This window comes from Streptosporangium sp. NPDC049376 (assembly GCF_044466505.1).
Lineage (GTDB): Bacteria > Actinomycetota > Actinomycetes > Streptosporangiales > Streptosporangiaceae > Streptosporangium.
In genome coordinates, this window is sequence record NZ_JBITMT010000012.1 from 1 (window position 1) to 54,457 (window position 54,457).

56 protein-coding genes, 2 tRNA genes, 1 other RNA gene and 1 pseudogene (1 of these 60 cut by a window edge) are annotated in these 54,457 nt (G+C 69.8%); 26 read left to right on the top strand and 34 right to left on the bottom strand.

Annotated elements, in window-relative coordinates:
* Positions 1-153, top strand: a pseudogene (locus ACIBVQ_RS26590) (ATP-binding protein); the annotation flags it as partial.
* Positions 154-214: 61 nt separating this feature from the next.
* Positions 215-601 carry an SCO5389 family protein gene (locus tag ACIBVQ_RS26595; RefSeq protein WP_352013722.1) on the top strand — a complete coding sequence of 129 codons (387 nt, stop codon included), beginning with the start codon at positions 215-217 and terminating at the stop codon, positions 599-601.
* 162 nt (positions 602-763) lie between these two features.
* Here ACIBVQ_RS26595 and ACIBVQ_RS26600 read toward each other — a convergent pair whose 3' ends face one another.
* Positions 764-1,912: an LLM class flavin-dependent oxidoreductase gene (locus tag ACIBVQ_RS26600; RefSeq protein WP_399180727.1), complete on the bottom strand. Its 1,149-nt coding sequence runs from the start codon at positions 1,910-1,912 to the stop codon at positions 764-766.
* Positions 1,913-2,416: 504 nt separating this feature from the next.
* Positions 2,417-3,484: a serine hydrolase domain-containing protein gene (locus ACIBVQ_RS26605; protein ID WP_399180989.1), complete on the bottom strand. Its 1,068-nt coding sequence runs from the start codon at positions 3,482-3,484 to the stop codon at positions 2,417-2,419.
* Positions 3,485-3,872: 388 nt separating this feature from the next.
* Here ACIBVQ_RS26605 and ACIBVQ_RS26610 point away from each other — a divergent pair, with 388 nt between their 5' ends.
* On the top strand, positions 3,873-4,532 hold the full coding sequence (locus ACIBVQ_RS26610) for a helix-turn-helix domain-containing protein (RefSeq protein WP_352013720.1): 660 nt from the start codon (positions 3,873-3,875) through the stop codon (positions 4,530-4,532).
* A gap of 80 nt (positions 4,533-4,612) precedes the next feature.
* Here the strand turns inward: ACIBVQ_RS26610 and ACIBVQ_RS26615 are convergent, their stop codons facing one another.
* Complete coding sequence (locus ACIBVQ_RS26615) at positions 4,613-5,284, bottom strand: ribonuclease HII (protein WP_399180729.1); 672 nt, start codon at positions 5,282-5,284, stop codon at positions 4,613-4,615.
* An 11-nt stretch (positions 5,285-5,295) separates the two neighbouring features.
* Complete coding sequence (locus tag ACIBVQ_RS26620; RefSeq protein ID WP_399180731.1) at positions 5,296-6,231, bottom strand: LysR family transcriptional regulator; 936 nt, start codon at positions 6,229-6,231, stop codon at positions 5,296-5,298.
* A 99-nt stretch (positions 6,232-6,330) separates the two neighbouring features.
* Here ACIBVQ_RS26620 and ACIBVQ_RS26625 point away from each other — a divergent pair, with 99 nt between their 5' ends.
* Both ACIBVQ_RS26625 and ACIBVQ_RS26630 read left to right on the top strand, forming a co-directional pair.
* Positions 6,331-7,611, top strand: a complete 1,281-nt coding sequence (locus tag ACIBVQ_RS26625) for a pyridoxal phosphate-dependent aminotransferase (RefSeq protein ID WP_399180733.1) — start codon at positions 6,331-6,333, stop codon at positions 7,609-7,611.
* A gap of 175 nt (positions 7,612-7,786) precedes the next feature.
* Complete coding sequence (locus ACIBVQ_RS26630; protein WP_362782096.1) at positions 7,787-8,431, top strand: GNAT family protein; 645 nt, start codon at positions 7,787-7,789, stop codon at positions 8,429-8,431.
* A gap of 124 nt (positions 8,432-8,555) precedes the next feature.
* Here ACIBVQ_RS26630 and ACIBVQ_RS26635 read toward each other — a convergent pair whose 3' ends face one another.
* The gene (locus tag ACIBVQ_RS26635) at positions 8,556-9,035 is read right to left on the bottom strand and encodes a hypothetical protein (protein ID WP_352013715.1); all 480 of its coding nucleotides are present in this window, start codon (positions 9,033-9,035) and stop codon (positions 8,556-8,558) included.
* A 328-nt stretch (positions 9,036-9,363) separates the two neighbouring features.
* Here ACIBVQ_RS26635 and ACIBVQ_RS26640 point away from each other — a divergent pair, with 328 nt between their 5' ends.
* The gene (locus tag ACIBVQ_RS26640; protein WP_399180736.1) at positions 9,364-12,366 is read left to right on the top strand and encodes an AfsR/SARP family transcriptional regulator; all 3,003 of its coding nucleotides are present in this window, start codon (positions 9,364-9,366) and stop codon (positions 12,364-12,366) included.
* A 332-nt stretch (positions 12,367-12,698) separates the two neighbouring features.
* On the opposite strand, the gene ACIBVQ_RS26645 is transcribed toward ACIBVQ_RS26640, so the two are convergent.
* A complete protein-coding gene (locus ACIBVQ_RS26645) occupies positions 12,699-14,141 on the bottom strand; it encodes a methyltransferase (RefSeq protein ID WP_399180737.1) in 1,443 nt (480 codons plus the stop codon).
* Between the two features lie 136 nt (positions 14,142-14,277).
* On the opposite strand from ACIBVQ_RS26645, the gene ACIBVQ_RS26650 reads away from it, so the two are divergent.
* Positions 14,278-14,598, top strand: coding sequence for a hypothetical protein (locus ACIBVQ_RS26650; RefSeq protein WP_352013712.1), 321 nt, complete (start codon positions 14,278-14,280; stop codon positions 14,596-14,598).
* 156 nt (positions 14,599-14,754) lie between these two features.
* Here the strand turns inward: ACIBVQ_RS26650 and ACIBVQ_RS26655 are convergent, their stop codons facing one another.
* Positions 14,755-15,357: a TetR/AcrR family transcriptional regulator gene (locus ACIBVQ_RS26655; protein WP_399180740.1), complete on the bottom strand. Its 603-nt coding sequence runs from the start codon at positions 15,355-15,357 to the stop codon at positions 14,755-14,757.
* Entirely contained in the window at positions 15,354-15,953 is a 600-nt protein-coding gene (locus tag ACIBVQ_RS26660) for a GNAT family N-acetyltransferase (RefSeq protein ID WP_362917265.1), read from the bottom strand. The genes ACIBVQ_RS26655 and ACIBVQ_RS26660 overlap by 4 nt, the downstream gene beginning before the upstream one ends.
* A gap of 65 nt (positions 15,954-16,018) precedes the next feature.
* On the opposite strand from ACIBVQ_RS26660, the gene ACIBVQ_RS26665 reads away from it, so the two are divergent.
* Positions 16,019-16,531 (top strand): helix-turn-helix domain-containing protein, encoded by a 513-nt coding sequence (locus ACIBVQ_RS26665; RefSeq protein WP_352013709.1) that lies wholly within the window; start codon positions 16,019-16,021, stop codon positions 16,529-16,531.
* Here ACIBVQ_RS26665 and ACIBVQ_RS26670 read toward each other — a convergent pair.
* Entirely contained in the window at positions 16,467-17,138 is a 672-nt protein-coding gene (locus ACIBVQ_RS26670; RefSeq protein WP_352013708.1) for a VC0807 family protein, read from the bottom strand. The two genes, ACIBVQ_RS26665 and ACIBVQ_RS26670, sit on opposite strands and share 65 nt — an antisense overlap.
* A gap of 152 nt (positions 17,139-17,290) precedes the next feature.
* Here ACIBVQ_RS26670 and ACIBVQ_RS26675 point away from each other — a divergent pair, with 152 nt between their 5' ends.
* Positions 17,291-18,076 (top strand): SURF1 family protein, encoded by a 786-nt coding sequence (locus tag ACIBVQ_RS26675; protein WP_352013707.1) that lies wholly within the window; start codon positions 17,291-17,293, stop codon positions 18,074-18,076.
* Positions 18,077-18,084: 8 nt separating this feature from the next.
* On the opposite strand, the gene ACIBVQ_RS26680 is transcribed toward ACIBVQ_RS26675, so the two are convergent.
* The gene (locus ACIBVQ_RS26680; protein WP_399180744.1) at positions 18,085-18,906 is read right to left on the bottom strand and encodes a hypothetical protein; all 822 of its coding nucleotides are present in this window, start codon (positions 18,904-18,906) and stop codon (positions 18,085-18,087) included.
* 14 nt (positions 18,907-18,920) lie between these two features.
* A complete protein-coding gene (locus ACIBVQ_RS26685; protein ID WP_399180746.1) occupies positions 18,921-19,622 on the bottom strand; it encodes a hypothetical protein in 702 nt (233 codons plus the stop codon).
* Between the two features lie 242 nt (positions 19,623-19,864).
* Between ACIBVQ_RS26685 and ACIBVQ_RS26690 the strand changes: the two genes are divergently transcribed.
* The gene (locus ACIBVQ_RS26690) at positions 19,865-21,061 is read left to right on the top strand and encodes an amidohydrolase family protein (protein WP_399180748.1); all 1,197 of its coding nucleotides are present in this window, start codon (positions 19,865-19,867) and stop codon (positions 21,059-21,061) included.
* Here ACIBVQ_RS26690 and ACIBVQ_RS26695 read toward each other — a convergent pair.
* A complete protein-coding gene (locus tag ACIBVQ_RS26695) occupies positions 21,058-21,414 on the bottom strand; it encodes a YkvA family protein (protein WP_352013703.1) in 357 nt (118 codons plus the stop codon). The genes ACIBVQ_RS26690 and ACIBVQ_RS26695 overlap by 4 nt on opposite strands.
* 129 nt (positions 21,415-21,543) lie before the next feature.
* On the opposite strand from ACIBVQ_RS26695, the gene ACIBVQ_RS26700 reads away from it, so the two are divergent.
* Both ACIBVQ_RS26700 and ACIBVQ_RS26705 read left to right on the top strand, forming a co-directional pair.
* Complete coding sequence (locus ACIBVQ_RS26700) at positions 21,544-21,957, top strand: VOC family protein (protein ID WP_399180750.1); 414 nt, start codon at positions 21,544-21,546, stop codon at positions 21,955-21,957.
* A gap of 23 nt (positions 21,958-21,980) precedes the next feature.
* Entirely contained in the window at positions 21,981-22,748 is a 768-nt protein-coding gene (locus ACIBVQ_RS26705) for a nucleotidyltransferase domain-containing protein (RefSeq protein WP_399180752.1), read from the top strand.
* On the opposite strand, the gene ACIBVQ_RS26710 is transcribed toward ACIBVQ_RS26705, so the two are convergent.
* Both ACIBVQ_RS26710 and ACIBVQ_RS26715 read right to left on the bottom strand, forming a co-directional pair.
* The gene (locus tag ACIBVQ_RS26710) at positions 22,726-24,156 is read right to left on the bottom strand and encodes an amidase (protein ID WP_399180754.1); all 1,431 of its coding nucleotides are present in this window, start codon (positions 24,154-24,156) and stop codon (positions 22,726-22,728) included. The genes ACIBVQ_RS26705 and ACIBVQ_RS26710 overlap by 23 nt on opposite strands.
* An 860-nt stretch (positions 24,157-25,016) precedes the next feature.
* Complete coding sequence (locus ACIBVQ_RS26715; protein WP_399180756.1) at positions 25,017-25,412, bottom strand: hypothetical protein; 396 nt, start codon at positions 25,410-25,412, stop codon at positions 25,017-25,019.
* Here ACIBVQ_RS26715 and ACIBVQ_RS26720 point away from each other — a divergent pair.
* Positions 25,396-25,533 (top strand): hypothetical protein, encoded by a 138-nt coding sequence (locus ACIBVQ_RS26720; protein WP_390045022.1) that lies wholly within the window; start codon positions 25,396-25,398, stop codon positions 25,531-25,533. The two genes, ACIBVQ_RS26715 and ACIBVQ_RS26720, sit on opposite strands and share 17 nt — an antisense overlap.
* Before the next feature lie 57 nt (positions 25,534-25,590).
* On the opposite strand, the gene ACIBVQ_RS26725 is transcribed toward ACIBVQ_RS26720, so the two are convergent.
* Complete coding sequence (locus tag ACIBVQ_RS26725) at positions 25,591-26,367, bottom strand: hypothetical protein (RefSeq protein ID WP_362782069.1); 777 nt, start codon at positions 26,365-26,367, stop codon at positions 25,591-25,593.
* A 481-nt stretch (positions 26,368-26,848) separates the two neighbouring features.
* On the opposite strand from ACIBVQ_RS26725, the gene ACIBVQ_RS26730 reads away from it, so the two are divergent.
* Positions 26,849-27,493 carry a hypothetical protein gene (locus tag ACIBVQ_RS26730; RefSeq protein ID WP_399180758.1) on the top strand — a complete coding sequence of 215 codons (645 nt, stop codon included), beginning with the start codon at positions 26,849-26,851 and terminating at the stop codon, positions 27,491-27,493.
* Between the two features lie 97 nt (positions 27,494-27,590).
* On the opposite strand, the gene ACIBVQ_RS26735 is transcribed toward ACIBVQ_RS26730, so the two are convergent.
* The 5 genes from ACIBVQ_RS26735 to ACIBVQ_RS26755 form a co-directional block, all read right to left on the bottom strand.
* Positions 27,591-28,658, bottom strand: coding sequence for an aspartate-semialdehyde dehydrogenase (locus ACIBVQ_RS26735; protein ID WP_352013696.1), 1,068 nt, complete (start codon positions 28,656-28,658; stop codon positions 27,591-27,593).
* The gene (locus ACIBVQ_RS26740; RefSeq protein ID WP_352013695.1) at positions 28,655-29,929 is read right to left on the bottom strand and encodes an aspartate kinase; all 1,275 of its coding nucleotides are present in this window, start codon (positions 29,927-29,929) and stop codon (positions 28,655-28,657) included. Before ACIBVQ_RS26740 ends, ACIBVQ_RS26735 begins: the two co-directional genes overlap by 4 nt.
* Before the next feature lie 91 nt (positions 29,930-30,020).
* Complete coding sequence (locus ACIBVQ_RS26745; RefSeq protein ID WP_352013694.1) at positions 30,021-30,551, bottom strand: DUF5063 domain-containing protein; 531 nt, start codon at positions 30,549-30,551, stop codon at positions 30,021-30,023.
* On the bottom strand, positions 30,544-31,143 hold the full coding sequence (recR, locus tag ACIBVQ_RS26750; RefSeq protein WP_352013693.1) for a recombination mediator RecR: 600 nt from the start codon (positions 31,141-31,143) through the stop codon (positions 30,544-30,546). Before recR ends, ACIBVQ_RS26745 begins: the two co-directional genes overlap by 8 nt.
* Before the next feature lie 4 nt (positions 31,144-31,147).
* A complete protein-coding gene (locus ACIBVQ_RS26755; RefSeq protein ID WP_352013692.1) occupies positions 31,148-31,501 on the bottom strand; it encodes a YbaB/EbfC family nucleoid-associated protein in 354 nt (117 codons plus the stop codon).
* A 351-nt stretch (positions 31,502-31,852) separates the two neighbouring features.
* Here ACIBVQ_RS26755 and ACIBVQ_RS26760 point away from each other — a divergent pair, with 351 nt between their 5' ends.
* A complete protein-coding gene (locus tag ACIBVQ_RS26760; RefSeq protein WP_399180762.1) occupies positions 31,853-33,325 on the top strand; it encodes a GAF domain-containing protein in 1,473 nt (490 codons plus the stop codon).
* A gap of 13 nt (positions 33,326-33,338) precedes the next feature.
* On the opposite strand, the gene ACIBVQ_RS26765 is transcribed toward ACIBVQ_RS26760, so the two are convergent.
* Positions 33,339-35,534, bottom strand: a complete 2,196-nt coding sequence (locus ACIBVQ_RS26765) for a DNA polymerase III subunit gamma and tau (protein WP_399180764.1) — start codon at positions 35,532-35,534, stop codon at positions 33,339-33,341.
* 31 nt (positions 35,535-35,565) lie between these two features.
* An RNA gene (gene ffs / locus ACIBVQ_RS26770) (signal recognition particle sRNA small type) lies at positions 35,566-35,661 on the bottom strand.
* Positions 35,662-35,769: 108 nt separating this feature from the next.
* Here ffs and ACIBVQ_RS26775 point away from each other — a divergent pair.
* Positions 35,770-35,855 (top strand) — tRNA-Ser (locus ACIBVQ_RS26775).
* 235 nt (positions 35,856-36,090) lie between these two features.
* Positions 36,091-36,513, top strand: a complete 423-nt coding sequence (locus tag ACIBVQ_RS26780) for a PIN domain nuclease (protein ID WP_399180766.1) — start codon at positions 36,091-36,093, stop codon at positions 36,511-36,513.
* Between the two features lie 431 nt (positions 36,514-36,944).
* Here the strand turns inward: ACIBVQ_RS26780 and ACIBVQ_RS26785 are convergent, their stop codons facing one another.
* Positions 36,945-37,982, bottom strand: coding sequence for a S1C family serine protease (locus tag ACIBVQ_RS26785; protein WP_399180768.1), 1,038 nt, complete (start codon positions 37,980-37,982; stop codon positions 36,945-36,947).
* 204 nt (positions 37,983-38,186) lie between these two features.
* Here ACIBVQ_RS26785 and ACIBVQ_RS26790 point away from each other — a divergent pair, with 204 nt between their 5' ends.
* Together ACIBVQ_RS26790 and ACIBVQ_RS26795 are read left to right on the top strand one after the other, a co-directional pair.
* Positions 38,187-39,044: a neutral zinc metallopeptidase gene (locus ACIBVQ_RS26790; RefSeq protein ID WP_352013687.1), complete on the top strand. Its 858-nt coding sequence runs from the start codon at positions 38,187-38,189 to the stop codon at positions 39,042-39,044.
* 59 nt (positions 39,045-39,103) lie between these two features.
* Positions 39,104-39,403 (top strand): type II toxin-antitoxin system VapB family antitoxin, encoded by a 300-nt coding sequence (locus ACIBVQ_RS26795; RefSeq protein ID WP_352013686.1) that lies wholly within the window; start codon positions 39,104-39,106, stop codon positions 39,401-39,403.
* A 55-nt stretch (positions 39,404-39,458) separates the two neighbouring features.
* Here ACIBVQ_RS26795 and ACIBVQ_RS26800 read toward each other — a convergent pair.
* The 4 genes from ACIBVQ_RS26800 to ACIBVQ_RS26815 form a co-directional block, all read right to left on the bottom strand.
* Positions 39,459-39,548 (bottom strand) — tRNA-Ser (locus ACIBVQ_RS26800).
* Positions 39,549-39,572: 24 nt separating this feature from the next.
* A complete protein-coding gene (gene tadA, locus ACIBVQ_RS26805) occupies positions 39,573-40,016 on the bottom strand; it encodes a tRNA adenosine(34) deaminase TadA (RefSeq protein WP_352013728.1) in 444 nt (147 codons plus the stop codon).
* 23 nt (positions 40,017-40,039) lie between these two features.
* On the bottom strand, positions 40,040-40,531 hold the full coding sequence (locus ACIBVQ_RS26810; protein ID WP_352013685.1) for a tRNA adenosine deaminase-associated protein: 492 nt from the start codon (positions 40,529-40,531) through the stop codon (positions 40,040-40,042).
* A 16-nt stretch (positions 40,532-40,547) separates the two neighbouring features.
* Entirely contained in the window at positions 40,548-41,057 is a 510-nt protein-coding gene (locus ACIBVQ_RS26815) for a tRNA adenosine deaminase-associated protein (protein ID WP_352013684.1), read from the bottom strand.
* Positions 41,058-41,248: 191 nt separating this feature from the next.
* Between ACIBVQ_RS26815 and upp the strand changes: the two genes are divergently transcribed.
* From upp to ACIBVQ_RS26840, 5 genes are all read left to right on the top strand, one after another.
* Positions 41,249-41,887: a uracil phosphoribosyltransferase gene (gene upp, locus ACIBVQ_RS26820; RefSeq protein WP_362917235.1), complete on the top strand. Its 639-nt coding sequence runs from the start codon at positions 41,249-41,251 to the stop codon at positions 41,885-41,887.
* A gap of 137 nt (positions 41,888-42,024) precedes the next feature.
* Complete coding sequence (locus ACIBVQ_RS26825; RefSeq protein WP_399180771.1) at positions 42,025-42,255, top strand: hypothetical protein; 231 nt, start codon at positions 42,025-42,027, stop codon at positions 42,253-42,255.
* A gap of 287 nt (positions 42,256-42,542) precedes the next feature.
* The gene (locus ACIBVQ_RS26830) at positions 42,543-43,076 is read left to right on the top strand and encodes a PH domain-containing protein (RefSeq protein WP_352013681.1); all 534 of its coding nucleotides are present in this window, start codon (positions 42,543-42,545) and stop codon (positions 43,074-43,076) included.
* Between the two features lie 132 nt (positions 43,077-43,208).
* Entirely contained in the window at positions 43,209-44,567 is a 1,359-nt protein-coding gene (locus ACIBVQ_RS26835) for a helix-turn-helix domain-containing protein (RefSeq protein ID WP_399180773.1), read from the top strand.
* Between the two features lie 110 nt (positions 44,568-44,677).
* A complete protein-coding gene (locus ACIBVQ_RS26840) occupies positions 44,678-45,367 on the top strand; it encodes a FadR/GntR family transcriptional regulator (RefSeq protein WP_352013679.1) in 690 nt (229 codons plus the stop codon).
* A 58-nt stretch (positions 45,368-45,425) separates the two neighbouring features.
* On the opposite strand, the gene dnaN is transcribed toward ACIBVQ_RS26840, so the two are convergent.
* From dnaN to ACIBVQ_RS26865, 5 genes are all read right to left on the bottom strand, one after another.
* Positions 45,426-46,529, bottom strand: a complete 1,104-nt coding sequence (dnaN, locus tag ACIBVQ_RS26845) for a DNA polymerase III subunit beta (RefSeq protein ID WP_362917230.1) — start codon at positions 46,527-46,529, stop codon at positions 45,426-45,428.
* A gap of 161 nt (positions 46,530-46,690) precedes the next feature.
* Positions 46,691-47,290, bottom strand: a complete 600-nt coding sequence (locus tag ACIBVQ_RS26850; RefSeq protein WP_352013677.1) for a TIGR03086 family metal-binding protein — start codon at positions 47,288-47,290, stop codon at positions 46,691-46,693.
* A gap of 112 nt (positions 47,291-47,402) precedes the next feature.
* Positions 47,403-47,984, bottom strand: coding sequence for a hypothetical protein (locus tag ACIBVQ_RS26855; protein ID WP_386190807.1), 582 nt, complete (start codon positions 47,982-47,984; stop codon positions 47,403-47,405).
* A 377-nt stretch (positions 47,985-48,361) separates the two neighbouring features.
* Entirely contained in the window at positions 48,362-49,117 is a 756-nt protein-coding gene (locus tag ACIBVQ_RS26860; protein ID WP_386190810.1) for a ZIP family metal transporter, read from the bottom strand.
* 86 nt (positions 49,118-49,203) lie between these two features.
* Positions 49,204-50,214, bottom strand: a complete 1,011-nt coding sequence (locus ACIBVQ_RS26865; protein WP_399180777.1) for an SMP-30/gluconolactonase/LRE family protein — start codon at positions 50,212-50,214, stop codon at positions 49,204-49,206.
* A gap of 120 nt (positions 50,215-50,334) precedes the next feature.
* Here ACIBVQ_RS26865 and ACIBVQ_RS26870 point away from each other — a divergent pair, with 120 nt between their 5' ends.
* Together ACIBVQ_RS26870 and ACIBVQ_RS26875 are read left to right on the top strand one after the other, a co-directional pair.
* Positions 50,335-50,793, top strand: a complete 459-nt coding sequence (locus ACIBVQ_RS26870) for a MarR family transcriptional regulator (protein ID WP_362782026.1) — start codon at positions 50,335-50,337, stop codon at positions 50,791-50,793.
* Positions 50,794-51,235: 442 nt separating this feature from the next.
* Entirely contained in the window at positions 51,236-52,471 is a 1,236-nt protein-coding gene (locus ACIBVQ_RS26875) for a cytochrome P450 (protein ID WP_399180779.1), read from the top strand.
* A gap of 198 nt (positions 52,472-52,669) precedes the next feature.
* Here the strand turns inward: ACIBVQ_RS26875 and ACIBVQ_RS26880 are convergent, their stop codons facing one another.
* Positions 52,670-53,326, bottom strand: a complete 657-nt coding sequence (locus ACIBVQ_RS26880) for a response regulator (RefSeq protein ID WP_399180781.1) — start codon at positions 53,324-53,326, stop codon at positions 52,670-52,672.
* A 10-nt stretch (positions 53,327-53,336) separates the two neighbouring features.
* On the bottom strand, positions 53,337-54,457 hold the 3' portion of the coding sequence (locus ACIBVQ_RS26885; RefSeq protein WP_386190821.1) for a histidine kinase. It continues 382 nt past the right edge of the window; only the last 1,121 of its 1,503 coding nucleotides appear in the window; its start codon lies beyond the right edge, outside the window; its stop codon occupies positions 53,337-53,339.

Sequence of the window (54,457 nt, forward strand, 5' to 3'; positions counted from 1 at the left end):
GAGAAGGACTGGGGGCTGTTCGGTCGTCAGGCGGTGGAGTTCCATCTGCGCAACGCGCGGGCCTGGGCGAACCGGGCCACGGGGGAGGATCTCGCGGCGCAGATCGACCCCGAATTCGTCTTCGGGCCCACACGAGTGTCCCTCCAGCGCTAGCTGGAGGTCGATCGGGCCCGGCCTAGTGTCTGTAAGTTCCCTTCTGAGAGGAGAAGGCAGCATGTCGCTGACCGTTCCGAACGAGCTTCTCGACCAGGCGAAGGCAGGAGAGGTGGACGACGCGACGTTCGTCGCCTGTGTCCGTGACTCCCTGCCATATGCATGGACGCTCATCAGTGACCTGGTGGGGGAGCGTGAGCGCACCGGTGCCGAGTTCACCGACAACACCGTCCCGCCGCCGGACGAGGCCGCCCGCGGCCAGCTCCTGCGCTGCCTCGCCAGCGACTCCATGCGCGGCGCGCTTGAGCGCCACTTCGGGGTGAAACTGGCCTTCCAGAACTGCCACCGGGTCGCGGTCTTCGACCCGGCGGCCGTCAAGGCCCACGCCGAGTTCATCACCGCCAGGTCCCAGATCCTCAACCAGAGCCCCGAACTCGTCGACTGCTGACCCCTCCCGCCCTCGTCAAGCCGCACCCCGGCCTGACGAGGGCGCTTTCCTTTTCCTGCCCGGGGCACCCCCACCCTCGCCAGGCCATACCACCCAGCGAGGGCACCGTCCCGTTCCGACCGGGTTCCTGGCCCAGGACAGCACTCCAGTCCCTCTCCCTCGTCAGGCCGTACCCCGGCCCAGCGAGGGCGCTTTCCCATTCCTGACGCGGGGCAGCACCTCAGCCCCCAGCCGTCTGATCGTTTCGAGGGTTCGCTCCCGTGTGCCCGCCCCCTCGACCATGAGGATCAGGTGGCCGAGCCCCGTCTTGTTGACGGTCCGTTCGATCCGCTCGACGCAGAGGTCGGCCGAGCCGACCGGGTGCGTCCGGCAGAGAAAGTCCACGTAGTCCGCGATGTCACGGCGCGGCGTGGGGCGCCCGTCAACGGGCACGTACCCCGCGAGCCCCGGTCCGAGCCAGCCCGGCATCGCCGCCCTCAACTCCGCGACGGCCTCCCGCGTCGAGTCCGCCACATGCCCGACCACCGCCGCCACATGCCCCGGATCCCCACCGTCCCAGGCACCACCACGCCCTTGATCCCCATCGCCATGGGCCTCACCACACCCCAGGTCCCCGCCTCCACGGACACCACGATGCCCTGGATTCCCGTCGTCACAGCCACCACCCCGGGCACCGCCCCCAGCGCCGTAGGCCTCGCCGTACTCCCGCAGCAGCCCGGCCTTCCCCTCGTCGTCGAGGTGCATCCCCAACAGCATCGGCAGCCCCCGCCCGGCGGCCAGTGCGACCGTCCCCGGCGAGGTGCACGCCACGACCGGCCTGAGTCTGACGGCCGGGACCATCGGTACCTCCCGGAACCGGAAGAACTCCCCGTCCGCACGGACCGTGTCCTGCCCGAGGGCCGCGCACAGCAGGTCGAGCGACTCGGGAAACCCCCGCTCGAACCTGGGCAGCCCCGTCCCGAACACCTCAAGCTCCATCCAGGGACCGCCCCGCCCGACCCCGAGCGTGAACCGCCCGCCGGAGACCTGGTCCAGGATCGCCGCCTGTTCGGCCAGCTCAACGGGGTGCCTCGCCGACAGTACGCTCACCGCCGTCCCCACCCCGATCCGGTCCGTACGGCCGAGCGCGACCCCCGCCAAGGTCACCGCCGAGGGGCACACGCCGTACGACATGAAGTGGTGCTCGGCGATCCACGCGTCGTCGAAGCCCGCCTCCTCGGCGACGACCACCGCCTCGACCGTGTCCCGCAACACCTGTCCCGGCTCCCTGCCGGGGAATCCGGCCGCGATGAGGAAGATCCCAACCCGCATGCTGCCCACCATGCGCCACCGTCCCCCGACAGAAAAGGGCATATCCCCCTTCCCTCCGAGTACCCGGCCCGACAAGGTCTGGGGCGACAAGGCTTACGGTTTCCGCGCGAACCGCGCCTACCTGCGCAGACGCCGGATCACCTGAGCTACTCCGGAGAGGACGGCAACCGCAAGGACCTCGGCCCCCGTGAAGGCAGGCCGCCGAAGTTCGACATCATCCCCGCGCGGTGCCGGCGTTTTCCCGGCAGGCCCTGGCGCGCGACCTCCACGAAACCAGCGAGTGCCACAATGCCGCGCGACCGGTGGGAACAATGCCATTGACGGCCACTTCGCCCCCTTCATGTTGATATGAGCGAGTCGAAGGATTACGAAGTGGCCCTCTTCTGTCACATGGATCTCACCCGCCCTGGACGTGGACCGGACGACCCGCCTCAGCCGAGCAGGGCCCGATGGCGCGCCCCCGCGGAAACATCGGCGGTTCGACCCCACCAGCCGGGCGGCCCGTCAGCGTGCGGTCTTCCCGCCGCAGAACACCTCCTTGAGGAGCCTTTCCACCACCCTCGGGTACAGCGCCGCCGGATCGACCGCGGCGTCCCCGGTGGTGAGTGAGGCGGTCAGGGTCTTCCTGCCGTCAGGTGAGCTGTACATCAGCGCGCCGTAGCCCGCCGGAGGGCTGCCGTTGTGCTGGTAGACGATGCCGCCACAGCCGGGGCCCAGGTCCTGTACCCACAGTCCGAGGCCGTAGCCGAGATCGCCGTACGGCTTGCGCATCTCGGCCAGCAGCGGGGCCGGCAGGAGCTTGCCGCCCATCAGCGCGGAGATGAACGTCTGGAGATCTTGGGTGGTCGAGATGAGGGCTCCGGCGCCGGCCAGCAGGGAGGGGTTCTGGCGGGAGACGTCGACCACCTTCCACTGACCGCCTTCCTGGTAGCGGAAGTAGCCGTGGGCGTACGGTCCGGGGAGCTGTGTGCGGTCGCCCGGTATCACGGTGTTTCGCATACCGAGTGGCCTTAAGATGCGGCGCCGCATCTCCTCGGCGTAGGAGTGGCCGGTGACCTTCTCGATCAGCAGCAGGGCCAGCGTGTAGTTGGTGTTGGCATACCTTTGGTCTGTTCCCGGTTCGAATCGGGGCTTCTTGGACAGTGCCAGGCGGAGCAGTTCCTCGGGCCGGTAGCTGTGGAAGCGGTTGGCCAGCCACTCCTCGCCGTGGCCGGGGATGCCTGGCTCCCATTGCCCGTTGGCGTCGAAGTCGCCGGTGTAGTTGAACAGTCCGGTGGTGTGGCGCAGCATCATCCGTACGGTGATCCGCTGGTCGAGTCCTAGTTCGGGCAGGTGGTCGGCCACCGGATCATCGAGTTCGATCTTGCTCTCGGCCACCAGTTGCAGCACCAGGGTCGCGGTGAGGGTCTTGTTGACGCTGCCGGCCCAAAAGCGTCCGTTTGTGGGAGGTCTGGCGGTCTGGCCGAGCTTGCGTACGCCGGCGCTGCCGGCCCAATCGCCTTGTTCGTCGTGTACGCGCAGCTGTACTCCGGCCAGGCCTAGGTCGGCAAGGTCCTGGAGGGCCTTTTGCAGCCGCGGGCGGTCTTGCCCGGTGCCGGCGCCGTGTGCGGCCTGGCTGCGTGCGGCGGCTGCCGCGGGTGCGACGGTCCCGGTCAGGAGGGCGGCCGCCAGTGCCGTGGCCGTCAGTGTTGCGGCCGCCGCACGTCGGGGGATGCGCGGTGTTCGGGTCGCGTTTTCGGCCGGGCGAGGGGTTTTGTTCATGACCATTCCTCAAATTCACGATAGTACGTGTTTCGTGCGGATCAAAAGCTATGTTGCATTCGAAATTCGGTCAACCAGACGCGGCGCATAACCCCAGGTAAACGGCGATAAATTGACGCAATGACACTGCGCCCGAATGCAAGGGGGCGTTGCAATGAATGCCGCCGAAGGCAATACTGGCGCCATGCCAGGAGGACGATTGACCCAGCAGGACCGCGAGCGCATCGCGGCCGGCCTCGCCGACGGGCTCTCCTATGGTGAGATCGCCAGGAGGCTCAACCGGCCGACCTCGACGATCACCCGCGAGATCGGCCGCAACGGCGGCCCCGGCGGCTATCGGCCCCAGCAGGCCCACCAGGCGACGACCCGGCGGGCCCGGCGCGGCACACCGGCGCCCCCACGCCCGGCCGGATCACTGAGCGGCGCGATGGAGGACGAACTCGTCGAGCTGTCGGTCAAAACCGGACTGCCCAGGACGAGCGCCCGCGTACACATCGACCTTCTGCTGTCCCAGGACGGCAGACGCACCGCGGCTGAACTGGCCAACAGGCTGAAGATCAGCCCGGCCACCGTCTCCGTCGCCGTCAATTTCCTGATCCAACTGGGATTCCTCCGGCGCGAGCGCGACCCCCGGCGACGACGCGACGTCTACGTGGTCGACGCCGACGCCTGGTACAACTCGGTCGTGACCGGCAGCCGCCAGACGCTCCAGACGGTGCGGGCCGCCAAGGTGGCGGCCCAGGCCTACGAGCTCGACAGTCCCGTGCGGGAACGACTGACCAAAGCGGCGGCGTTCCTGGAACAGGTCAGCCTCGACGTGATCGAGGCCGCCGACCGCCGGCGCGACCTTCTGACGTGACCGACCCTCGCTCGGATCACCTGATGAGCGCGCGGACCAGGTCCCGGTCGTCAGGGCACGGAGACGGAAATGGGCACGGCCTACCCGAACAGCCCGAGCTGACCTTCCCCCGCCAAAGGGTTCCGGTGTCTCTTGAGGTGGCGCCAGCGAGGGAGGTCGTCCAGGTAGGACCAGGACAGGCGGTGGTGTTCGGTGGGGCCGAGGCGTTCCAGGGCCTGTTGGTGGATCGGCGAGGGGTAGCCCGCGTTGTCGGCGAAGCCGTACTCCTCGACACCGGCCAGAGAGGCCATGTAGGTGTCGCGGCGGACCTTGGCCACCACCGAGGCCGCGGCGACCGAGACGCAGGACAGGTCTCCCTTGATCTCGCACCGGACCGGCCAGGGTGCCCCGAGATAGTCGTGTTTGCCGTCGAGGATGACCACGTCGGGCCGGACGGGCAGTTCGGCCAGGGCCCGGCCCGCCGCCCTGCGCAGTGCCTCGGTCATGCCGAGTTCGTCGATCTCGGCGTGGGTGGCCTCGCCGTAACCGACGCCGACGGCCCAGGTGACGATCTCGTCGAACATGGCGGTACGGCGGACCGGGGTGAGCATCTTGGAGTCGGTCAGTCCGGCGGGCGGCTCGGACAGGTCGGTGACCACCGCGCAGACCGCGACGGGTCCGGCCCAGGCGCCCCGGCCGACCTCGTCGATCCCGGCGACGGTCTTCGACCCGTTGCCGGACAGCAGCCGTTCGAGCGCGTATGTGGGAGGCATGGCTGAAGACGTTACCGTTCGGCCAGCCGGACGGCGGCCAGGTCGTCGACCAGCATCCGGGCGGCCACGTGTACGGCCCGCAGGGTGACGGAGACGGCGGGCCGGTTGACGCTCGACGCGCGGGCGACGGCATGGACGACGCGGCTGACCGGATCGCCGGGGAACTCCCGCACGACTATCCCCCTGACCCCGGCGGCCAGGGCCAGGGCCGGGACGGCCGCGATGCCGATGCCCTTGGCGACCAGGCCGAGGATCGTCCCCAGCCCCTCGAACTCCCACGGCACCGGCTGGGCCCCGCCGAAGTCGGCCAGCATGCGGTCGACGGCCAGCCGGGAAGGTTCGCCGTCCGGGGTGGCCATCCACGGCTCGTCACGTAGTTCGCGCAGGTCGACGGGCTCGTCGAGGGAGGCGAGCCGGTGCCTGCGCGGCACCACGAGCACCAGTGGGTCGTGCAGCAGCGGGAAGACCCGCAGCGTGTCCGTCTCGCGCACCCTGCCGTACCAGTCGTCGACCAGCGCGATGTCCACCTCGCCCGACCTGACCTCGCGCATCCCCCGTCCTGAGCGTCCCTGACCCATCCGCAGGGTCAGCGCGGTGTGCCTGCGCAGCGTCCTGGCGAGGGCGGGCGCGAAGGCGACGGCGGCGGTGGGGAAGGCGGTCACGGTGACGCGCCCCGACGGGGTTCCCTGGTGGGCGGACAGGTCCGACTCCGCGTTCTCGACCATCGCCAGGATGCGCTGGGCGTGCTCGACCAGGCGGCGTCCGGCGTCGGTGAGCTCGGCGCTGCGCGCGGAACGGTCGAGCAGCGCGGCTCCGGCCTCCCGTTCGAGGGTCGCGAGCTGCTGGGAGACCGCGGACGGGCTGTAGCCGAGGGAGGCCGCCGTCGCGGCGATGCTCCCTCTCCTGGCGAACTCACAGATCACCACAAGCCGACGAAAATCAAGCATCGGACTTCCTTACGCCCACCCACACCAACCAGTGCTTGTTCCGATGCCTGCATCCCATCACGCTTGGGAACGTTCCGCATTGATCGGAAAGGGACACTGATGAACGTGACGCTTTCCGCCACGCTGGCGGCGAACGAGGACATCGAACGAAGACGGCGCGCCGGTGAGCGGGTGCTCCACCTGGCCTTCGGTGAGGCGGGTCTGCCCGTTCATCCGGCGCTACGCGAACGGCTGGCCGCCGCCTCCGAGCACAACGGGTACGGCCCGGTCGCGGGGATCACGCCGCTGCGCGAGGCTGCGGCGGGCTACTGGGACAGGCGCGGCCTGCCGACGGACCCCGACCTGGTGGTCTGCGGCCCCGGGAGCAAGCCCCTGCTGTACGGCCTGCTGCTGGCGATCGGCGGTGACGTCGTGCTGCCGATGCCGAGCTGGGTGAGCTACGCCGCCCAGGCCGACCTGGTCGGGGCCCGTCCACTGCCGGTTCCCGCCCCTCCTGGCGAGGGCGGGGTGCCCGATCCCGACCGGGTCGCCTCCGCCGTACTGCACGCGCGGGCGCGGGGGCGTGACGTCCGTTCCATCCTGCTCACGCTGCCGGACAACCCGACCGGCACGTTGGCCTCCCCGGCCACGGTCACCCGGCTGGCGAGGATCGCCCGTGACCTCGGCCTGACGGTCATCTCCGACGAGATCTACCGCGACCTCCTGCACGATCCGGCGACCGGCTTCGTCAGTCCCGCCGACGTCGCCCCCGAACGCACGGTGATCACCAGCGGGCTCAGCAAGAGCCTGGCCCTGGGCGGCTGGCGGATCGGCGTGGCCAGGCTTCCCTCCGCCGAGCTGCGTGACCGGCTGCTCGCGGTGGCCAGTGAGATCTGGTCGAGTCCGGCGGCGCCCGTCCAGCGGGCCGCGGCCTACGCCTACACCGAGCCCGCCGAGATCGTCGAGCGGATCGACCTGAGCAGGCGGCTGCACGGCGCGGTCGCGCGGGCGGTGCACGACAGGCTCGTCCGGGCGGGAGTGCGGACCGAGGCGCCGCTCGGCGGTTTCTACCTCTATCCCGACTTCACCGGACATGACTTCACGACCTCCGCCGAACTGGCCGCGGCGCTGCTCGACCGGCACGGGGTCGGGGTGCTCGCCGGACACGTCTTCGGCGACGACGTCAGGGCCCTGCGGGTGCGGGTGGCGACGAGCCTGCTGTACGGCGAGACGACCGAGCGGCGACTGGCCGCGTTGCACGCCGCCGACCCGCTGGAACTGCCCTGGATCTCGTCCGCGCTCGACCATCTGAGTGAGGCCCTGACCGGCCTGGCGGGGGGCCGGCCGGCACCCGGTGGACGCCGTGTTTCCGGCGCCGTTCCCAGCCCCGTGACGGGCTGATCTTTCAGGAGATCACTTTAAGGAAACTTTACCCCGTGAGCAGGCACATCCGGGATAGCATCCGCATGCTCTGACCTGCGATTTCACCCCTCCGAGCAGGGGGCGGCAGGGGCTTAACCAAGATGTCTTGTGTCATTTGGCACCAGGCATGCCTGTCAGCCCCCATCATGTGCTCATGCCCGCTTTTGTCACCCTGTCCGGGCGCTCCGTGCGCCTGGAACCGCTCAGCCTCGCGGTGGTCGACGACCTCGTCACCGCGGCGAGTGAGGACCGTTCTACTTACGCCTTCACTCGCGTTCCCCAAGGCCGGGAAGAGATGGTCTCCTACGTGGAGGCCGCTCTGGCTGAGCAGGCGGAGGGCCGCACGTTGCCCTTCGCCGTCCGGTGGCTACACACCGACCGCATAGTCGGTGCCACCCGCCTCATGCACCTGGAGTACTGGCAGGGCCCCATGCCCTGGCCGCCGGGTGCGCGTGGAGCGGTGGGCGAGGTCCCGTCCGTGGCGGACATCGGTTACACCTGGCTGGCCGCCTCGGCCCAGGGCACGGGTGTCAACCGGGAGAGCAAGTACCTGATGCTCTCGCTCGCCTTCGAGACCTGGCAGGTCCACCGCATCACGCTCAAAGCCGACGTACGCAACGCACGATCCCGGGCCGCCATCGAGGCCCTCGGCGCACACCTCGACGGTGTGCGGCGGGCGGAAACCCGAGGCGCCGACGACACGGTCCGAGATACCGCGTACTACTCGATCCTGAGCGGCGAGTGGCCTGCCGTACGAGAACGGCTCCACACGCGACTCGGCCTGTTCGAGGCCGCGTGACGGAGCCCCATCACTTCCGATGAACCATGGAACAAAAGGCCCGCCCGGAGTTCCGGGCGGGCCCGATGTTCGTCTTCCCGGCCTTTTCCAAGGCCGCCCCGATGACCTCATCGTCCGTCAGGCGTCACTCGTCGTCATCGGCCTCGTAGATGTAGTTCCACCGGCCGCAGGAAACGCGCTGTGCCCCGGGCCGTTCCCAGTAGCAGACCCGGACCTGGACGTTGTCGACGTCCTCCTCGGAGAAGTGGAAGGACCGGTAGCCGGACGAAACGCACTGCCTGGCCCAGTCGTAGGACTCGTCGCCGTCGGCGTTCTCGAACTTGACCTGGACGTAGCCGCACAGCCGCCACGGACTGTTCTTGTCGTAGAGGCGCCCCTGGACGTGGACCTCGGAGCCGTCGTCCCACACCTGGCCGTTGGCCTTGGCCCGGGAGCCGTTGCGGTACTTGGAGTAGTAGGAGCCCCAGAAGTCGACGTCGAGGGCACCGGCGGTCGCGGTGCCGGTCGTCGCGGCCGAGGCCGAGGAGGTCAGCGCCGGGACGCCGACCGCGAGGACGGCGGTCGCCGCGGCGACGCCGAGCAGGCTGCGGATGGTGCGGTTCATGGTTCCTCTCCCAGAGGGCCGGACTTCCCGTTCCTTGGTGGAAGTCATGACCCATTGATAGGACGAGGTCCCTGCACCGTGCTTACAGCGCCTTTATCGACGCCTGCAGACGATTGAATCAACGCCTGCAACCTGGTGAAACACCGGGCATGACCGCCCCCGTATGGGGCCATGCCCGGCATGTCACAGCATCCGGGAAGCGGTTCAACGCCCGATTGACGATGAATCAACACCAGGGTTAACGAGTGGGCGGTTTCCTGTGGTGACGGCATTGCAGGACCTATCATTTCGGTGGTAAGGCTTTTTCTTGAGGGCGGAGATCCAGGAAATGGCTGCTCACAGCAGCGAAGAGGGGTTGCGCTTCGCCTTGCTCGGCCCCGTCCAGGCCTGGCGTGACGGCGTCGAACTCGACCTCGGCACGCCGCTGCAACGCTCCATCCTGACGATGTTGCTGCTGCGCGAGGGCAGGGCGGTCACTCCCACGGAGATGATCGACGCGGTCTGGGGCGAGGACGCGCCGCCCAGGGCTCTCGGCGCGCTGCGCACCTACGTCTCGCGGCTGCGGGCCGTCCTGGAACCGGGCAGATCCCCCCGGACCCGCCCGGAGCTTCTCACCTCGGTCGGCCGTGGATACGCTCTGCGGCTGAACGACGTCACCCTCGACCTGACGCAGTTCGAGCGGGGTGTCCACGAGGCCGAGACCGCCCGCCGTACGGGAGACGGCAGGGGGGCGGCGGAGAGTCTGCGCGCCAGTCTGGAGCTGTGCACCGGGGAGCCGCTGGCCGGGGCCGTCGGCCCCTACGCCGAACACCAGCGCGGCAGGCTCGTCGAACGCAGGATGAGCGTCGTGGAGACGCTCATGGACCTGGACCTTGAGCTCGGCAGGCACGCCGACGTGGTCTCCGAGCTGGTCGCGCTGACCGCCGACCACCCGCTGCGGGAACGGCTGCGCGCCCAGCTGATGCTGGCCTACTACCGGTGCGGCAGGCAGGCCGACGCCCTGGCCGTCTTCGCCGAGACCCGGACCGCGCTGATCGACGAGCTCGGCATCGAGCCGGGGCCCGAGCTGACCACCCTGCACCGGCGCATCCTCTCCGGCGACCCGGCTCTCGTGCCCGCGCGTGCCGCCGTCTCCGTGCCCGAGGAGCGTACGGCCCCGCCCGAGCCGACCGAGGTCGAGGTCCCCGAGCTGCCCCGTCCCGCGCAGCTGCCCGCGGCCGTCAGTGACTTCACCGGCCGCCGTCACGTCGTCGCCAGGCTGCGCACCCTGCTGTCGCAGGCGGGTTCCGACGGTGTGCCGGTCGCCGCCATCTCCGGCATCGGCGGCGTCGGCAAGACGGCCCTGGCGGTGCACCTGGCGCACACCATGCAGGACCTGTTCCCCGACGGTCAGCTCTACGCCGACCTGCGCGGTTACGGCGACGAGCCGGCCGCGGCCGAGTCGGTGCTCGCGGCGTTCCTGCGCGGGCTCGGCCTGCCCCCCGACGTCATTCCCGACGGTCTGGCCGAGCGGGCGGCGCTGTACCGCTCGCTGCTGGCCGAGCGGCGGATGCTCGTGCTGCTCGACAACGCCCGTGACGCCGCCCAGGTCGGTCCCCTGTTGCCCGGCACGACGGGCTGCGCGGCGATCGTGACCAGTCGCCCCAAACTCGCCGACCTGCCCGCCGCCAGGCTGGTCGATCTGGACGTGATGGAGTCCGACGAGGCGTTGTCGCTGTTCGCCACGGTCGCGGGCGCCGACCGGGTGGCCGCGGAGCGCACGGCCGCCATGGAGGTGGTCGCCGCCTGCGGTTTCCTGCCGCTGGCCGTACGGATCGTCGCGGCGCGGCTGGCGGCCAGGCCGTCGTGGACGGTCGCCTCGCTGGTGCCCAGGCTGGCCGACGAGCGCCGCCGCCTCGACGAGTTGCGGGTGGGCAACCTCGCCGTCGAGGCGACCTTCGCCCTCGGGTACGGCCAGCTCGCCCCACCCCAGGCACGGGCCTTCCGGCTGCTGTCGTTGCCCGGCGGCCCCGACATCTCCGTCGGGGCCGCCTCCGCCGTCCTCGCGCTGAACCCGACGGAGACCGAGGACATCCTTGAGTCCCTGGTGGACGCGAGCCTGCTTGAGGCGCCCGCGCCGGGGCGTTACCGCTTCCACGACCTGCTGCGGCTCTTCGCCCGCCGTACGGCGGAGCGCGGTGCGGACGCCGAGGCGGGCGGGCCCGCGCTGCGGCGGCTGCTCGACTTCTATCTGGCGTCGGCGCAGTCGGCGCACCGGCTGGCCTACGACGGCAGCACTCTCGCCGAACAGCTCTCGGTGACCGGCCCCGGCCACACGTTCGCCTCCGCCGACGAGGCCGTGGCGTGGCTGTCGATCGAGGCGGAGTCGCTGTTCGCGGCCATCGCCCAGACGACCGCTCAGGCAACGGCCCAGACGACGGCCCAGACGACCGTCCAGGCGTTGCTGCCCGCGGCCGACCTGCTGCTGGCCATGGAGCCGTTGCTTGAGTCCGGCAGCCACGCCCGTGAGTTCGAGCGGCGGGCCAGGGAGACCCTGGCCGCCGCCCAGCGGTTCGGCGCGCCCTCCAGCGAGCTGCGCTGCCGCTACGTGCTGGGCAGGGTGCTGTTCGGCGCGAACCGGCTGGTCGAGGCCCGCAAGGAGTTCGAGGCCTCGCTCGGCCTGGCCGTCGAGGGCGACCGCATCGTCAGCGGCGAGGTGCTCAACGCGCTGGCCGTCGTCGCGGGCCGTCAGCGCCGTCACCAGGAGGCGCTCGCCCTGTTCGACGCGGCCCGCGAGGTCTTCAGGGAGATGGGCGCGCCGGGAGGTGAGGCCCTGACGCTCAGCTACTCGGCCAGGGACCACCTCTTCCTCGGTCAGGCCGAGGAGGCGATCGCCGCCGCGGAGCAGGGGCTGACCATCTTCACCGAGATCGGCTCAAGTCCGGGCACCGCGCGGGCGCGCTACCACCTGGGGATGGTGCTGTCCCGGGTGGGACGGCTCAACGAGGCGGTGCACCACCACGCCGAGTGCCTGGCCTTCTTCCGCACCAGCGGACAGCGGGTGTGGGAGCAGCGCGTCTGCTCACGGCTCGCCGAGACGTTCATCACGGCCAACCGCTTCGGGGACGCCACCCGGCACGCGGAGCAGGCACTGGCGGTCAGCGTCGAGATCGGCCATCCGTACGGCGAGGCGCTGTCGCTGTGGGTGCTAGGCAGAGCGCTCGCGGGGCAGGGTGACATCCGGCGCAGCCGTGACTGCCTTCAGCGGGCGCACGACATCTTCGACAGGCTCGGCGCCCCCGAGGCCGCGGACATCCGCGCTCTGCTCGACCGTGACCCCGTCGGTAACTGACCACGACACGTCATACAGGTCGTACAGATCGTCGTCGAGCCGTGTCATCCAAAAGTGGTTGATCACTGGAATTCCCGTCGCTCTGGAACCTGAGATCGGATGCGGGGTGCCCGGCCGGCCGTCTGGCCGTCGAAGACGCGTTAGGGGGCCCGGTCATCCGGTGCGTCTTCGACGACCGGCCGCCTCACTGTGACGACCGGCCGGACTCGGCGTGGTCCCTTACCCCCCGGGTCCACGCCGTGCCCACGTCCAGAGCATCCCTTCCGGCGGTCAACATCGGATCAACAACCGATCGGTGGGGACATCCAGGGATATGCACAGCCTGTGGATAATCAGGGGGTTGATATGTGGAAAAATCCCTCGGCGATCAACGGGCGGAGCGCTTCGGGAGCACGAACCAGCAGGTCATCGGCGTCCTGGCCGGTGAGTTCCGCGATGGCCGCCAGCAGCGGGGCCAGTGGATAATCACCGTCACAGACCCCCGCCAGGGCCGCCTCGACGGTTCCCACCTGGGTGGCACGGCGCAGCCCCCGCGTCTGCCTGAGCACGATCCGCGACGGGTCCTCGGCGCCGGGCGGCCCCGTACGCTCCTCGGCCACGCCCTCGGCCAGTGCGAGCCGGGCGCCGAGCAGTTCCTCGTCGGTGAGGCGGTGGGCCAGACCGGCCGAGGCCAGCACCTCGTCCACATAGCCGCCGACCGGCAACTCGACCCGCTGCCCCAGCTCCTCGACCCTGACCACCGGGTCGAGGCTGCCGGAGTCGTGCAGCGTGATCCAGCCGAAGCCGATCCCGGTGACCTTCATGGTCTCGAACCAGTCGAGCCAGTCGTCGTAGAGCTCCCGGTAACGGGGGGTGCCCTGCTCGGCGGCGTCCCTCAGCCACAGTTCCGCGTACTCGGCCGGGTCCTGCACGTCCCGCTGCACCACCCAGCCGTCGCAGCCGGTCCCCGCGAGCCATCCGCCGACCCGGTCACGCCAGTCCTCGCCGTCGACGTGCAGCCAGTTGGCCAGCAGCTGGCAGGTGCCGCCCGGGGAGAGGAAGCGGGGGGCGAGCCGTACGAGGTCGCGGCAGAAACCGTCGGCCTCGAAGCCCGACTCCCGGTAGGTGAACCGGCCCCGGGGGGAGATCACGAACGGCGGGTTCGAGACGACCAGGTCGAACCGCTCCCCCTCGACGGGCTCGAACAGCGACCCCTGCCTGGCCTCGACACCCTCGATCCCGGACAGCGCCCAGCTCAGCCGGGCCATCCTGAGCGCGCGGGGGTTGACGTCGGTCGCCACGACCTCCTCCGCCCGGCCGGCCAGGTGCAGCACCTGCACACCGCACCCGGTGCCGAGGTCGAGGACGCGCCCGGCCGGGCGGCGCGAGACGAGCTGGGCCAGGTTCGCCGACGCCCCTCCCGCGCCGACGACGTGGTCCTCGCGCAACGCGGGATCGCCCGGCCTGACCTTGCGGTCGGAGACGACGTAGCCACCCGTCTCCCACGGCTGCAGGTGCACCGCCGCGCTGACCAGACCGTCCTGTACGGTCACCAGCCCGCCCTCGGCGAGCGCCTCGACCGGGAGCCATTCCGGCGCCTCGACCGGCGCTCCGAGCCACCACAGCCGGATCAGCGTGCCGAGCGGGTCGCCGTCGCGGGTGACGCGCAGCGCGGGTGTCGTCTCCTCACGGGAGAGCGCGGTCGCGGCGACCGTGCCGAGGCGGTCGCGGACGCCGTCGACGGTGTAGCCGGTTTCGAGCAGCAGCTCTCTGAGACGGGCGGGAAGATCTCTCACCCGAACATCCTCCCGCAGCCCTCCCAGCCGGGGGTGACCCGATCGTTGCAGACCGCCGTAAGCGTTCTGCAAGCACGGCACAAGTGGGAGACGGTACCAATGAGGAGTCGCTCCACCCGGTCCTGAGGTTTCCGAGATGTTGATCCCCTGCTTCGCCTGTGAGTCCCGTTTCCGGCCCGACGAGTACTTCCGCGCCTGCCACGACTACAACCGTGGCCGGGACATGGTCGCGTGGACCTGCCCGAGGTGCGGCAACCGGGACGAGTTACGGGTCCTGCCGGGCGAGCTGGGCTTCGGATACTCCGCGAACGGCGGACACGGCGGGTTCGACGTCAGCGACCGGGTCCGCGTGCCCGGTCTGCGGCGACGACGCCAGGACCTGCGGCTGGACATCTCGCTGGACGAGAAGGTCTGGCGGGTGCCAACCCGGCTACGGCAGCTCGCGGGAGCACGCTGAGACCGCTCCGGCCCGGACGAACCCCCGGACTCCGGGCCGGAGCTCTCAGGCGCCCGAAAACCGGGGCTCTCACGGACGACGGCGTCGGGCGGCGCGGGGCCGTGGGCGGCGGGTGACGGGTGCGGCGACGGGGGCCAGGTGGGCGAAGCCGTACGGTCAGGCGGGGGCGGGGCGCTGGCGCAGGCTGTGCCAGGCGGCCTCGCACAGGCCCGCGATCTCCTCGGGCGTCGGCTGGTGGGCGCCCGCGAACCACAGGCGGCACATCTCGGTCGCGGGGCCGAGCCAGAGCACGTAGCACATGGTGGGGGGGACGGGCTGGAGCAGGCCGTTCTTCATGTGGGGCCGCCACCAGTCGGCGACCTTGCGGAAGAAGGCCCTGCGCAGCTCGGAGACCTCGGTGCCGCCCGGCTCGTCGCGCTTCGGCGGGCGCTCGCTGAGCAACAGGTGCGCCCGCTCCCTGTTGTCGTCGTACCACCTCATGTGCAGGGCGACGATGGCCTCGATGCCCTCCTTGGCCCCCTCGTGACGCCGCAGTTCGGTGAGGAAGACCTCCTGGTACGTCCTGAGGGTGTCGGCATAGAGCACGCCGAAGACGTGTTCCTTGCTCGCGAAGTGGTGGTAGAAACTGCCGACGCTGACGCCGCTCTCCTCGCGGAGGCTGGCGAGCGTGGTGGCCGAGACGCCGTCCTGGCTGAACCGGCGCAGTGCGCCCTCGATGATCCTGGTGCGGCCGTCGCGTCCGTTCTTGGCACTTTTCACGGTGTCAATGGTGCGCCAACAGAACCTTGTTCCGCAAATGGTGTCCGGCCACCGGACTCCCCGTCGATGATAACGCTCCGTTCGCCGCCACCACCCGGCGCGACGCCCCCTCCGAGGGCCGGTTCGACCGGCGCGTTCACCTCCACACTCCCCTGGGAGGTCCGGGTGACGGCCCCCGGCCACAGGCCCCGGATCATCGCCAGAACCCGGTGGTTGTCGCCGAGGACGTCCATGTTCACGGTCCTGGCTCCGTTGACCGAGGCGCGGCGCAGCAGCCTGCGGACCAGGCGGGAGCCGATGCCCCTTCCCTGCCAGGCGTCGGCGACGACCACCGCGATCTCCACCTCGGCGCCGGCCCTGGCTCCCACGGCATGCCCGACGACCTTCTCCCCCGCGACGGCGAGCAGCACGTCCCCCCGGCCGGTCTCCGCCAGCAGCCTGCCCGCCATGTCCTCGTCCACGGCGGTGAGGAAGCGCAGGTGCCGCGTCCTTGGCGACAGTTCCGCGAGGAAGTGGCGAATCCGCTCCCCGTCGCCCGGCCCGGCGGACCTGATCTCGACGACGGTTCCTGCGAGCACCCCCTGAGTTCGCAACATGAACCTAGACTTCCGCCCGGCAGCTGAGTATGTCAAGTAGACTTAGCCGCGTTGGAGGTGACGCCGTGACGACCTACGATGCGGTCATGAGCGACGCGCTCCCGCGCCCCGACAACTGCTCCATCGAGCGGGCGCTGACGATCGTGGGCGAGAAGTGGACGCTCCTGGTGCTCAGGGAGGCCTTTCTCGGGGTGCGCAGGTTCGCCGAGATGCAGGCCTTCACCGGGGCCCCGAAACAGATCCTCAGCGCCCGGCTGACGCGCCTGGTCGAGGAGGGGCTGCTGCGCAAGGTCCCCTACCGCGAGCCCGGTCAGCGCAGACGCGACGAATATCGACTGACCCAGATGGGCCGTGACCTCTATCCGGCTCTGGTCGCCCTGATGCAGTGGGGCGACCGCTATCTCGCCGACCCCGAGGGGCCCCCGATGCTGCTCACCCACCGTGACTGCGGTGCCGCGATCGAACAGCACTTCCGCTGCGCGGACGGGCACGAGATCTCCGGCCCGAGGGACATCACGGCGTCGCCCGGTCCTGGAGCGTGCCGTACCCGTGGTCCAGTGCCCGCAGGCAACGCCTGAGGCCGAGCACGGAGACCAGCCCCGCTCCGCCGAGCAGCACGGCCACCAGCGAGGTCCGCACCACGAGATAGGTCTCCAGCGTCTGGGTGAGCAGCAGCCACACGCTGAGTGAGGCGTTGAGGAGCTGCGCGCCGCCCCACAGCAGCGACTGCCACACGAAGAAGCGGCGCATCCGGGGATGTTCGAGCAGGTGCTCGGGCAGCGGGACCAGGTCGGTCGCCACCCGCTGGACGAGCGGCCTGCGCGTCGGGGCGGTGAGCAGGAAGCCCAGGCTCGCGCAGAGCACTCCCAGGCAGGGCTGCAGGAAGAACAGCACCGGGCTGCCGGTGGCCGCGGCCAGCACCGCCCTGACCGTGATCGTCCCCGCCGCCAGCAGCACGGTCCCCGGCACCGGCTCACGCCTGACCAGCCGCCAGACGATGCCGCCGTAGACCCACGCCACCGCGACCGCGAGCGCGCCGTACAGACCGAAGAACATCAGGCCCGCGTAGAAGACGGCGACCGGCAGGATCATGCCCTCCAGCACCCTCGGGGCGGCGTGCCGCAGCAGCGCCCCGAGGCGGGGCAGTGCGACCGGAGCCGCGGGGGGCGACAGGACCAAGGTCATCGTGCGCGGGCTCCGGAGGGGGAGATGGAACGGTCCGAGGGGGGCGGATCCATCCGACCGTACGCGATGTCCGGAGTGTCCGACAGCCTTTCCCGGACATCCGGCACCGGCCGAAGGAGAGAGCGGTGGGTACGGTGCCTACCCTTGGGAGCGTGTACCGGTTCCTTCTGACTCCCCGATGGCTGGCGCTCCACGTGGTGGTTCTGCTGGTCATCCCCGCCTTCGTGTTCCTTGGCCGATGGCAGTTCGGACGTTACGAGGAACGGTCGAGCAGCAGCCACCAGACCACCGCCAACATGTCCGCGGCCCCTGTCCCCCTCGAAGGCCTCGTGCCTCCCGGCGCCCCGATGCGGGCACACGACAGGTACCGTCCCGTGACGGTCACCGGCACGTTCGACGCGGGCGCCCAGTTGCTGGTCCGCAGACGCGTCCAGGACACCAGGGTCGGCTTCTACGTGCTCACCCCGCTGCGGACGGCCGACGGCGTCGGCGTCCTGGTCAACCGGGGCTGGGTCAAGGCGGGCGCGACGGCGGACGCGCCTCCCGAGGTCCCGCCGCCGAGCACCGGCGAGGTGACCGTCACCGGGCGGCTGCAGCCCAGCGAGACCGAGGAGACGACCGGCATCAGGAACCGGCCCGGCCTTCCTCCCGGCCAGGTCCTGCTGATCAACACCGAGTCGGTCGGGCGGGGCCTGCCGTACAAGCTGCTCGACGGGTACGTCGAGCTGACCGGCCAGCAGCCGCAGGCCCAGGCCGCGCCCGCCCCGGTGCCCGCGCCGGACGTCGGCGGAGGCGGCGGCCTCAACCTGGCGTACGGCGTGCAGTGGTGGCTGTTCATCGGCATCGCGATCGGCGGCTGGATCCTGTTGATCCGCCGGGAGGCCGCGGACCTGCGAGCCGAGGCGGCCAAGGGCGAGAAGGAGACGGTCGACGCCTAGAACGGTCGTCAGGGGAACAGCAGGTTCAGAAGGCCGCCGACGGCCGCGGCGGCGCCCACGGCGACCACGGACGTCACGATCGACAGCAGGCAGCCGGTACCGCCCCGCATCCGTCCCCGCTCGGGTGGGCGCCGTCCGTACCGGTGCCACAGCGGCCGGGGTTCGAGCAGGAGGAAGGCGAACGCGCCGATCTGGCCGACGCCGAACAGCCAGAACCACGCCCACCTGTTGCCCAGCCTGGGGGTCGAGCCGAGCATGATCACGAGGGTCGCCACCCAGGCGGCCCCGATCCACCACATCCCCAGCATCGGGGGGATCTCGAAGGGCCAGGTGGCGTACCACCAGGAGGGTTGTCGAACGCTCTCCTGGACCAGCCTGACCTCGGAGTCGCCGATGTCGGCGCCGAACCGGTCGAAGGTGTAGGCGCCCTTTCCGTCCGACACCGGTCCCTGGTCGATCCGGTGCCAGACCAGCGGCCCCTCGGCCCACCTCAGCGCGTACACCACCTCCGGCGAGTCCGGCGAGTCAGGGGCCTCCGCCTCCGGGGGTGGCTGCTCCACCGAGGGCGGCTGCACCGCTGCGGGCGGCTGGTCCGTGGATACCGTCCCCTGCCGGGACGCCCGGTAGACGACGACCGTGACCCTGTCCGCCTTCAGGGCCGCACGGAAGTCGGAAAGCGTCCTCCCCGTCGGCGCCGCGGCCGCCACCACGAGCAGGGCGCCGAACAACAGGACCAACAGCAACACGACCCTGACGACCGTCCCGGCGAGCCACCACCCCCAGCGCGCCTCACGCCATCGGGGCGATAAGTCCCCCACTTCAGAGGTCATGCTTCTTTACTACCTCATGACGTCCAGGCGCTGATCATCCCTATGCCGAAGAAGACGGCCACGGCGAGGGCGAACCCCTGCGTCCCGTTGAGCCTGACCCGCTCGGACGGCACCTCGGACGACCCACGCCACAGCGGATACGGCTCAAACAGCACGTAGAGCCACGACCCCCCGACCAGGAACATCCACGTCCACGCCCAGCGACCGGCGTAGCGGTTGTCCCGCCGGGTGAGCATCAGCAGCCAGGCGATCACCTCGGCGGCGACCGCGACCGGGGCGAACGGCTCCCACCAGCGGGCGTAGGCGGGCGAGCCCATGAACATCCCGGCCAGCCCGAACCGCTGGGGTCCCCGGGCCTGCCCGATCTCGACCGACGGGCCCGCCGCCTCCCCGACCCGGGCCAGGAAGACCGTCTGGACCCGCCGGAGCTCGCTCGGCACCAGCCTCGTGGTCACCGGGTCCCACACGTCGTCCGGCGGGTCGAAGTAGGCCTCGTTCCACGAAAGAGGACCGTTCGACCAGGTCAGCGTGCCGTACGCGGGCCAGTCCCGGTCGTAGACGACCTTGGTCACCGTACCGGCCCGCAGGTCGGAGATGAGCTCCTCGGCCTCGCGCAACCGAGGGTCCTGGTTCAGGTGGACCACGATCGTGGACAGCGCCAGGACGAACAACAGGGCGATCCGCGCGCCGTACGGGATGCCCTTCGGGATCTGCATGTCCGCCCCCATCGCGAGATGTCCGCCGCCGGATAGATTAGGGGCTCCCTACAAGGGCACACGACCGCATTCCCATCGCGACACACACGAACGCGAGAAACCAGGACGCACCCCTCCGGACACCCTCCTGTGGGCCTTCCGCCGGTTACCGGACACACAGGGGTAGATGGGATGAGACACAGATACCAAGCGGATATCTCGCAGGTTGTTCAGTGTGACGTCAGCGACGTACGGTTTACCGCGTGACTACGCCGCTGCTGCCCGACCCCGAGCCACGGCGGCGGGATTATGTGATCATTTCCGCTGACGACCACCTCATCGAGCCACCCGACATGTTCCTCGACCGGCTCCCCGAGAAATACGCCGATCTCGCCCCCAAGGTGGTCGAGACCGACTCCGGGCACCAGGTCTGGCGGTACGGCGGCGCGACCTACCCGTGTGCGGGTCTCGACGTGGGCGCGGGGCTGCCCCGTGAGCAGTGGACGCTCGACCCGGTGCGTTTCGAGCACATGCGGCCCGGCTGCCACGACATCCACGCGCGGGTCGAGGACATGGACCGCGCGGGCGTCTGGGCGGCGCTGTGCTTTCCCGGCATGCTCGCCGGGCAGTCGGGGATGGTCTTCGCCAAGACCCGCGACCAGGAGCTCGGCCTCGCGGTCACGCGGGCGTGGAACGACTGGCACGTGGACGTCTGGGCCGGCACCTACCCCGAGCGGATCATCGCCCTGCAACTGCCCTGGCTGACCGACCCCGAGGTCGCGGCCAAGGAGATCAGGGACAACGCGGCCAGGGGGTTCAAGGCCGTGCTCTTCCCCGAGTTCCCCACCCGGCTGCGGCTGCCGTCCATCCACACCGACCACTGGGACCCGTTCTTCCAGGCCTGCGAGGAGACCGGCACCGTCGTGTGCCTGCACACCGGCTCCGCCTCCTGGACCCCCGTCCCCTCGACCGACACACCGATCGAGGCGATCACCACCCTGATGCCCGCGAGCGCCATGTTCGCCTGCGCCGACTGGCTCTGGTCGGGCATCCCGCTGCGCTTCCCGGCGCTGCGGATCCTCATCGTGGAGGGCGGGGTCGGCTGGCTGCCGATGCTCGCCGAACGTGCCGACTACGCGCTCGACCACCCGGTCGCCGGGGAGGCCGCCTGGGAGGGTGGGCTCAAGCCCAGCGAGGTCCTGCGGCGCAACTTCTTCTTCGGCACGCTCAACGACCACGCCTTGTCCGGGGTGCGCTTCGCGGTCGGCCTCGAACACGTGCTGCTGGAGAGCGGCTACCCGCACTCCGACTCCACCTGGCCCGACACCCAGCAGACCGTGGCGACGAACCTTGGCAACCTGCCCCCGGCCGACATCGCCAGGGTCGCCTACGGCAACGCCGCCCGCCTGTTCGGCCACCCGCTGCCGTCACGGGCCTGGCTCAGGATGGAACAGCTCTAACGCCCGTGCTCGGGAGGGAAGACGCTCGCCTGGATGTTCCTGCGCTCCCAGTCGAGATAGCGTCCGCTCTCGCCGAGCAGCGAGGCCGTGAGCCACAGCAGGACACCGAAGTCGTCGGCCACCCCGACGAGCGCCAGGAAGTCGGGGATGACGTCGATCGGCGAGAGGATGTAGACCACGCCCAGGCCGAGCATGGCCAGCCTGCTCTTGCTCATGCCGGGGTACCGGCCCCGCGTCACCGCGCCGACCATCCTCGGAACGGTGCGCAGTCTGGTGATGAGTCCCGGTGAACCCGGCTGGGACACCTGCTTGTAGACCCGCCATGCCTGTGCCGCACGCGCTGCCTTCGCCATGGGAACCCTCCTCGGGGGGCACGCTCTTCGACGGCCTTCTACCCCGTCGCCTCAAGATATAACGCGTACTCCTCGTGGACGGTTCCCGAGGAATCTAGGGTTATGTCCATCACGTGAAAGGTGAGACAGATGACGACTTTCTCCGGGGTTCACCACATCGCGCTGAACGTGCGCGACCTCGACGCCTCCGTGCGGTGGTACGGCGACGTCCTGGACTTCGCACCCCTGTTCCCCTGGAACAACGCGGGCTTCGAACGGCAGCTCATGCGGCACCCCAGCGGGGTCGTCATCGGGCTGACCAGGCACAAGCACGAGGACGGCGACGCGAAGTTCAACGAGCGCAGGACCGGCCTCGACCACCTGGCGTTCACCGTGGACACCCGGCAGGAGCTCGACGCCTGGGCCACCCGCCTCACCGAGGCCGGGGTCACCCACTCCGGCGTCCAGGACATCCCCGAGGCGGGCTTCGCCCTGCTCGCCTTCCGGGACCCCGACGGCATCCAGCTCGAAGTCTTCCTCAGCCAGAACCGAAGCCAGGGCTGACGCACGGGCGGCCGGGGAAAGGGATGACCGTGACCGAACACGCCCCCACCGCCGCCCTCGTCGACCGCTTCGTCACCGGCCTCGTCCCCATGGTCCCGCTGCTCGCGGTCTGGGCGCACGGCTCCCTGGCCACGGGCGACTACCAGCCGGGCCGCAGCGACCTCGATCTCGTGGCGGTCCTCAGCCGCCCCTGCTCCCCCGAGGAGGAGTCCGGCCTCACCCTGATGCACGAACGCCTCGGCGCCGCCGTACCGCTCGCGGCGAAGCTGCACTGCGGCTACGTCGTCACGACCGAACTGGACGACCCCGCACGGCCCCACCTCGCCTGGGCGCACGAGGAGGTCACCCACCGGCCGATCACCCCGGTGACCAGGCGCGAGCTCCACGAGTTCGGCCTGGTCCTGTACGGCCCGCCCCCCGCGACCCTCCTGCCGCCGGTGACCGACGAGGAGCTCGCCGGGTTCGTGGCCTGGGACCTGCGGGAGTTCTGGCGCCCGCTGCTCGACCGCCCCGACCTGTGGCTCCGTGACATCTGGGTGGACGCGGCCATGCTCACCCTGGCCCGGGCCACGGTGACCCTCAGGGAGGGGAGGCTCGTCACCAAACACCGGGCGCTGGCCGTACTGAGGGAGATGGGCGCCCCCACACGGGTCGTCGACGACATCGAACGGCGGCGCTACGCCCGGCCCGGCCCGGCCCAGGACGACGGATGGCCCACACTCAGGGCGGAGCTGACCGTCGCCTTCCTCGCCTCGGAGATCGACGCGGTCAGCGGGAGGTCGCGTGCCTGATCGCGGTGTGCTCGAAGGGGGCCGCGGCCTCGATCTGGGAGGCGACCCGGATCAGCAGGTCCTCCCGGCCCGCCGCCGCGACCAGCTGGACGCCGACCGGCATCCCCCCCGAGGTCCGGTGAAGCGGCAGGGAGATCGCGGGCTGGCCGGTCGCGTTGACCGGCGAGCTGAACGCCACGGCCTGGTTCATCCGGCCCCGCGCCATACTGACGTCGTCGGAGGCGAGCCAGCCGATGGGGAACGGCGCCGCCCCCAGGGACGGGGTGAGCAGCAGGTCGAAGGACTCCCACCAGGTGGCCATCCTGCGGCGGAACCCGTCGATCCAGTCGCGTGAGGCCACGTAGTCGACCGCGCTGAGCCCTCGCCCGGTCGCCCCGAGGATGCGGTTGCGCTCCTCAAGCTCGTCGAGATCGACGGGCCTACCGCGCCAGCGCCCGAAGTCCTCAAGGTCGGCGGCCAGGTGGGCCGCGACGACCGTGCCGAAGTGCAGCGCGAAGTCCTTCTCCGTGAGCGCCTCGGGGCCGCCGGACTCGACGCCGTGACCGAGCGACTCAAGGAGCCGGGCCGCGCCGAACACGGCGGCCGTCAGGTCGGGGTCGGTCTCACCGGGGCGCCCCGGGTGCTCGGTGAGGAAGCCGATCCGCAGCCGTCCGGGGTCGGCCCCGACCTCCTGAGCCAGGCTCCGGGGCCAGACGGGCGCGCCGTACGGGTCGCCCGGCATCGCCCCGGCGATCACGTCGAGGGTCGCCGCGCTGTCCCTGACCGTACGGCAGAGCATGCCCGGCGTGGAGAAGCCCGCCCAGGCCTCGCCGACGGCCGGCCCGTAGCTCACCCGCCCCCGGCTCGGCTTGAGGCCGACCAGCCCGCACAGGCTCGCCGGGATGCGGATCGACCCGCCGCCGTCGCTGCCCGCGGCCACCGGGACCATGCCCGAGGCGACCGCCGCGGCCGACCCGCCGCTCGACCCGCCGGGGCTGTAGCGGACGTCATGGGGGTTACGCGTCGGCCCGAAGGCCCTGGGCTCCGTGGTGATCGCGGTGCCGAACTCGGGGGTGTTCGTCCGGCCGAGGACCACGAACCCCGCCGCGCGCAGCTTGGCCGGCGCGTAGCCGTCCCGTGCCACCTCGACGCCGTCGAGCACCCGGGAGCCCGCCCGGTACGGCTCACCCGCCATGCTCCAGCCCAGGTCCTTCAGCAGGGTCGGCACCCCCAGGAAGGGGGCGTCCCCGGTGAGCCTGTCGGCCTCCGCGAGCGCCCGCTCGAACCTGCGGTGGACGACCGCGTTGATCTCCCCGTCATGCGCCTCGATCCTCGCGATCGCCGCCTCGGCGAGCTCTCTCGGCGAGACGTCACCGGCGCGCACCGCCTCCGCCTGGCCGACCGCGTCGAGGTCGAACAGCTCGTCCAACGCCTCACTCCTTGCCGAACGCACCCCTTCGAAAGGCTCTCGGGGCCTTTCGAGGCCGTGGCCACATCCTTCCCGATCCAGGTGGGAAACGTGGTTCCGTGGGTGGATCTTCGCAAGGGTTTCATTACCCTACCGTGACACTCTGTTAAATGTTAGAACGTTTATGTGACGAAAAACCGGCGCGGAAAACGACGACACGCACTTCTGGGTACGGCGGTGCTGGCGACCTGTGTGGCCGCCCCGGTGACGGGGGGAGCCGTCGCGGCGTTCGCCGGTGTCCAGGACTCTCCCGGCCAATGTCTGACGGCCACCCGGAACGGGACGCCCGAGTGCGCCCCGCCGTACGACGCGGGCCAGGACACCACCCCCGAGGCCTCCCCGCCTCAAACCGAGGGGACGCCCCAGACTCATCAGGCGCCCCGGACCGGGCCCCCGGCCACGTCGGTCACGGCGCAGGCCCGGGTGAAGCCCGAAGCCGACCTTCCCGACAGGCCCGGCCCCGCGGGCGGAAGTGACGCCTCTGCCGACACTCCGGCCGAGGCTCCGCCCAAGACCTCCCCGGAGGCCCCGGCCAAAACCCAAGAGGCCCCGGCCAAAACCCAAGGTGGAGCCGGCGAAACCCAGGACGGGACCCAAAGCGGAGCCCAGGACGGGGCTCAGGATGGAACCCAAGGCGCGGGCCAGGGCGAGGCCGCCGACGAGGAGGCCGGGTCCGGGGTCAGGGTCGGGCCGCCGTCCTGCGGGCACGGCCTGCTGGGGTCGCTACTCGGCCTGGTCCCGCACTGCGAGCCGCTCGCCAAGGCCGTGAGACCCGTCATCTGCCTGCCCATCGTCTCGCTGCTGCTCGGTGGGGAGTCCTGTCACGCTCCCCACCCCACCCCGACGGTCGAGCCCCCGGCCCCCACGCCGACTCCGCCGCCCGCACCGACCCCCACCCCGACGTCCCCGCCCCCGGCTCCTCCGCCCACACCCACACCGACACCCCCGCCCACGCAGACCCCGGCTCCGACGCCTCCCCAGACGCCTGAGCCGCCTGCCCCCACCCCGACACCGCCCACGACCCCGGAGCCACCCGCTCCGACGCCGCCCACCACTCCGGAGCCACCCGCGCCACCGCCACCGCCGAGACCCGTCCAGGTCTCGCCCGTCGCCGTCGTCCCGGCACCGCCGACACCCACCCCGACTCCGCCGACGCCGCCTCCCACGGTGTCGCCGAGCCCGGAGAGTTCGGTCCTCGGGATGCGACGGCAGCGCATCCAGGACCGCTTCGCCGAACGGCGCCAGGGAACCGACCGCAGGCTGGTCATCCTGGTGCTCTTCACCGGCGTCATCTCGGTCACCGCGGTCGCCCTGCTCAAGCGCAGGCCGCGCAGATAAACGCGTGAGGCCCGGTTGGCGATCGGTCGCCAACCGGGCCTCCTACGTGTGCCCCGTTCAGCCCTCGGGCAGCTTCGCGGGGAACTGGGCGTCGATCTGGTCGTACTGCTGCTGCACGGCAACGAAGTCGTCGGGCCCGACCGAGCCCAGGCCGTTGAACGGGCGACCGGTCAGCATGATGAAGCCGACCCCGACGACGACCACGGTCACCCTGACCAGGTCGCCGACCACCGAGGCGCCCGTCGGCCGGTTCCCGACCGTCCAGGGAAGCACGACGACCAGCAGCCCGGAGATGAGCATGGAGATCACGAAGATGCTCTCAAGACCGGTGTTGGCGTCGTCGGCCCGTACGGCGCGGGAGTGGAAGACGTCGGAGATGTGGCTGAGGGCGTCCTGCTGGAGGGTCTTGCCCGCGTCGTCGGCCGGCTTGAGTCTGAGCACCTCGGCACGCATGTTCTCAAGCAGCTTCGTGGGGACCGGGGACATCTCACCGTGGGCCATGAGCGGCCAGTCGAGGGAGACGCTCTTGGCGGAGTAGTCCCTGATCTGGGCCCGGATGGGCCCTGCCTCGGGGATGGGCGCGACCGACCAGTACAGCTCGCTGAGGGCCTCCGTCTCCGCCTGGACGTCGGTCTGCGAGGTGGAGATGGCGTCCCGGCACAGCACGACGGCGTAGGCCAGGACCAGCAGGTAGATGGCGAGGGCGAGGTTGGCCGCGAAGTCGATCGACGCCGAACCGTTGTCCTCCCCCTCGTGCCCCCTCCTCCTGAGGACGAGAAGCGCGATCAGCGTGATCGCGACGGCGACTACCACCAGCACGCTTATCCAGCCCATGGGACTCCCTCGGATCAACCATGAATGTAACTACTTAGGGTAATCTTTTCATTACACAGATGCCTACGGTTCCGCCACAGTTCACTCACGAAATCGGCGATCCCGGATGACCCGGTACGGCGGGCACACTTTCCCCGTCCGTTTCGGCGATCTTCTCTCCCCGAGGCCGTACGGCACACTCTGCGGAAACCGACTACTTTGTCGCGTTTGTTGGCGTAAGGCCTGTTCAGCGGGGAGCACGGTGATCGCCAGCACGGGGCAAATTTCGCGATGTTCGGGGGTCACCACCGGTTCGGCGTGGGATTGATCCTTCTTGTGGAAGGGCTTCCGCGACAAGGGATAGAAAATGGGGAAACGTCCCTGTAGACGGAGAGCGGCCCGGCTTACGGCGGGAGCACTTCTGGCTCTGCAGATATCGTTCATCGCCCTGGCCTCGGACGGAAACGCCGAGACCGGGGCCGCCAGTTCGCCGGTCGCCGTCATGATCGCGGACTCGTCCGACGCGTCCGCACGGGTGCCGAGCACCGGCCGCTACGACATCAACGCCCTGGAGGCCGCCAGGCGCTACACCCGTGACCTGTACCTGAAGGCCGTAGCCCTGCACGAGCCCGCCGACCTCGGTACGGGACTGTGGGAACGGGAAGGGCTGAGTGAGGCCCGGCAGCCCGAGGCCAAAGCCCCGGTCAGAAAGAGCCAGGCGCGGACCAGTGCCCAGACGGCCCACCGCCTGCCCTCGGTACGGCTCGCCCACACACAGGCCGCCCAGTTGCTGAAGCGGGCCGGTCTCGGCCGGAAGTCCTCAGGCCGGTGCGCCAGCCGAGACAACGGGCGGTGCACCTCACTTGAGGCCGTCAGGACGGACACGGTGAACAGGGTGATCGGCCTGAAGCGCGAGAGCGGGTGCCCCATCGTGATCACCGGAGGCACCGAGGTCGGCCACGCCCCCGGCCTGTACAGCCACTACGAGGGCTACAAGCTGGACATCAAGCCCAACCGGTGCGTCAGCCGCTACATCAAGAGCAAGTATCCCTACCAGCGGGTCAGGGGTGACGGCGCCCCGCTCTACGGGGACTCACAGACCGTCTACGCCAGGGAGTCCGACCACTGGGACATCCTCTTCCGCTGACGCCCGGGAACGCCGCTGTCACCCGGGAAACCGGATGCCCGGGAAACCGCACCGGGCGGGCCGTCCATGAGACGACCCGCCCGGCGACGACGACGTGCTAGAAGAGCTCGGCCACGACCAGCTCGGCGATCTCCGCCGCGTTCAGGGCGGCGCCCTTACGGAGGTTGTCGCCACAGACGAACAGGTCGAGGGTGTTGGGGAAGTCAAGCGCCTGGCGAACCCGGCCCACGTAGGTGGGGTCGGTGCCGACGACGTCGGCCGGGGTCGGGAAGACTCCGTTGGCCGGGTCGTCCATGACGACCACCGTCGGCGCCGCCTCCAGGATGCGGTGCGCGTCGGCGACGGTGATCTCCCGCTCGAAGGTCGCGTGCACGGCCAGCGAGTGGGTCGTGATCACCGGGACACGGACGCAGGTCGCGGAGACCTTCAGGTCGTCGATGCCGAGGATCTTCCTGGACTCGTTGCGGAGCTTGATCTCCTCCGAGGCCCAGCCGCCGTCCTTGAGCGAACCCGCCCACGGCACGACGTTGAACGCGATCGGCGCGGGGAAGGGAGACTCGCCGTCACCGAGCTTGTTCTGCAGGGCCTTGCGCACGTCACCGGCGCTCTGGCCGACCGTCCGGTCGCCGGCGAGCGCCTCGACCTCGTCGTAGAGACGTCCCGAACCGGCGACACCCGCGCCGGAGACCGCCTGGTAGGAGGAGACGACCAGCTCGCGCAGGCCGTACTCGGTGTGCAGGGCGCCCATCGCGGCCATCATCGACAGCGTGGTGCAGTTGGGGGTCGAGATGATGCCCAGCGGGCGGTTACGCGCCGCCTGCGGGTTGACCTCGGGCACCACCAGCGGCACCTCGGGGTTCATCCGGAAGGTGCCGGACTTGTCGATGGCGACCGCGCCGCGCTCGGCGGCGATCGGCACCCACACGGCGGAGACCTCGTCGGGCACGTCGAAGATCGCGATGTCGACGCCGTCGAAGACCTCGGCGGTCAGCTCCTGGACGACCAGGTCCTCACCGCGGACCCGCAGGACCTTGCCCGCGGACCGGGCGGACGCGACGAGCTTGATCTCGCCGTAGATGTCCTCCCGGTTGGAGATGATGTCGCGCATGACGGTGCCGACGGCACCGGTCGCGCCGATCAGAGCGAGGGTGGGCTTGCGGCTCATCGGCCGGTACCTCCGTAGATCACAGCTTCAACCTGGTCGGCGTCGAGATTGAACGCGCGGTGGGCGGCGCTGACCGCCGAGTCCACCTCGTCCTGCCCGACGATCACCGAGATGCGGATCTCCGAGGTGGAGATCATCTCGATGTTCACCCCCGCGTCGGCGAGGGCGGCGAAGAACGTCGCGGTGACGCCGGGGTGCGAGCGCATGCCCGCGCCGATCAGCGACACCTTGCCGATCTGGTCGTCGAACAGCAGCGACTCGAAGCCGATGTTCTGCTGGATCTTCTTCAGTGCGGTCAGCGCCGTCGAGCCGTCGCTCGCGGGCAGCGTGAAGGAGATGTCCGTCCGACCGGTCGCCGCCGCCGACACGTTCTGCACGATCATGTCGATGTTGACTTCGGCGTCGGCCAGCGTTTTGAAGATCGTGGCAGCCTCGCCGACCTTGTCGGGCACCCCGACAACGGTGATCTTGGCCTCGCTCCGGTCGTGCGCGACGCCGGAGATGATCGGCTGCTCCATCTGTGTTCCTTCACTGTCGGGGTCGGAGATGACCCACGTGCCTTCCTTGGTGCTGAACGAGCTTCTTACGTGAATCGGCAGGTTGAAGCGGCGGGCGTACTCGACGCAGCGCAGGTGCAGAATCTTCGCGCCGCAGGCCGCCATCTCCATCATCTCCTCGTAGGAGACCTTGGGGATCTTGCGGGCGACCGGGACGATGCGCGGGTCCGCGGTGAAGACCCCGTCCACGTCGGTGTAGATCTCGCACACGTCGGCTTCGAGAGCGGCGGCGAGCGCCACGGCCGTCGTGTCGGAACCGCCCCTGCCGAGGGTGGTGATGTCCTTGGTGTCCTGGGAGACCCCCTGGAACCCGGCCACGATCGCCACCTGACCGGCGCCGATAGCCTCGCTGATGCGGCCCGGCGTCACGTCGATGATGCGGGCGCGGCCGTGCGAGGAGTCGGTGATCACCCCGGCCTGGGAGCCGGTGAACGAGCGGGCCTCCTGGCCCAGGTTCGCGATCGCCATGGCCAGCAGCGCCATCGAGATGCGCTCACCCGAGGTGAGGAGCATGTCGAGTTCGCGCACCGGCGGCAGCGGCGAGACCTGCTGGGCGAGGTCGAGCAGCTCGTCGGTGGTGTCGCCCATCGCCGAGACGATCACCACGACGTCGTTGCCGGCTTTTTTCGTCGCGACGATCCGCTGGGCGACCCGCTTGATGCAGGACGCGTCGGCGACGGAAGAACCACCGTACTTCTGAACAACGAGCGCCACGAGATGTCTCCGAAGCAATCTAGGGCTGTGGAGCTCTCAGTCTACTGTCGCCCGGGTAGCGCACTTCTGGTTTGGCCCACTATGTGGACAATCACACGGTTGTGCGCTCTTCGGCCACGTCCAGCCGAGTATGGGCGACGAGTGCCTGCAGGGCGCGCAGCGCGGCCCCGGCGTGGTTGCCCCAGGTGTTGAAGTAGGAGTACTGCCACCACCACAGCGCCTCAAGGGGACGCCCCGCCTGGTAGTGCCTGAGCCCGTGAAGAAGGTCGGCGGCCACCGCCGTCAGGTCGTCCGACAGCCGGTACGGCGTGACCGCGGTGTCCTTGTACGGGTCGAAGACCTCGGCGTAGTCGTCGACCGGGCCGAGCCGCTCGGCCAGGGCCGTACGGACCGCGTCGACGTCCGGGTCCTCGCTCAGGTGCGGCTCCCAGTTGCCGGACAGGATCACGTCCTGGCTGGCGCCGAGCTGCGCGCCCGCCGAGCTGACCTGCGCGACCTCGACCAGCAGCAACGACAGGATGGCGTCGCCGCCCTCACCGTTCGCCAGCCTGGTCAGACCGTCGATGTAGTTCTCCGCGTGCCCGGCGACCCGTTCCGCCAGAGCACCCCATGCGTCAGACATCCAGCAGCCTCCTTCCCTCGAACGCGCGGCCCAGGGTGACCTCGTCGGCGTATTCGAGGTCACCGCCCACGGGCAGCCCGCTGGCCAGTCGTGTGACTCTCAGCCCCATCGGCTTCACCAGACGGGCGAGATAGGTCGCCGTCGCCTCCCCCTCAAGGTTGGGGTCGGTGGCGAGGATCAGCTCGGTGACCTGGCCGTCGGCCAGTCTCGTCATCAGCTCGCGGATGCGCAGGTCGTCGGGGCCGACCCCGTCGATCGGGCTGATCGCGCCGCCGAGCACGTGGTAACGCCCGCGGAACTCACGGGTCTTCTCGATCGCCACGACGTCCTTGGACTCCTCGACCACGCAGATCACGTGGGGATCGCGCCGGGCGTCGCGGCAGATCCGGCACTCCTCGTCGGCGGCGACGTTCCCGCAGGTCCGGCAGAAACGGACCTTGTCCTTGACCTCAAGCAGGGCGTGGGCGAGCCGCTTCACGTCGGCGGGCTCGGCGGACAGCAGATGGAAGGCGATCCGCTGGGCGCTCTTCGGGCCGACTCCGGGCAGCATGCCCAGCTCGTCGATCAGGTTCTGGACGACCCCCTCGTACATGGCTTCAGAACCCGGGCAGCTGACCGAGGCCGCTGCCGCCCCCAAGTCCCTGTGCGAGCGGGCCGAGTTTCTCCTGCTGGAGGTCGGCCGCGGCGCGGACCGCGTCCCTGATCGCCGCGATGACCAGGTCGGCGATGGTGTCGGCCGTGTCCTGGGGGTCGCCGGGGTCGACGGCCTCGGCGCTGATCCTCAGTTCGAGCAGCTCGCCGCCGCCGTTGACCGTGGCGACGACCAGCCCGCCGCCCGCCGAGCCCTCGACCTGGGCGTCGTTCAGCTCCTGTTGAGCGCTCACAAGCTGCTGCTGCATGAGCTGTGCCTGCTCCAGCAGCTGCTGCAGGTTGACATCCCCTGGGTTCACCGTCGTTGTGCTCCTCGTCCGTGACGTCAGTCGTCACGAGCCTACGGGGTCAGAGGCGGGTGTTGTACTGGCCCATGCCCGTGTTCCCCCCATGTGGTGACTAAACCCGGTCCGCCGGTTCACGACGATCCTGTCGGGTCCCGGCCCCCCTCCACGACGTCCGGGACCCGACGGCGCACGCGCCGGAGCGGCCGCACACGACGGCGTGCGCTGCGAAGGTAACCGATTCCAGGTTGCACACACGTTGCGATCGTTCAATCACCCTTCGCACTCCCTTTTCGCCGAACCGGTTGCGTGCACCCGTCCCGACAACCGATGCTTCGGCAATCGGTCTGATTCCTGGGGAGCCATATGTCCGGCAGCCGCCGGGAAGCCGTCCCGGATTTGAACGTCCACTCGTTACGACTGCGCCGTCTGCACGAGTCCGTGCTGAACGGTGCCCAACCTCCTGACGGGGCGTTACGCGGCCTGATCTCCGCCTCGTGGCGCAGATCCATGGACGCGGGCGTCGATCCCGAGGCGAGCGCGGCCCCGCCCGCCTTCGAACGGGAGGACGTCGAGGACGTCCGTTCCCACCATCCCGTCGGCGCCCTGCTGCCGCTCGTCGCCGGAACCCTCCTGGAGGCCGCCTCGGCGAGCGCGCACATCCTGATGGTCACCGACGAGAAGGGCCGGGTGCTCTGGCGCGACGGAGACCACCGGGTGATGGGCATGGCCGACGAAGTCGGGCTCGCCGACGGCTTCCACTGGGGCGAGGAGGTGATCGGGACGAACGGCATGGGCACCGCGCTCGCCACCCGGGGCCCCGTCCACGTCTTCTCCGCCGAGCACCTGGTCAGGGCACTGCACCCCTGGTCGTGCTCGGCGGCGCCGATCAACGACCCGGACAGCGGCGAGGTGATCGGCTGCGTCGACATCAGCGGCACCATGGACGCCCTGCATCCGGCGACCGTCGCCCTCGTCGAGACCACGGCCAGACTGGCGGAGAGCCACCTGGCGCTGCGCATGCGCGAGCGCGACGACCTGTTCCGCGCCCGCAACGACGAGCACCTGCTGGCGCTGCGCGGCGAACCCGGCGCCCTGGTCACCGCCACGGGCCGTGTCGTCGCCTCCGACCGCTCCCTGCGATGGGGTGACCGCGTACGGCTGCCCGCCTCCGGCGACCGGGTCGTGCTGCCCGACGGCGAGACCGCGCTGCTGACCCCCGTCCGCGACGGCTTCCTGCTGCGTGTCCTCGGCACGGCGGACACGCCCGTGCTGACCCTGTCCTTCCTCGGGACGCGGCATCCCGCGGCCGATCTCGACGGCGCCCACGTGCCGCTGTCCCCCCGTCACGCCGAAATCCTCACGGTGCTGGCCCTCAACCCCAAGGGCGTCACGGCCGAACAGCTCTCCCTCCACCTGTACGGCGACGCGGGGAACCCGGTGACCGCCCGCGCCGAGATCCACCGCCTGCGCCTGCAGCTCGGCCCCGTGGTCGCGGCGCGGCCGTACCGGCTGACCTGTGTGGTGCGGGCCGACTTCCTCACCCTGCGACGCCTGCTCGCCGGTGAGGACACCACCGCGATCGCCGGCGCGTACGGCGGGCCGCTGCTACCCCGCTCCGACGCCCCCGCGGTGCGCGACGAACGCGAGGAGCTCGAAGGCCGGGTCCGCGCCCGCCTCCTGACCCGGGGGTCCCCCGACGACCTGTGGGCCTACGCGGAGACCGAGGGAGCCAAGGGCGACGCCCACGTCCTGGAACGGCTCGTCGCCGTGCTTCCCCGGAGCGACCACCGCGCCGTGACCGCCGCGATCCGCCTGTCGGCCCTGGACTCGCCCTGATCCCGCAGGACCGTCAGGCGTGGCCGATCTCCTCGATGATCTGGCCGCCCAGCTCACGCTGGAGGAGGGCCATGCCGGTCAGCGCGTCGTCGGACGAACCGGCGTCGTCGGAGCCGGACGACCTGCCGGGCACGGCCTCCGGCCACGCCGACTTGGTCCCCGTCCCCCTCGGCCCCGTCTGGGCGGCCGTATGGGCGGCCGTCCTGGCGGCGGAACGCGCGGCGGCCAGGCCGGGACTCGGCGGCGGAGGCGAACCCGGGTCCTCGGGGAGCGGTGCGTCGGGCCAGGACTCGTCGGTGGCCTGCGGGCTCTGGCGAGGCTGCGTCTGCGGGGCTCGCTGGGCCTCACGGGGAGGCGAAACCGCCTGGGGCGGCGCCTCCCCCTGGGGCTCCGCGGTCGGCCTCGTGACGGGCCCCTGCGAGGGACTCTGCGCGGGGCTCTGGACGGGGCTCTGGACGGGCTCGGCGCGTGGCGGAGGAGGAGGCGGCGTCTGCTGCCGGGCGCCGGACGGCATGGGCGAACCGCCGACGACGGCCTCCACCTTCCAGGTGCCGCCGAGCACGTCCTGCAGCGCCCCCGCGACCACCACGTCCTTGCCGCCGCCGGTGAAGTTGCGCATCGCGCCCACCTGGGCGAAGCCCAGCGTGACGACCTTGCCCTCGACCCCGACGACCTGGGCGTTGGTGTTGACGTTCGCCCAGACGACGATGCTGCGCCGTTTGAGGGCCGCGAGCACCTGCGGCCATGCCTGCTGTACCGCTCCCGCGTCGCCTCCCGACACTCCCGGGACAGCAGGAGCCTGGGGCTGGTCCGCGGCGGGGGCGGGCGCCTGCCCTCCCGGCCGCGTGGGAGCCGGCCAGTCGTCGTCCTTGGCCCGAACCGGTACGGCGGCCGCGGCGGGCTGCGCGGGGGTCTGCGTGGGGGCCGGAGCCTGGGCGGCCATGGGAGCCTGAGCGGGAGGCGCCTGGGCCACCGCCGGGACCACCACTGCCGGGGCCACCGTTGGAGCCGCTGCAGGGGCCACTGCAGGAGCCGCCGCCTGGACCACCGTGACCCCGCCCCGCTCCAGCCGCTCAAGCCGGGTCAGCAGTGCCGCCTCATCCCTGGCCACCCCGGGCAGCAGGGTCCTGGCGCACATCAGCTCAAGCAGCAGCCGGGGCGAGGCCGCGCCGCGCATCTCGGTCAGGCCCTCGTTGAAGATCTCCGCCGCGCGGGTCAGCTCGGCCGGGCCCATCGAGGCCGCCTGCTGCTGGAGCCGCTCCAGCTCGTCACCGGGACGGTCGAGCAGCCCGCTGGTCGCGGCCTCGGGCACGTTCGCCAGGATCACCAGGTCGCGGAAGCGCTCAAGCAGGTCCATCGCGAACCTGCGGGGGTCGTGACCGCCCTCGACCACCCGGTTCACGGCCTGGAAGACCTTCGCCCCGTCGCGGGTGGCGAAAGCGGAGACCATGTCGTCGAGCAGGTCGCCGTCGGTGTAACCGAGCAGGGAGACCGCGCGGGCGTAGGTGATGCCGGCCTCGTCCGACCCGGCGAAGAGCTGGTCCAGGATCGACAGCGAGTCACGGGCCGACCCGGCGCCCGCCCTGACCACCAGCGGCAGCGCGGCGGGTTCGAACGGCACGTTCTCCGAGGTGAGGATCTCCTCCATGAGCGTGCGCAGCGCGGCGGGCGGAATCAGCCGGAAGGGATAGTGGTGGGTGCGGGACTTGATCGTCCCGATGACCTTCTCCGGCTCGGTGGTCGCGAAGACGAACTTCAGGTGCGGCGGGGGCTCCTCGACGAGCTTGAGCAGCGCGTTGAACCCCTCGCGGGTCACCATGTGCGCTTCGTCGATGATGTAGATCTTGAAGCGCGCCGAGACGGGGGCGAAGAAGGCCCGTTCCCGCAGGTCGCGGGCGTCGTCGACACCACCGTGCGAGGCGGCGTCGATCTCGATGACGTCCAGGTGGCCGGGCCCGGTCGGCGCCAGGGCCACACACGACTCGCACTCGCCGCAGGGGTCGGGGGTCGGCCCCTTCTCGCAGTTCAGCGAACGGGCCAGGATGCGGGCGCTTGACGTCTTGCCGCATCCCCTGGGCCCGCTGAACAGATAGGCGTGGTTGATCCGGCCGCTCCGCAGCGCCTGCCGCAACGGCTCGGTGACGTGCTCCTGCCCTTTGACCTCGGCGAAGGTCCCGGGCCGGTACTTGCGGTACAGCGCAAGACTCATGCGACGATCCCACCTGCGAGGGAGTCTGAAACGAAGAGACCCCTCGCACACCCGCCAGAGCCTGCTTATCCTTGCTGCCTTCCGGCCCTGGGGAGGTTCACAGGATGACGCCGCGCGAGGGGTCCTGGCACAGTCTAGCCTCTGTCGCGAGTGCTCGGAGTAGTGAACGGCCGCCAACGAAGATGCCTCGAATATGTGGTCAACGCAGTCCTGAAAGTTCGGTAAGCTACTCCACGGAGGATTCGCCTAGTTGGCCTAGGGCGCACGCTTGGAAAGCGTGTTGGGGGCAACCCCTCAGGAGTTCGAATCTCCTATCCTCCGCGCTTGGTTGAGCAGCAAGACACGAAGGGCCCGGACTATCCACCCGGGCCCTTCGTGTTGTCCGGCCTCGGTCGACACGCCCACTTCGAAGCATGCGCGCTTGCCGGCGACGGCGCGGGGCCACCCGTGAGGTGCTGGAGCACCGGCGCCGAGCGCTCGCGCTCGCTCGGCTCCGTTCCGACGCCTCAGGAGGCTTCGACCTGGAACTCTTCGAAGAGAAGAGCAATTACCGTCAATGAATGCGGCTCAGTTTCTGATCGCCACCAGTGCCCTTGCCCGTTTCCTGCGCCCCGACGCGGACCGGTACGGCTGGGATCAAGCTGCCGTCGCAGGACTCATCGCAGTCTGCCCCATCACCGAATTTGAGTTCCTCTACAGTGCCCGATCCATTACGGATCGCGAGCAAGGCGTCGAAGATCTACGGCTTCTGCTCGGCTGGACCCCCATCGACGACCGCGCCTACGACCGCGCCTGGAAAGTTCAGGAAGCCCTCACCCGGCGAGAGCGACATCGCAGCGCAGGCCCTGTCGACCTCGTCATCGCCGCCACAGCGGAACTTCAAGGGCTTACGCTCCTCCACCGAGACCGAGACTTCGAGTGCATCGCCCGGGTCACCGGTCAAGCACTCCAGTGGTACGGCCCCGAGCCGGGCAAGTAAACCTCACAGGCATGCAGGCTGAGTCTCCCGTCACCCAACCCCCACAGGGCAGGGATCAAAGCATCGCCCCGAATCGACGTCACGCCTACCGACCTCTGGCCGGAGGAAGCGAGACCGTCTTGCGGATGCCGTAGTGGTGATCGGCGGAGGTGGTTCGGAACGCCTCCGCCCGAACGCGGCGTACGCGGTGACCGGGATCACGCGTCAGCCGGAGAGCTGTCTCACGGTGGCGCAGAGGGGCACGCGCGGAGGGGGCGGCCCCTACCCGGCGGACGCCACCGTGCTTGTGCGGGCCGGTGACACGGCGTCCACCAGGGCGGTGACGCACGTGAGCACCTGTGCCGCTGTTTGGAGATCCGCCTGTTCGCTCCTGCCGGGCATCGCGATCGCCTGGTCTCGCCCCCAAGCCTCGGCTTCATCGAAAGGACCGGTCAGTCGCCTCCGGTGGTGCCGAGCCGTACGGTCGTGGTGGTGGTCGAGCCGTCGGGGTGGAGGAGTTCCACCTTGGCCGAGTCGCCTGGCTTGTGGGCGGCGAGGGCTCTGGCGAGGTCCTGCGCGGTCAGGACCGGGGTGTCGTCGAGTGCGACGATCACGTTGCCCGGCCTGAGCGCCGTCCGCGTCCCCTGGGCCGTCCGCACGACGCCGACACCGCTCGGTCTGCCGTGTCTGTCGACCACGGTCTGCGCCGCGACTCCCAGGTCCGCCCGGCCGGTTTCGGTCACCTCGCCCTTCTCGACGAGCCGGCGGACGACGCGGGTGACCGTGTTGGCCGGGATGGCGAAGCCGATACCGGGGAGCACACTGCCCGTGTCCGCGTTCACCAGGTCGGCTACCAGCACGCCGACGACCTGTCCGGCGAGGTCGACCAGGGCGCCTCCGCTGTTGCCCGGGTTGATCGCGGCGGAGGTCTGGATGAGGCCGCCGGCCGTCGGAGCGACGGTCTCGTGCCCCTCGGCCGCGAACTGGACGGTCCGGTTCAGCCCGGAGACGATGCCGTCGGTCACGCTGCCCGACAGGCCGAACGGGTTGCCCATGGCCAGCACGATCTGGCCGATGGCGAGCCGGTCTGAGTCGCCGAAATCGGTGGGGACGAGGCCCGACGGGTCGTCCACCCTGATGACGGCCAGGTCCCCGGCCTTGTAGACCCCGACGAGCCGGGCCGTACGGGGGGCGCCACCGGTGGCGAGCATGACCTCGAAGCGTTCGGCGTCACCGACCACGTGGGCGTTGGTCACGATGTGCCCGAGGTCGTCGTAGACGATGCCCGAGCCCTCGCTGATCTCCTCTCCCGACCGCGAGGTGATCTGCACGACGGACGGCAGCACCCTGGCGATGCCCCTTCGGTAGTCGGCCTCAAGTGTCAGCGGACTTCTCGCCACGGGGACGGCCACGGAGGACCCGGTTTCGAGGTCCGCCTTGTCCGGTGTCTCCGGGTCGGCGCCCAGATCGTTGCCGAGGAGTACGACCATCACAAAGAGCGCATTGATGACTACCATCCGCATCTGCCGCATGTGACGATATTTCCCTTGTTGGCGGTGAAAAGCTGCAGGTGGGGGATATATTTCGTGCAAGTCGACGCCGATGAGGCGCTGCGCCGTACCCGGCGAACCGGTGGGCATGGTCGGCCCCGGGGAGGGCAGTGGGGGTCCAAGCGGATCGAAGGGACGTCTGCGATGGATTTCAGAGACGACGCCCGGCTGGACAGCTCACAGGTGGAAAGCGGTGGCCGCAGGAGGATTCCCGGAGGAGGACTCGCGGTCGGCGGGGGCGCCGCCGGAATCCTCGCGCTCATCGTGGCCCTGCTGTTCGGGCTCAACCCCGGGGACATCGTCGGCGGGAACGAACCCGCCCCCGTGGGGCCGGGAACCGACCTGGCGGCCAAGTGCAGGACAGGGCAGGACGCCGACCAGAACGAGGAGTGCCGGGTGGTCGGCGTGGTCAACAGCATCCAGGACTACTGGCCGACCGTCGTGCAGGGTTACCGGCCCGCCAAGACCGTGATGTTCTCCGGCCAGGTGAACACCGCCTGCGGCGCGGCCGACGCCTCGGTCGGCCCGTTCTACTGCCCTGCCGACCAGAAGGTCTATCTCGACCTGAGCTTCTTCGACGAACTCCGCACCCGTTTCGGCGCGGAGGGCGGTCCGTTCGCCCAGGCGTATGTGATCGGGCACGAGTACGGTCACCACGTGCAGAACCTCCTGGGCACCAGCTCCATGGCCCAGGGAGACCGGCAGGGACCGCGGAGCGGCTCGGTCAGGCTTGAGCTGCAGGCCGACTGCTACTCGGGCGTGTGGGCGAAGAACGCCTACGAGACCGGCCTGTTCGACAAGCCCTTCACCCAGCAGGACATCCAGCAGGCGCTGAGCGCCGCCTCGGCCGTGGGGGACGACAGCATCCAGGAGCGCACCCAGGGCCGGGTGAATCCGGACGCCTTCACCCATGGCACGTCGGCGCAGCGTGTCAGGTGGTTCACCACCGGTTACGAGAGCGGGGATCCCAACCGGTGCGACACGTTCTCAGGGAGCCTCTGAGGCCGTCGCCGACCTGGGCAAGCAGGCAAAGAATCCGAATCTCTCATAAACTACGTACTGTGATCTTCAAGCTGGTCGGTGATGGACGGCCCTACCCCGAGCACGGTCTCTCGCATCGCGAGTGGGCGCAGATACCGCCGCGGCAGGTCCGCCTCGACACGTTGATCACCACGAAGACGGTGCTCGACCTGCACTCGCTGCTCGCCAAGGACTCCACCTTCTACGGCGACCTGTTCCCGCACGTGGTCCAGTGGCGTGGCGACCTCTATCTGGAGGACGGCCTGCACCGTGCCCTGCGCTCGGCGCTGCACCAGCGCTCGATTCTGCACGCCCGCGTCCTCGAACTTCCCGAGGACTGAGGAACCTCTGGCACGACGAAGGGCCCCCGGCGAACCGGGGGCCCTTTCGTTGCTGTGGCGGTGGAGGTGGGATTTGAACCCACGGATAGGTTGCCCCATCACACGCTTTCGAGGCGTGCGCCCTCGGCCACTAGGCGACTCCACCGCCGAGCAGCTTACCGGATATCCGCTATTGCTCGCGCATCCGGCGAGAGGTGAAGAAGTCGGTGAGGACCGTGGCGCACTCGTCGGCCAGCACCCCCATGACGACCTCGGGCCTGTGGTTGAGGCGGCGGTCCCTCAGCACGTCCCACAGCGAGCCCGCGGCACCCCCCTTGGGATCGACGGCGCCGTAGACGACCCGGTCGACCCGGGCCAGCACGGCGGCTCCGGCGCACATCGTGCACGGTTCAAGGGTCACGACCAGCGTGCAGCCGGTCAGCCGCCACTCACCACGCGAGAGGGCGGCCCGCCGCAGGGCCAGGACCTCGGCGTGCGCGGTCGGGTCCGCCAGCGACTCACGGTCGTTGCCCGCCCCGGCCAGCACGGCCCCCTCGGGGTCGAGGACGACCGCTCCGATCGGCACCTCCCCCCTGGCGCCCGCCTCGGCGGCCTGCTCAAGGGCCAGCCGCATCCCGGCGGCGTACGCCTCGGGGTTCACCGGAGCCGGTCGAGCTCGTCCGCGAAGGCCAGCCGCTCGGCGATCACCGAGAGCGTGTCCGCGGGGAGCGCGCCCTCCTCCATGCTCAGCTCGACGAGCTCCTCCGGGCTCATGCCCAGGTCGCTCAGCAGCTCGAAGTCGCCCGCGGGCCGTACGCCGAGGTCGGGGGTCTCCTTGTCCGGGGCGACGCCGGCCAGCTCGGTGAAGAGCTCGCCGAGCCCGTCGGTCAGCCCCGCCTGGGCGTCGGACAGGAAGGTGCGCGGTTCCCGGTCTCCCTCGTAGCGGACGATGGCGAACCACTCGTCCTCGACCTCGACGCACAGCAGGGCCAGCTCGTCACCGTTGAGCCCCAGATGCTCCTGTACGGCGTCGCCCAGGTCGTCGGCTATCTCCGCGGCGCCGAGGTCGATCTCGGCGCCGTTCCATCCGTCCTCGGTGCGGACGAACGCCGCGGAGAACACACTGCCAGTGGATTGCCTGGAGGACATGGCCGGTCTCCCGGGGTCAGCCGAACACAGAGTCGATCGCGCGTTCGAAGGGCTCGGAGAATCCCAGACGGGCGGCGATGCTGGACAGCACGTCCTCGGGAAGGAGGTCGATGTCCCCGGAGAGGATGCCGAGCTCCATCTCGTCGAGCCCCAGGTCGGCGAAGATCGACAGATCTCCGGCGGGCAGGGCCGTCTCCTCGTCCTGAAGGATCGCGTCCAGTTCGTCCTCGTCGGGCACCGGCACGTCGAGGTATTCCAGCGCCTGCCGCGCCAGGGGGAAGTCCCAGGACGCGGCGATGTCGGAGAGGAAGACCTCCACATGCTCACCGAACACTCGTAACGCCACGAAGAACTCATCCCCAACGGCGACCAGGCCAATCGTCCCGTTGATGCTCGGCTGCTGGCGTAGGGCGTGGACGAGACCCTGGAGGTCGGAGGTGAGCGCCACGGGAAGCAGCTCCGCCTCCCAGCCGTCGTCCTCGCGATAGACGACGATGGCAAAGTCCAGAGGGTCTTCGTCTGACATGCTCATCCCCACCGGTGCACTCGCTACGGACGTCAATGCTTTCAGAAGCACCGCGTCGCCGTACGCCTCCGGGGCCAAATTGTGATCCAAATCCGGGTGAGCGGGCGATGTCGTCCAGGCGAGCGCCCGTCGTCCGGGACGTGGGTCCCGCCGCTGTCCCCCGCACGGCCGTCCGGATAGCGTTGACGTCCATGGAGACCCTCGTCGTCGAGCACCCGCTGGTCGCGCACAAGCTGACCGCTCTCAGGGACGCGCGTACGGACTCGCCCACCTTCCGGCGCCTGGCCGACGAGCTGGTGACGCTGCTGGCCTACGAGGCGACCCGGCACGTCCGCGTCACCGGTGTCACCGTCGAGACCCCGGTCGCCAAGGCCAAGGGCGTACGGCTGGCGCAGCCGTACCCGCTGGTGGTGCCGATCCTGCGTGCGGGCCTGGGCATGCTGGACGGTATGACCCGGCTGCTGCCGACGGCCGAGGTCGGCTTCCTGGGGATGATCCGCAACGAGGAGACGCTCAAGGCCGAGACCTACGCGACGCGGCTGCCCGACGACCTGTCCGGGCGTCAGGTGTACGTGGTCGACCCGATGCTGGCCACGGGTGGCACCCTGGCCGCGGCGATCCGGTTCCTGTTCGACCGCGGCGCCGACGACGTGACCGCGCTGTGCCTGCTGGCCGCCCCCGAGGGCATCGCCTACATGGACGAGGCGTTCGCCGGCAGCGACAGGCCGATCCGCCTGGTGACCGCCGCGCTCGACGAACGGCTGAACGAGCACGGCTACATCGTCCCCGGCCTCGGGGACGCGGGGGACCGCCTCTACGGCGTGGTCTGAGGATCTCCCCGGTGTGGGGGGAGGCGTTAACCCTCCCCTTCGTTACCCAACGTGCTTGAATGGGTACGAGCAGTAGCGAGGATGCCTCTTCCGTGTCCCCGGCCAGGGGAGGCCGCGGGCACACATCAGGGAGAAACATGAGCGAGCGGACCGTCCAGGATCAGGAGCCGGACCCTTACGAGCACGTCAGTGCCGCGTTGCGGAGCGAGTTCTCCGAGGTCCATCCGGCGGCCACGGTGACCCGCTGCATCCAGGCCGCGCACTACGGCGCGCTGGAGGTGACCGGCCAGGCCCACCCGGTGCTGGTCGAGCGGATCGCCCGCAAGCACCTGGAGGTCCTCGCACTGGCCGCGAGTGAGGGTGGGTGACGAATGTCACACCGCCCTGGTCGGGTCCCGTCGCTGAGATCGTGACCCTGTCAGGGAAGACGCTTTACCTCGCGAATGGCATGGGTAATGTATACGGCGGGTGCAGTGGGTGAGTGGTCGTAGGAGGCCGCAGTGCAGGTCAAGAAGGTTCTGACATACAGCGCCATTGCTTTTGTGGCGTTCTACCTCTTCACAAGACCGGGTGACGCAGCGAACACAGTTAGGGGCGCCATGGACACCATGTTCAACGCGGCCAATTCTCTGGCCCAATTCGTATCCCATCTGTCATGAGGCTGGTGACCCACGGGGACTCGGCTCCCGCGTCGGTCAACCGCTACCTACTCCCCCACGAGCAACAAGTAATCATGGTGCGGCTTCACCCGGCCGTACTGCTGCGCCCCATCGCCGAGGTCTTCGGTGGCCTGATCCTGGCCGGCCTGCTCAGCAGGTGGTTCGGGGGACAGAGCTCCGGAGGCACCGCCCTGGTGATCGTCTGGTGGGCTTGGCTCCTCCTTTTGATCCGTTTTGTGTGGAAAGTGGCGGAATGGTCGGTTGAGCATTTCATCGTCACCTCCAAGCGTGTGCTGCTCACCACGGGCCTGATCACACGCAAGGTCGACATGATGCCCCTCGGCAAGGTGACCGACATGAGTTTCCAGCGCTCACTGCTCGGTCGCATGCTGGGATACGGCGAGTTCGTCCTGGAGTCGGCGGGTCAGGACCAGGCCCTCTCAAGGATCAACTTCATCCCCTATCCGGAGACCATCTACCTAGAGGTGTGTCAGATGCTCTTCCCCGGCGGCAACGATTCGGATGATTAGTGCCCCTATGTCCCGTATGACATAGGGGCCCGAAGAGTCCGCAGGTGGATTCTCTTCACGTGGGGTTACCGATTCGACTGCTTCGTGCAATCATGGCGGGAACATTGACCATCCCCCGCCCTGAGAGATCAGATGCCGAGTCAGGGAACCATCGGTGACCGCGTCCGCGGACTGCGGCTGAGTAGGCGCATGTCTCAGGCCCAGCTGGCAGGGCCTGACCTCTCCGACAGTTATGTCTCCCTCATCGAGTCCGGCAAGCGCACGCCGACCCCCGTGGTCGCGCGGCTTCTCGCCGAACGGCTGGGGTGCACTACCGAGTTCTTGCTGCACGGGATCGAGCCGCGCCAACGGATCGACACCGAGCTTGGCCTGCGTCACGCGGAGCTTGAGCTGCAGCACGGCGACCCCGGGGTCGCCGCGGAACGGTTCGGCGAGATCGTCAAGGTCGCCGGCGAGGAGAACGCCATGCTGGCCGCGCACGCGCGGCTGGGGCGGGCTCGCTCGCTGGAGGCCCAGGACCGAGTCGGACCAGCGGTAGAGGCGTTCGAGCGGCTCCGCCGCGAGGCCGCCGCGCACCCCGAACGGCTGGCAGACCTTCCTCTGACGGTCGCGCTGAGCCGCTGCTACCAGCGCGCGGGCGACACGCTTCGCGCGCATGATCTGGCCATCTACGCCCTCAGCCAGGTCAACTACCTGGCGTTGACGCAGGGCGAGATCGCGATCGAACTGGCCGCCGCGCTGGTGGAGACCGAGGCTGCCAGGCCCCAGTCTCCCGGCCTGTCGTATGTCAGGCACATCCTGGCGGTCAACGGCGTTCCCTCGGTGGTCAACCGCACCGCTGAGATCCACTCCCTCTGGCAGGCGAGCGTCGCCGCGGCGGAGGGTGAGGACTCGGCACTGGCGGTACGCCTGGCCGACGACGCCATCGCGACCGGCCGACCCGCCCGGATGGCCTTCAGGCTGGCCGGGATCGCACTGGAATGGGCGAGACTCACGGTCTCTCTCGGAAGCGCCTCCCTCTCCGAGGAGGTCTACGAGTTGGCCACCGCTGCCAGCGGGGTCTTCGCCACGTTCGACGAGAAGGTCAACGAGTACGCGGGAAGCCTCGTGGTCCTGGCCCGCCTCCAGCTCGGGAGCGGTAACCCGGACGGCGCGGTCAACCTGGCCTCGTCCGCCCTCGACACGCTGTCCGGCCAGGCCAGCCCCACCGCCGCCGCCGCGCACCTGGTCCTTGCCCAGGCCGCGCTCTCGCGGGGGGAGGGTGAGGTTCTGTCACGGCTGAACACCGCGGGGGAGCTTCTTCACGCCCTGCGTTCGGAGCGGTCCAATCCCGACCGTGAGGTCGCGCGTGCCTGGCGTGAGCTGGGTGACCTCTACGGCAGGGTCGGCGCGGGAGAAGAGCAGACCAGCGCGTATCGTAAGGCTCTTGAGGCAGCGGGAGTCCGCGACGCGATGGTGGGAATGACGGTCGATTCGACACTGGTTCGATAAAGCAATCCGCCTCCTCCGGCGTTCCGGATTTGTTTTTCTGCCTCCGGAATAACTAGGGTCTACCAGTCATTGAATCATAGGATGATTGGCTTCTCCGGAGGAGGCGGACTGTGAGTCTGCGTACGGCGCAGCGGGCGTCTCTCGTTGACCAGGTGATCGACCAGCTCAAAGAGCAGATCACGTCGAACTCCTGGAAGATGCACACGAAGATTCCCACCGAGACCGTGCTCGCGGAGCAGCTCGGGGTCGGACGCAACACCGTGCGTGAGGCGGTAAGGGCACTCACCCACGCAGGCCTGCTCGAATGCCGCCAGGGCGACGGAACCTACGTCCGCGCCACGAGCGAACTCTCCGGCGCCATGCTGCGACGGCTACGCGCCGCCGAGCAGCTGGAGATCCTGGAGGTACGGCGCGCACTTGAGGTCGAGGCCGCCAAGCTGGCCGCGACGCGGCGGACCGAGGCCGACATCGCCCACATCGAGGCCGCCCTCGCCGAGCGGGAGCAGGCTTGGGAGTCGGGCGAGCCGACCGCCTTCGTCGAGGCCGACCTCGCCTTCCACGTCGCCGTCGTCCAGGCGACCCACAACCGGGTCATGATCGACCTCTACCAGGACTTCTCCGCCGCGCTGCGGGCCAGCATCACCGCCGCGGGCACCTCGCTCAACAGCACCTACATCCCGCACGACGCCATCGCCCGCGCCATCATGGCGGGCGACGCCGCCGCCGCCGAGCGCGCCGGTCACGCGTGCATGGAACACATCCTGATCGCTCTGACCGAGGCCCAGGAACTCACCAGCTGACCTTCACCCGGCGCGGCGGACGCCGCCGCGCCGGGTGCTTCCTGTCCGGGTCGGGGCCTCAGGCGGCCAGGCGCAGGGACATCACGAGATAGCGGAAGGCCGGCTCGGCGTCTCCGGGCACCTCGGTGATGAGGGCGGGCCGGCTGGGCGTCTGCATGTTGAGCCGTACGAACTCGGTCTCGACGCCGCTCAGGCCGTCCAGCAGGAAGTGCGACTGGAAGGCGATCTGGATCTCCTCGCCGAACAGCTCGGCCTCCAGCACCTCGGTGCCCCGGCCGATGTCGCCGCCGCCCGCCTGGATGAGCACCTGTCCCTGGCCGAAGGTGAGCCTGATCGCGGTGTTGCGCTCGGCGACCAGCGCGACCCGCTTGATCGCCTCGACGAACGGGGCGGCCCGCACGTCCGCCCTGATCGGCCACTCGTCGGTCAGCCGTGCCCGGTAGTCGATGAACTGCTCGTCGAGCAGGCGGACCGTGGTGCTCCTGCCGACGCTCTCGAACCCGGCGACTCCCTCGCCCAGGCCGATCGAGACCTCTCCGCCGCGCAACGACCTGGCCACCTCGACGAGCACCCGGGCCGGGACCATGGCCGCGGCCGTGGCGCCCGGCTGCTCGGGGCGCCAGTCGAACTCCCTGGCGGCGATGCGGTAGCGGTCGGTGGCGGCCATGGTCACGCGTTCGCCCGCGATGTCGAAGCGGACGCCGGTCAGCATGGGGAGGGTCTCGTCACGGCTGGCGGCGGGCGCCACCTGGCCGACCGCGCTCGCGAAGACCCCGCCGCCGACCGCCCCGATCTTCGGCGGGGCCTTGGGCAGCGACGGGAAGTCCTCAACGGGCATGGTGAGCAGGCCGAACTCGGCGCTTCCGCAGGTCAGCACCGCTTCGGACCCGTCGGTGACGATCTCGACCGGCTGGGCGGGCAGGCTCCGGGTGATCTCGGCGAGGATGCGGCCCGGGATGAGCACCCTGCCGGGCTCGGCGACCTCGGCCTCGATCGTGGCGCGGGCGGAGACGTCGTAGTCGAAGGCCGACAACACCAGGTCCTCGGCGTCGGCCTCAAGCAGCAGACCGGAGAGCACGGGAACGGCCGGGCGGGTCGGCAGGGCACGAGCGGCCCAGACCACGGCGTCGGCCAGGACATCACGGTTGACCCGGAACTTCACCTGAGCATCCCTTCGTCCCGAACGGCACCACCACATGCGGTGGCCGTACTCCGGAGAACGGTAGCCGGTCCTACCGACAAACCACTGATACTGACATATCACTCAGTCGGCCGGTGGTCACGCTGCGTTCCCGCGCGGCGGAACGTCCCAGGCTCCCGGTCTCACGCCGAGGGGGTCCAGCCGGGGGTGCGTCCGAGTACGGCGAGGACACGGTCGAAGCCCGGCGTTTCGTCGTCGACGGGCAGGCCCGGCTGGAAGGCGGCTCCCGGCCTGGTGCGCCGTTCGTCGTCGGGGACGGCCAGGGCGATCGGCCAGGCGGCCTCGACAAGCTCCGGGTCGGGCCGGTAGTCGGCGCCGATCGAGCGGGCCACGTCCCAGGCGTGCACCAGGTAGTCGATGAAGTGGAAGCCGATGGCCTGCCGGGCAGGAAATACCGGCCCCCGGGGGGCGAACTCGGGCAGCGTGAACCCCCGTTCGAGCACGCCGTCCTCGGCGAACGCCGCCAGCACGTCCTCCGCCGCCTTGGTGTAGAGCTGGACGGCGTCGTCACCGAGCGGCCTGACCTTCCAGACCTCCAGGTCGGCCCCGGTGCCCCTGGCCGCGGCGGCGAACCCGTGGTGCTGGACGGTCATGTGGGCGAGCAGGTCGGCCACCGTCCATCCCGCGCACGGTGTCGGCCTGTCGAGATCGTCGATCGTCACCGCGGCGACCACGTCCACGCTGTCCCGCACCGCTCGCCGGTCGAACTCCTGAATGCTCACGAAGCCCCCTCAGATGTGTTGATCACAGCATCCATCATCACGGCCGTCCCACCCATGGTGGATCGGCGGTACCCACCGAGGGGGCTCGGTGGGTACCGCCGGAACCGGATCGTCAGTCGACGATCGTCACCGTGGCGTACTGGTATCTCGTGGTGCCGTTCTCGTCACCCCAGTGGTACCGGCCGGTCATGACCTGGCCCGCGTTCGCCCGCCACGAGTGCCTGCTCTCCTTGAGGTCGCCGCTCCACGCGGGGGAGGAGAAGCGCACCTGCCTGCCCTGCCAGAAGAACATGGCCGCGAGGTACTTCGTGGAACCGTTCTCGTCGCCCGAGTGCCACCTGCCGATGACGGCCTGGTCGTTCGGCGCGGTGTAGGACGACCTGCTCTCCTTCAGGCCCGCGCTCCACAGTCCCTTCACCACGTTCTGGACCGGCTGGTCGTTGATGGTGATCGTGCTGCAGTAGTAGGTGGTGGAGCCGTTCTCGTCCCCGGAGTGGGAACGGCCGGTCATCACCTCGTTGCCGGGACAGGTGAACCACACCCCGGCCGACTCCTTCACGGTCGAGGTGTGGCTGAGCTGGACCTTGACCGTCACGTCCAGGGCGGTCGGCGCCGCGGACGCGGGAGCCGCGGTCAGGGTGGCCAGCGCGGCCGCCGCGAGCGCGGCGGGCAAAGCCTTCTTGTACACGTTCATGTTCTCCGGCTTTCGTTCCGACAGGGTTCGGTGCTGTGCCAAGAGCGCGTGTGTTGACGGCTCGCGCCATCCCCGGATGTCGTCCGTGGACGCCGGGTGGGAGGCGTCGCCGGGATGGCGATCACATGGTGGCCGTCGCCGTACCGACGGATCGTCCCTCTGCCGGACGAGCGGCGATCCGTCCCGGGGGTTATCCCGGGACCTCTCCGTGGGTGATCACAGCGGCGGGAGAACACGGTGTTCCTGATCAGGCTGTAGGCGCGGGCCGAGCAGGGGAACGCCGAAGGCGGACACGGGGTCCGTGCGCGCTCAGACTCACCCCTCGCGTAGGGCTGAGCGCGCACGGACCCGGGTGGACGTCTGTGGCTCCGGACCGGCTACGCGCCGAGGCGTTCGACGGTGAAGGACGCCAGGAAGCCCAGGGTGGCGATGAGGCCGGTGAAGAGATGGGCGCGTTCGAAGGCCTCGGGGATCATCGTGTCGGCGACCATCGTGAGGATCGCCCCTGCGGCCACGGCGGTGATCACCGAGACGGTCGCGGGTGAGGCGTCCTGGAGGGTGAGGTGGCCGACGAGGGCCGCCAGCCCGCTCACCAGGGCGATGCCGCCCCAGACCCCGAAGACGTACGGCGCGCCGCGCCCGGCCTGCTTCATGCCCGCCGCGCTGGAGAGCCCCTCGGGAACGTTGGAGATGAAGACGGCCCCCAGGACCGCGATCCCGACGCCCCGGCCGTCGAGCAGTGACAGGCCGAGCACGACCGACTCGGGGACTCCGTCGAGCAGGGCGCCGACGGCGATGGCCGTACCGCTGCCCTGGATGTCGCCCTCGGACGGCTGCCTGTCGCCGGAGCGTTTGCGGTGGCGGGCGCCGTACCGGGCGAGGAGGGTGTTGGCCGCGACGTAGGCGCAGGCGCCGGCGAGGAAGCCGACCGCCGTGGGGAGGAGCCCTCCTGAGCGTTCGGCCTCGTCGACGAGTTCGAAGGACAGCGCCGAGATCAGCACGCCCGCGCCGAAGGCCATGATCCCGGCGATGATCACGGCCGGGACCCGTACCAGCCAGGCGACCGCCGCCCCCACGACGAGGGCTCCCCCGGCGGCGGTTCCCCACAGACCTGCCTGAAGCCACTGCGGCACGGCCGTCTCCCCCATCCCGCGTCGGGCGACATTTCCCAGGAACGGGTAATGAATGTCCCATATTCTCGCGAGGTGGGGGAGCGTGGTCAGATGCCCCGTACCGAGGCGATGGTGAAGGGGGTCCGCGGGGTTCCCGAGCCGAGTGGGCCGCCCTTGTCGAACTGGGAGCGGACCACGTAGAGCGTGCCGTTCCCGAACGCCAACGTCGTCGGGAGTTGGAGGGCCTCGTCGGTCAGCCGCCGCTCGACCCTGGCCGCGGCGCCGTCCCGTGTCACCTTCCAGCGACTGATGGTGTTCTCGGTGTTGTGGACCACCCAGAGCCTGCCGCCCCGCAGTTCGAGCCCGTCGGCGTGCAGCGTGTCGCCTCCGGTCAGCGTCACCCTGCGGATCGCTCCTGAGGCGATGTCGAGGCGGTACAGGTCGCCACCGGTCATGTCGGCGGTCAGCAGGTAGTGCCCCGAGGGGTCGGCGACGATCCCGTTGAGGGTGAACGCGTCGGGCCCATGGGGGTCGAGGGCCTCGCCCAGGTCGAAGCGGACGGTGAGCGTCGTCCTGCCTCCGGCCGCCACCTGACGCGGCGTGACGCGGTAGACCACGGAGCGGACGCTGTCGGTGAGGTAGGCGTTGCCGTCCGGGGCGATGGCGAGGTCGTTGACGAAGGCCGGGTTGTCCGGAGCCTGCCCGGGGACGTCGAAGCTCGCCAGCAGGCGTCGGGTGCGCGTGTCGTAGACCGAGACCCCGGTCGTCGAGTCGGTGACCCACAGCCGTCCTGCCCGGTCGACCTTGAGCCCGTTGGCGGTGTCACGCCCGTCGGCGCCCGCGGGCAGGAAGACCTGGGCCACCCGGTGACCCGGTGTCATCTTGAAGACCGTGCCGTCGGTGTAGGAGCCGGCGTAGAGGTCGCCGGTGCGCGGATCCACGGCGACGCCCTCGGGGTAGACCCGGTCGCCGGGAAGTTCGTACGCGGTGGAGATCCGCGCCCGCGTGATCTGGTCTGTCGTGGCCGACGCACCGGAGGCGGGCAGCGCGGGGGCGAGGGAGAGCAGCGCGGTGAGGGTCGTGGCCGCGGCGGCCACGATCAGACGAGGCGAAGACATGGTGCCCTTCTGTTCGGCTTCACATGCTTGACAGAGTCATATCGCTTGTTCGGAAGCGAACTCTAGTTAGAACTCTAATGGTCGTCAACGCTTTAATTCACGGGTTGTTACCATGCGGAGATGACCGAGTTGCCGCTCTCCGAGCGCCTGGGCTCCCACCTCAAGCGCGCTGAGCAGGCGCTCAACGCGGCCAAGAACGCCGCGCTGAAGCAGGCCGGGCTGACCGTGTCGCAGTACGCGGCGCTGCTGCACCTTTCCGCCAGCCCCGGCATCTCGGCCGCCGCGCTGGCCAGGGCGTGCGCGGTCACCCCGCCGACGATGAACACCGTGCTCAAGAACCTCCAGGAGCACGGCCTGATCGAGCGCACCCCGCACGAGTGGCACAGGAACGTCCTGGAGACCCGCCTCACCGAGAAGGGCGAACAGGTGCTGGCCGCGGCCGACCCCCGCGCGGTGCGTGTCGAACGGGGGCTCGCCGCGAAGTTCACCCCCGAGGAGCGCGAGACGCTGATCACCCTGCTGGGCCGCTGCGTCGAGTTCCTGGAGGCCGCCCGAACGGCTCCCGAGCCCGAGTCGTAGCGAAACTCCCTCCGGACGGAAAAAGGGCTAACCATTTTCTTTCCAGTGGCCACCCTTTTCTGGTTCAGGCTTTTTCCGTGGTACGGGATTTCCTCCTGTGGTTCGCCGTCGACGGCTTCCACCTGCCGACCACCTGACCGTACGGCCTGCCTGACCTGCCTTATCGCGCGCCGAGCCGGCGATCCTCCATGCCGTTGAGGTGTCCTCCCGACGACGAGGAATCGTTGACTTGTGACGTTGTCGTATTTAGTGTTTGGGTATTCTCCGGCGAATGTTCGACAACGGGGAGCCGTGGTTCTTACGGCCCCTGATCATCGGTGGCAGGGGCGACCCCCATGGCGGTGGAGCCGCCGGTTCGGCCTCCGGAACGCGACGACCCCGTCCGCCGCCGTGTGCTCGTCCCGGCCCGCGTCAATCCGCTCGACCTCCAGGGAGCGTCCGCATGGCCATTTCCTCTTCACCCATCGTCCTGGACCCCTACGGAAGCGACGTTCCCGGTGAGGTGTCCCGGCTGCGTGCCCTGGGCACCGTGGTCAAGGTCGAACTTCCCGGTGGCGTGCCCGTCTGGGCCATCACCCGCCACGACCTGCTCAAACAGGTCATTCTCGACCCCCGGGTCAGCAAGGACCCGCAGCGGTACTGGAGCCTGTGGCCGCAGGTCGACGAGCGGCCCGAGTGGGGCTGGCTCAACCTGTGGATCGGCATGCGGAACCTGGTCAACGCCTCCGGCATGGAGCACCGGCGACTGCGCAACCTCGTCGCCCCCAGCTTCACCGGCCGCCGGACCCTCGCCATGCGGCCGATCATCGAGCGGATCACCGCCGAGCTGATCGACGACCTCACCAGACTGCCCGCCGACCAGGTCGTCGACCTGCGCGTCGCCTACGCCCACCCGATGCCGCTGCGGGTGATCTGCGAGTTGTTCGGCGTCCCCGACGACATGCGTCCCGAGGTCGCCTGGATCTCCACGGCCTTCATCGACAGTGCCGCGACCGCTGAGGAGGCGGCCGAGACCTCGGCCAGGATCAGGACGTTCTTCCCCGCCCTGATCGCCCACAAGCGCGAGCACCCCGGGGACGACCTGACCACGGAGCTGATCAACGCCCGTTACGAGGACGACCGGCTGAGCGACGACGAGCTGCGCGACACTCTGCTGGCCCTCCTCGGTGCCGGGCACGAGACCACCGTCGACCTGATCGACAGCACGGTCCACGCCCTGCTCACCCACCCCGAGCAGCTACGCCGGATCCGGGAGGGGGAGGTCACCTGGGAGGCGGTGATCGAGGAGGCCCTGCGCTGGGCGCCGCCGGTCGCCAACTTCCCGTTGCGGTACGCCACGGAGCCCATCGACGTGGACGGGGTGCGCATTCCCGCGGGTGACGCCATCCTCGCGACCTACTTCGCCGCGGGCCACGACCCGCACCAGCACGGCGAGGACGCCGACCGCTTCGACGTGGCCAGACCCCCGGCCGAACACCTGGCCTTCGGCGTCGGCGTACACCACTGCATCGGCGCCCCCCTGGCCCGCCTTGAGGCCGTCATCGCCCTGCCCGCCCTGTTCGACCGCTTCCCCGACCTCGCCCTGGCCCAGGAAACCCCCGCCCCGAACCGCCTCCCCTCCCTGGTCATCAACGGCCTGAGCGAACTCCCCCTCCGCCTGGGCCGCCCAAGAAGGTGAAGAGTGCCGGTTCAAAGCACCCGAACCCGCGCGGCGCAAAGAGGTGGAACGTGGGCTTTACCGGTGCCGTGCGTGAGGAGTGTCCGGCTTGGGCGCGTCGGTGCTTGGACTGAGGAGAGAGGGAGCGCAGCGGATGAGCGACGAGGGAAAGCGTTGGCTCGAAGCGCCCGGACCCGCGACGCCGAAGGCGGCGCCATGTCACCTAGCGGCGTTGAGATAAGCCAGCACCGCCAGTACCCGCCGGTTGTCGTCGTCCGACGGGGACAGGCCGAGTTTGGTGAAGATGCCCGCGGTGTGTTTGCCGACCGCGCTCTCGCTGAGGTAGAGCCGTTGGGCGATGGCCGCGTTCGAGCGGCCCTCGGCCATCAGTTCGAGCACCTCCCGTTCGCGGGGGGTCAGTTCGCCGAGCGGTTCGTGCCTGGCCGTACTGGCCAGGAGTTTCGCGATCACTTCGGGGTCCATGGCGGTGCCGCCCGCGGCGACCCGCCGTACCGCGTCGATGAACTGTTCGGCGTTGAACACCCGGTCCTTGAGCAGGTAGCCGATGGCGCCGGAGCCGTCGGCGAGGAGTTCGCGGGCGTAGAGCTGTTCGACGTGTTGGGACAGGACGAGGATCGGCAGTCCGGGTACGGCTCTGCGGGCGGTCAGTGCCGCCTGCAGGCCCTCGTCGGTGAACGTGGGCGGGAGCCGTACGTCGACCACGGCGACGTCGGGGCGCAGGGTGGTCAGGGCGGTGAGCAGTTCGGGGCCCGATTCGACGGCCGCGATGACCTCGAAGTCGTGGGCTTGGAGCAGGTGGACCAGTCCGTCTCTCAGGAGGTAGAGGTCTTCGGCGATGACGACTCTGGGGTGCACCGGTCCCACTTTAGAGGGGTCCGTTCCTGAGTTCGTGCTTGTGGGCGTGGGCGACGGGGATGCCGATGGCCAGGCCGTACAGGGACATTCCGAGGAGGATGTTGAAGATGATCATCGGCCACTGCAGCGGTTCGGGCAGGTAGAGCGCGAGGAACCAGCTTCGTTCCTCAACGCCGACGATCTTGAGGATCATGGTGACCAGGCCCTGGGGGAACAGGGGGAGCCAGCCGACGCACCAGCCGACCGCGACGACCGCGTACTTCCACGGCGGCATGGAGGGCGTGTTCCCCTGCGGTGTGGCCAGCGCGTAGGGCACGTCGATCGTGGCCGTGGTGGGGCCGCCGGGCGGGCTGCTGAGGGCGAGCACCCCGTCGAAGGCCGCCAGCCGTCGTTCGATGCCGTTCAGACCGCTGCCGCGGGCGGGGTCGGCGCCGCCGGAGCCGTCGTCGGTGACGGTGACGCGCAGTGCCCTGCCCTGGCCGCTGATGTCGATCCAGACGCGGTCCGCACCGCCGTGTCTGGCGGCGTTGGTGAGCAGTTCGCTGACCGAGAAGTAGACCGCGGACTCGACGGGCGCCTCGGGACGTGTCTTGAGGTCCACGGTGACCTTGATTTTCAGCGGGCTGTCCAGCGCCAGCGCCCTGATGGCGTCACCGAGTCCCCGTTCGGCCAGGACCGGCGGGTGGATGCCCCTGACCAGGTCACGTAGTTCGGTGAGGGCGGTCGACGAGGCCTCGCGCGACTTGGCCAGCAGCGCCTTGGCGGCCTGGGGGTCCTTGTCGACCAGTTCCTCGACCGCGCCGAGAGTCATGCCGATGGCGACGAGTCTGGCCTGGGCGCCGTCGTGCAGGTCACGTTCGATCCGCCGTAGTTCGGCGGCCTGGGAGTCGACCGCGTCCAGCCTGACCTGGTTGAGCCGTCTGACCTTACCGGCCAGCACGGATCTGGCGGTGGGCCCGAGCAGCAGCCTGTTCCACCAGCCGTAGAAGCGCAGCAGCCACGGTGTCGCCGCGACGCCGAGGACAGCGATGACGAGCCCGAGGGGGGCGGCCTGCGGCGCCCAGCGCCAGGGCAGGGTCAGTCCGTAACCGGCCATGAACAGGGGCACCACCACCAGGCTGCCGCCGACGA

Excerpts from the sequence above, each read along its gene's own strand:
- ACIBVQ_RS26635 (WP_352013715.1), bottom strand. The coding sequence starts at position 9,035 with ATGAACCGCACCATCCGCAGCCTGCTCGGCGTCGCCGCGGCGACCGCC.
- ACIBVQ_RS26620 (WP_399180731.1), bottom strand. The coding sequence starts at position 6,231 with ATGCTTGATTTTCGTCGGCTTGTGGTGATCTGTGAGTTCGCCAGGAGA.
- ACIBVQ_RS26615 (WP_399180729.1), bottom strand. The coding sequence starts at position 5,284 with ATGCCTCCCACATACGCGCTCGAACGGCTGCTGTCCGGCAACGGGTCG.
- ACIBVQ_RS26735 (WP_352013696.1), bottom strand. The coding sequence starts at position 28,658 with ATGAGCCGCAAGCCCACCCTCGCTCTGATCGGCGCGACCGGTGCCGTC.
- ACIBVQ_RS26660 (WP_362917265.1), bottom strand. The coding sequence starts at position 15,953 with ATGTTGCGAACTCAGGGGGTGCTCGCAGGAACCGTCGTCGAGATCAGG.
- recR (WP_352013693.1), bottom strand. The coding sequence starts at position 31,143 with ATGTACGAGGGGGTCGTCCAGAACCTGATCGACGAGCTGGGCATGCTG.
- ACIBVQ_RS26695 (WP_352013703.1), bottom strand. The coding sequence starts at position 21,414 with ATGGCGAAGGCAGCGCGTGCGGCACAGGCATGGCGGGTCTACAAGCAG.
- ACIBVQ_RS26865 (WP_399180777.1), bottom strand. The coding sequence starts at position 50,214 with ATGTCTTCGCCTCGTCTGATCGTGGCCGCCGCGGCCACGACCCTCACC.
- ACIBVQ_RS26640 (WP_399180736.1), top strand. The coding sequence starts at position 9,364 with ATGGCTGCTCACAGCAGCGAAGAGGGGTTGCGCTTCGCCTTGCTCGGC.
- ACIBVQ_RS26760 (WP_399180762.1), top strand. The coding sequence starts at position 31,853 with ATGTCCGGCAGCCGCCGGGAAGCCGTCCCGGATTTGAACGTCCACTCG.
- tadA (WP_352013728.1), bottom strand. The coding sequence starts at position 40,016 with ATGCGGCTGGCCCTTGAGCAGGCCGCCGAGGCGGGCGCCAGGGGGGAG.
- upp (WP_362917235.1), top strand. The coding sequence starts at position 41,249 with ATGGAGACCCTCGTCGTCGAGCACCCGCTGGTCGCGCACAAGCTGACC.
- ACIBVQ_RS26780 (WP_399180766.1), top strand. The coding sequence starts at position 36,091 with ATGAATGCGGCTCAGTTTCTGATCGCCACCAGTGCCCTTGCCCGTTTC.
- ACIBVQ_RS26670 (WP_352013708.1), bottom strand. The coding sequence starts at position 17,138 with ATGACCTTGGTCCTGTCGCCCCCCGCGGCTCCGGTCGCACTGCCCCGC.
- ACIBVQ_RS26700 (WP_399180750.1), top strand. The coding sequence starts at position 21,544 with ATGACGACTTTCTCCGGGGTTCACCACATCGCGCTGAACGTGCGCGAC.
- ACIBVQ_RS26825 (WP_399180771.1), top strand. The coding sequence starts at position 42,025 with ATGAGCGAGCGGACCGTCCAGGATCAGGAGCCGGACCCTTACGAGCAC.
- ACIBVQ_RS26715 (WP_399180756.1), bottom strand. The coding sequence starts at position 25,412 with ATGCGCTGCCGTCGCATCCCGAGGACCGAACTCTCCGGGCTCGGCGAC.
- ACIBVQ_RS26595 (WP_352013722.1), top strand. The coding sequence starts at position 215 with ATGTCGCTGACCGTTCCGAACGAGCTTCTCGACCAGGCGAAGGCAGGA.
- ACIBVQ_RS26855 (WP_386190807.1), bottom strand. The coding sequence starts at position 47,984 with ATGAACGTGTACAAGAAGGCTTTGCCCGCCGCGCTCGCGGCGGCCGCG.
- ACIBVQ_RS26600 (WP_399180727.1), bottom strand. The coding sequence starts at position 1,912 with ATGCGGGTTGGGATCTTCCTCATCGCGGCCGGATTCCCCGGCAGGGAG.
- ACIBVQ_RS26785 (WP_399180768.1), bottom strand. The coding sequence starts at position 37,982 with ATGGTCGTACTCCTCGGCAACGATCTGGGCGCCGACCCGGAGACACCG.
- ACIBVQ_RS26835 (WP_399180773.1), top strand. The coding sequence starts at position 43,209 with ATGCCGAGTCAGGGAACCATCGGTGACCGCGTCCGCGGACTGCGGCTG.
- ACIBVQ_RS26830 (WP_352013681.1), top strand. The coding sequence starts at position 42,543 with ATGAGGCTGGTGACCCACGGGGACTCGGCTCCCGCGTCGGTCAACCGC.
- ACIBVQ_RS26745 (WP_352013694.1), bottom strand. The coding sequence starts at position 30,551 with ATGTCTGACGCATGGGGTGCTCTGGCGGAACGGGTCGCCGGGCACGCG.
- ACIBVQ_RS26810 (WP_352013685.1), bottom strand. The coding sequence starts at position 40,531 with ATGTCCTCCAGGCAATCCACTGGCAGTGTGTTCTCCGCGGCGTTCGTC.
- ACIBVQ_RS26875 (WP_399180779.1), top strand. The coding sequence starts at position 51,236 with ATGGCCATTTCCTCTTCACCCATCGTCCTGGACCCCTACGGAAGCGAC.
- ACIBVQ_RS26720 (WP_390045022.1), top strand. The coding sequence starts at position 25,396 with ATGCGACGGCAGCGCATCCAGGACCGCTTCGCCGAACGGCGCCAGGGA.
- ACIBVQ_RS26730 (WP_399180758.1), top strand. The coding sequence starts at position 26,849 with ATGATCGCGGACTCGTCCGACGCGTCCGCACGGGTGCCGAGCACCGGC.
- ACIBVQ_RS26625 (WP_399180733.1), top strand. The coding sequence starts at position 6,331 with ATGAACGTGACGCTTTCCGCCACGCTGGCGGCGAACGAGGACATCGAA.
- ACIBVQ_RS26870 (WP_362782026.1), top strand. The coding sequence starts at position 50,335 with ATGACCGAGTTGCCGCTCTCCGAGCGCCTGGGCTCCCACCTCAAGCGC.
- ACIBVQ_RS26790 (WP_352013687.1), top strand. The coding sequence starts at position 38,187 with ATGGATTTCAGAGACGACGCCCGGCTGGACAGCTCACAGGTGGAAAGC.
- ACIBVQ_RS26685 (WP_399180746.1), bottom strand. The coding sequence starts at position 19,622 with ATGCAGATCCCGAAGGGCATCCCGTACGGCGCGCGGATCGCCCTGTTG.
- ACIBVQ_RS26765 (WP_399180764.1), bottom strand. The coding sequence starts at position 35,534 with ATGAGTCTTGCGCTGTACCGCAAGTACCGGCCCGGGACCTTCGCCGAG.
- ACIBVQ_RS26815 (WP_352013684.1), bottom strand. The coding sequence starts at position 41,057 with ATGTCAGACGAAGACCCTCTGGACTTTGCCATCGTCGTCTATCGCGAG.
- ACIBVQ_RS26725 (WP_362782069.1), bottom strand. The coding sequence starts at position 26,367 with ATGGGCTGGATAAGCGTGCTGGTGGTAGTCGCCGTCGCGATCACGCTG.
- ACIBVQ_RS26650 (WP_352013712.1), top strand. The coding sequence starts at position 14,278 with ATGTTGATCCCCTGCTTCGCCTGTGAGTCCCGTTTCCGGCCCGACGAG.
- ACIBVQ_RS26705 (WP_399180752.1), top strand. The coding sequence starts at position 21,981 with ATGACCGTGACCGAACACGCCCCCACCGCCGCCCTCGTCGACCGCTTC.
- ACIBVQ_RS26680 (WP_399180744.1), bottom strand. The coding sequence starts at position 18,906 with ATGACCTCTGAAGTGGGGGACTTATCGCCCCGATGGCGTGAGGCGCGC.
- ACIBVQ_RS26630 (WP_362782096.1), top strand. The coding sequence starts at position 7,787 with ATGCCCGCTTTTGTCACCCTGTCCGGGCGCTCCGTGCGCCTGGAACCG.